Annotated in this window: 50 protein-coding genes (1 of these 50 running past the window's edge); 9 read left to right on the top strand and 41 right to left on the bottom strand. The window is 70.0% G+C overall.

The genetic code is table 11. From position 1 onward, the window contains the following. The 4 genes in view from BQ8420_RS17805 to BQ8420_RS17790 are tightly spaced (at most 34 nt apart) and all read right to left on the bottom strand, a layout consistent with a single transcriptional unit that may run on beyond the window. Positions 1-479, bottom strand: the 5' portion of a protein-coding gene (locus tag BQ8420_RS17805; RefSeq protein ID WP_087100256.1) for an XdhC family protein. The gene continues 424 nt to the left of window position 1, outside the view; 479 of the gene's 903 nt are visible here — the first part of the coding sequence; it begins with the start codon at positions 477-479; its stop codon lies beyond the left edge, outside the window. A 34-nt stretch (positions 480-513) separates the two neighbouring features. Further along, positions 514-2,892, bottom strand: a complete 2,379-nt coding sequence (locus tag BQ8420_RS17800; RefSeq protein ID WP_087100255.1) for an aerobic carbon-monoxide dehydrogenase large subunit — start codon at positions 2,890-2,892, stop codon at positions 514-516. After that, positions 2,889-3,392 carry a (2Fe-2S)-binding protein gene (locus BQ8420_RS17795; RefSeq protein WP_087100254.1) on the bottom strand — a complete coding sequence of 168 codons (504 nt, stop codon included), beginning with the start codon at positions 3,390-3,392 and terminating at the stop codon, positions 2,889-2,891. The genes BQ8420_RS17800 and BQ8420_RS17795 overlap by 4 nt, the downstream gene beginning before the upstream one ends. Before the next feature lie 2 nt (positions 3,393-3,394). Continuing rightward, the gene (locus tag BQ8420_RS17790) at positions 3,395-4,267 is read right to left on the bottom strand and encodes a xanthine dehydrogenase family protein subunit M (RefSeq protein WP_087100253.1); all 873 of its coding nucleotides are present in this window, start codon (positions 4,265-4,267) and stop codon (positions 3,395-3,397) included. Between the two features lie 178 nt (positions 4,268-4,445). Between BQ8420_RS17790 and BQ8420_RS17785 the strand changes: the two genes are divergently transcribed. Next, on the top strand, positions 4,446-5,165 hold the full coding sequence (locus BQ8420_RS17785; RefSeq protein ID WP_087100252.1) for a class I SAM-dependent methyltransferase: 720 nt from the start codon (positions 4,446-4,448) through the stop codon (positions 5,163-5,165). 15 nt (positions 5,166-5,180) lie between these two features. On the opposite strand, the gene BQ8420_RS17780 is transcribed toward BQ8420_RS17785, so the two are convergent. After that, on the bottom strand, positions 5,181-5,486 hold the full coding sequence (locus BQ8420_RS17780; RefSeq protein WP_087100251.1) for a hypothetical protein: 306 nt from the start codon (positions 5,484-5,486) through the stop codon (positions 5,181-5,183). Positions 5,487-5,544: 58 nt separating this feature from the next. Next, positions 5,545-6,759, bottom strand: a complete 1,215-nt coding sequence (locus tag BQ8420_RS17775; RefSeq protein WP_087100250.1) for an acyl-CoA dehydrogenase family protein — start codon at positions 6,757-6,759, stop codon at positions 5,545-5,547. 215 nt (positions 6,760-6,974) lie between these two features. Between BQ8420_RS17775 and BQ8420_RS17770 the strand changes: the two genes are divergently transcribed. Next, entirely contained in the window at positions 6,975-8,789 is a 1,815-nt protein-coding gene (locus BQ8420_RS17770) for a long-chain fatty acid--CoA ligase (RefSeq protein WP_087100249.1), read from the top strand. A gap of 39 nt (positions 8,790-8,828) precedes the next feature. Here BQ8420_RS17770 and BQ8420_RS17765 read toward each other — a convergent pair whose 3' ends face one another. Further along, the gene (locus BQ8420_RS17765; protein WP_087100248.1) at positions 8,829-9,680 is read right to left on the bottom strand and encodes an LLM class F420-dependent oxidoreductase; all 852 of its coding nucleotides are present in this window, start codon (positions 9,678-9,680) and stop codon (positions 8,829-8,831) included. 153 nt (positions 9,681-9,833) lie between these two features. On the opposite strand from BQ8420_RS17765, the gene BQ8420_RS17760 reads away from it, so the two are divergent. Continuing rightward, positions 9,834-10,622 (top strand): helix-turn-helix domain-containing protein, encoded by a 789-nt coding sequence (locus BQ8420_RS17760; protein ID WP_087100247.1) that lies wholly within the window; start codon positions 9,834-9,836, stop codon positions 10,620-10,622. On the opposite strand, the gene BQ8420_RS17755 is transcribed toward BQ8420_RS17760, so the two are convergent. The 5 genes from BQ8420_RS17755 to BQ8420_RS17735 form a co-directional block, all read right to left on the bottom strand. Beyond that, complete coding sequence (locus BQ8420_RS17755; RefSeq protein WP_087100246.1) at positions 10,619-11,608, bottom strand: ABC transporter permease; 990 nt, start codon at positions 11,606-11,608, stop codon at positions 10,619-10,621. The genes BQ8420_RS17760 and BQ8420_RS17755 overlap by 4 nt on opposite strands. After that, positions 11,605-12,561: an ABC transporter permease gene (locus tag BQ8420_RS17750; RefSeq protein WP_087100245.1), complete on the bottom strand. Its 957-nt coding sequence runs from the start codon at positions 12,559-12,561 to the stop codon at positions 11,605-11,607. The genes BQ8420_RS17755 and BQ8420_RS17750 overlap by 4 nt, the downstream gene beginning before the upstream one ends. Continuing rightward, positions 12,558-14,093 (bottom strand): sugar ABC transporter ATP-binding protein, encoded by a 1,536-nt coding sequence (locus BQ8420_RS17745; protein WP_087100244.1) that lies wholly within the window; start codon positions 14,091-14,093, stop codon positions 12,558-12,560. The genes BQ8420_RS17750 and BQ8420_RS17745 overlap by 4 nt, the downstream gene beginning before the upstream one ends. Further along, positions 14,083-15,171 (bottom strand): ABC transporter substrate-binding protein, encoded by a 1,089-nt coding sequence (locus BQ8420_RS17740; protein ID WP_087100243.1) that lies wholly within the window; start codon positions 15,169-15,171, stop codon positions 14,083-14,085. Before BQ8420_RS17740 ends, BQ8420_RS17745 begins: the two co-directional genes overlap by 11 nt. A gap of 75 nt (positions 15,172-15,246) precedes the next feature. Beyond that, entirely contained in the window at positions 15,247-17,541 is a 2,295-nt protein-coding gene (locus BQ8420_RS17735; protein ID WP_087100242.1) for an AbfB domain-containing protein, read from the bottom strand. A gap of 289 nt (positions 17,542-17,830) precedes the next feature. Between BQ8420_RS17735 and BQ8420_RS17730 the strand changes: the two genes are divergently transcribed. Further along, positions 17,831-18,850 carry a LacI family DNA-binding transcriptional regulator gene (locus BQ8420_RS17730; RefSeq protein ID WP_087100267.1) on the top strand — a complete coding sequence of 340 codons (1,020 nt, stop codon included), beginning with the start codon at positions 17,831-17,833 and terminating at the stop codon, positions 18,848-18,850. 17 nt (positions 18,851-18,867) lie between these two features. Here the strand turns inward: BQ8420_RS17730 and BQ8420_RS17725 are convergent, their stop codons facing one another. Then, positions 18,868-19,485, bottom strand: a complete 618-nt coding sequence (locus BQ8420_RS17725) for a TetR/AcrR family transcriptional regulator (RefSeq protein WP_087100241.1) — start codon at positions 19,483-19,485, stop codon at positions 18,868-18,870. A gap of 73 nt (positions 19,486-19,558) precedes the next feature. Here BQ8420_RS17725 and BQ8420_RS17720 point away from each other — a divergent pair, with 73 nt between their 5' ends. Further along, complete coding sequence (locus tag BQ8420_RS17720; RefSeq protein ID WP_087100240.1) at positions 19,559-20,380, top strand: SDR family oxidoreductase; 822 nt, start codon at positions 19,559-19,561, stop codon at positions 20,378-20,380. Between the two features lie 18 nt (positions 20,381-20,398). Here the strand turns inward: BQ8420_RS17720 and BQ8420_RS17715 are convergent, their stop codons facing one another. Then, a complete protein-coding gene (locus BQ8420_RS17715) occupies positions 20,399-21,286 on the bottom strand; it encodes a LysR family transcriptional regulator ArgP (protein WP_087100239.1) in 888 nt (295 codons plus the stop codon). A 72-nt stretch (positions 21,287-21,358) separates the two neighbouring features. On the opposite strand from BQ8420_RS17715, the gene BQ8420_RS17710 reads away from it, so the two are divergent. Continuing rightward, positions 21,359-22,042 carry a LysE/ArgO family amino acid transporter gene (locus tag BQ8420_RS17710; RefSeq protein ID WP_087100238.1) on the top strand — a complete coding sequence of 228 codons (684 nt, stop codon included), beginning with the start codon at positions 21,359-21,361 and terminating at the stop codon, positions 22,040-22,042. 12 nt (positions 22,043-22,054) lie between these two features. Here the strand turns inward: BQ8420_RS17710 and BQ8420_RS17705 are convergent, their stop codons facing one another. The 7 genes from BQ8420_RS17705 to BQ8420_RS17675 form a co-directional block, all read right to left on the bottom strand. Then, positions 22,055-23,728, bottom strand: coding sequence for a thiamine pyrophosphate-binding protein (locus tag BQ8420_RS17705; RefSeq protein WP_087100237.1), 1,674 nt, complete (start codon positions 23,726-23,728; stop codon positions 22,055-22,057). Between the two features lie 8 nt (positions 23,729-23,736). Further along, positions 23,737-24,528: a cyclase family protein gene (locus BQ8420_RS17700; protein WP_087100236.1), complete on the bottom strand. Its 792-nt coding sequence runs from the start codon at positions 24,526-24,528 to the stop codon at positions 23,737-23,739. 45 nt (positions 24,529-24,573) lie between these two features. Continuing rightward, complete coding sequence (locus BQ8420_RS17695) at positions 24,574-26,382, bottom strand: ABC transporter ATP-binding protein (protein ID WP_087100235.1); 1,809 nt, start codon at positions 26,380-26,382, stop codon at positions 24,574-24,576. After that, positions 26,372-28,168 (bottom strand): ABC transporter ATP-binding protein, encoded by a 1,797-nt coding sequence (locus tag BQ8420_RS17690; protein ID WP_087100234.1) that lies wholly within the window; start codon positions 28,166-28,168, stop codon positions 26,372-26,374. Before BQ8420_RS17690 ends, BQ8420_RS17695 begins: the two co-directional genes overlap by 11 nt. Before the next feature lie 69 nt (positions 28,169-28,237). Beyond that, entirely contained in the window at positions 28,238-29,104 is an 867-nt protein-coding gene (locus BQ8420_RS17685; RefSeq protein ID WP_087100233.1) for a carbohydrate ABC transporter permease, read from the bottom strand. A gap of 1 nt (position 29,105) precedes the next feature. Further along, positions 29,106-29,990, bottom strand: a complete 885-nt coding sequence (locus BQ8420_RS17680; protein WP_087100232.1) for a carbohydrate ABC transporter permease — start codon at positions 29,988-29,990, stop codon at positions 29,106-29,108. Continuing rightward, on the bottom strand, positions 29,987-31,282 hold the full coding sequence (locus BQ8420_RS17675) for an ABC transporter substrate-binding protein (RefSeq protein ID WP_087100231.1): 1,296 nt from the start codon (positions 31,280-31,282) through the stop codon (positions 29,987-29,989). The genes BQ8420_RS17680 and BQ8420_RS17675 overlap by 4 nt, the downstream gene beginning before the upstream one ends. 219 nt (positions 31,283-31,501) lie before the next feature. On the opposite strand from BQ8420_RS17675, the gene BQ8420_RS17670 reads away from it, so the two are divergent. Then, positions 31,502-32,521, top strand: coding sequence for a LacI family DNA-binding transcriptional regulator (locus BQ8420_RS17670; RefSeq protein WP_087100230.1), 1,020 nt, complete (start codon positions 31,502-31,504; stop codon positions 32,519-32,521). On the opposite strand, the gene BQ8420_RS17665 is transcribed toward BQ8420_RS17670, so the two are convergent. From BQ8420_RS17665 to BQ8420_RS17620, 10 genes are all read right to left on the bottom strand, one after another. Beyond that, on the bottom strand, positions 32,518-33,753 hold the full coding sequence (locus BQ8420_RS17665; RefSeq protein ID WP_087100229.1) for an FAD-dependent monooxygenase: 1,236 nt from the start codon (positions 33,751-33,753) through the stop codon (positions 32,518-32,520). The two genes, BQ8420_RS17670 and BQ8420_RS17665, sit on opposite strands and share 4 nt — an antisense overlap. A 183-nt stretch (positions 33,754-33,936) precedes the next feature. Beyond that, positions 33,937-34,782: an NAD-dependent protein deacetylase gene (locus tag BQ8420_RS17660; protein WP_087100228.1), complete on the bottom strand. Its 846-nt coding sequence runs from the start codon at positions 34,780-34,782 to the stop codon at positions 33,937-33,939. A 25-nt stretch (positions 34,783-34,807) separates the two neighbouring features. Beyond that, a complete protein-coding gene (locus tag BQ8420_RS17655; protein WP_087100227.1) occupies positions 34,808-35,521 on the bottom strand; it encodes a PIG-L deacetylase family protein in 714 nt (237 codons plus the stop codon). A 40-nt stretch (positions 35,522-35,561) separates the two neighbouring features. Beyond that, positions 35,562-36,365 carry an SAM-dependent methyltransferase gene (locus BQ8420_RS17650; protein WP_087100226.1) on the bottom strand — a complete coding sequence of 268 codons (804 nt, stop codon included), beginning with the start codon at positions 36,363-36,365 and terminating at the stop codon, positions 35,562-35,564. A 131-nt stretch (positions 36,366-36,496) separates the two neighbouring features. Then, on the bottom strand, positions 36,497-39,871 hold the full coding sequence (locus tag BQ8420_RS17645) for a pyruvate carboxylase (protein ID WP_087100225.1): 3,375 nt from the start codon (positions 39,869-39,871) through the stop codon (positions 36,497-36,499). A gap of 192 nt (positions 39,872-40,063) precedes the next feature. After that, entirely contained in the window at positions 40,064-41,731 is a 1,668-nt protein-coding gene (locus BQ8420_RS17640) for an NAD(P)/FAD-dependent oxidoreductase (RefSeq protein ID WP_087100224.1), read from the bottom strand. 58 nt (positions 41,732-41,789) lie between these two features. Continuing rightward, entirely contained in the window at positions 41,790-42,068 is a 279-nt protein-coding gene (locus BQ8420_RS17635; protein ID WP_087100223.1) for a hypothetical protein, read from the bottom strand. 47 nt (positions 42,069-42,115) lie between these two features. Next, positions 42,116-42,913, bottom strand: coding sequence for an SAM-dependent methyltransferase (locus tag BQ8420_RS17630; RefSeq protein ID WP_087100222.1), 798 nt, complete (start codon positions 42,911-42,913; stop codon positions 42,116-42,118). A gap of 41 nt (positions 42,914-42,954) precedes the next feature. Next, on the bottom strand, positions 42,955-43,884 hold the full coding sequence (locus BQ8420_RS17625) for an alpha/beta hydrolase (protein ID WP_087100221.1): 930 nt from the start codon (positions 43,882-43,884) through the stop codon (positions 42,955-42,957). 52 nt (positions 43,885-43,936) lie between these two features. Continuing rightward, a complete protein-coding gene (locus BQ8420_RS17620; RefSeq protein ID WP_087100266.1) occupies positions 43,937-44,533 on the bottom strand; it encodes a TetR/AcrR family transcriptional regulator in 597 nt (198 codons plus the stop codon). 207 nt (positions 44,534-44,740) lie between these two features. Between BQ8420_RS17620 and BQ8420_RS17615 the strand changes: the two genes are divergently transcribed. Then, positions 44,741-45,499, top strand: coding sequence for an SDR family NAD(P)-dependent oxidoreductase (locus tag BQ8420_RS17615; RefSeq protein WP_087100220.1), 759 nt, complete (start codon positions 44,741-44,743; stop codon positions 45,497-45,499). A 30-nt stretch (positions 45,500-45,529) separates the two neighbouring features. On the opposite strand, the gene BQ8420_RS17610 is transcribed toward BQ8420_RS17615, so the two are convergent. Then, a complete protein-coding gene (locus BQ8420_RS17610; protein ID WP_087100219.1) occupies positions 45,530-48,004 on the bottom strand; it encodes a PEP/pyruvate-binding domain-containing protein in 2,475 nt (824 codons plus the stop codon). A gap of 107 nt (positions 48,005-48,111) precedes the next feature. Continuing rightward, entirely contained in the window at positions 48,112-49,215 is a 1,104-nt protein-coding gene (locus tag BQ8420_RS17605; protein ID WP_087100265.1) for an NADH:flavin oxidoreductase/NADH oxidase, read from the bottom strand. Between the two features lie 132 nt (positions 49,216-49,347). Here BQ8420_RS17605 and BQ8420_RS17600 point away from each other — a divergent pair, with 132 nt between their 5' ends. Next, on the top strand, positions 49,348-49,716 hold the full coding sequence (locus tag BQ8420_RS17600) for a helix-turn-helix transcriptional regulator (protein WP_087100218.1): 369 nt from the start codon (positions 49,348-49,350) through the stop codon (positions 49,714-49,716). A gap of 9 nt (positions 49,717-49,725) precedes the next feature. On the opposite strand, the gene BQ8420_RS17595 is transcribed toward BQ8420_RS17600, so the two are convergent. From BQ8420_RS17595 to BQ8420_RS31995, 8 genes are all read right to left on the bottom strand, one after another. Beyond that, on the bottom strand, positions 49,726-51,531 hold the full coding sequence (locus BQ8420_RS17595) for an IucA/IucC family siderophore biosynthesis protein (protein ID WP_087100217.1): 1,806 nt from the start codon (positions 51,529-51,531) through the stop codon (positions 49,726-49,728). Beyond that, positions 51,528-52,094 carry a GNAT family N-acetyltransferase gene (locus tag BQ8420_RS17590; RefSeq protein WP_087100216.1) on the bottom strand — a complete coding sequence of 189 codons (567 nt, stop codon included), beginning with the start codon at positions 52,092-52,094 and terminating at the stop codon, positions 51,528-51,530. The genes BQ8420_RS17595 and BQ8420_RS17590 overlap by 4 nt, the downstream gene beginning before the upstream one ends. Next, on the bottom strand, positions 52,091-53,458 hold the full coding sequence (locus BQ8420_RS17585) for a lysine N(6)-hydroxylase/L-ornithine N(5)-oxygenase family protein (protein ID WP_087100215.1): 1,368 nt from the start codon (positions 53,456-53,458) through the stop codon (positions 52,091-52,093). The genes BQ8420_RS17590 and BQ8420_RS17585 overlap by 4 nt, the downstream gene beginning before the upstream one ends. Then, positions 53,455-54,969, bottom strand: a complete 1,515-nt coding sequence (locus BQ8420_RS17580; protein WP_087100214.1) for an aspartate aminotransferase family protein — start codon at positions 54,967-54,969, stop codon at positions 53,455-53,457. Before BQ8420_RS17580 ends, BQ8420_RS17585 begins: the two co-directional genes overlap by 4 nt. A 290-nt stretch (positions 54,970-55,259) precedes the next feature. Then, positions 55,260-56,174 (bottom strand): universal stress protein, encoded by a 915-nt coding sequence (locus BQ8420_RS17575; RefSeq protein ID WP_087100213.1) that lies wholly within the window; start codon positions 56,172-56,174, stop codon positions 55,260-55,262. Positions 56,175-56,343: 169 nt separating this feature from the next. After that, the gene (locus BQ8420_RS17570; RefSeq protein WP_087100212.1) at positions 56,344-56,553 is read right to left on the bottom strand and encodes a hypothetical protein; all 210 of its coding nucleotides are present in this window, start codon (positions 56,551-56,553) and stop codon (positions 56,344-56,346) included. A gap of 204 nt (positions 56,554-56,757) precedes the next feature. Next, a complete protein-coding gene (locus BQ8420_RS17565) occupies positions 56,758-57,174 on the bottom strand; it encodes a hypothetical protein (RefSeq protein WP_235006336.1) in 417 nt (138 codons plus the stop codon). A 132-nt stretch (positions 57,175-57,306) separates the two neighbouring features. Beyond that, a partial coding sequence (locus BQ8420_RS31995; RefSeq protein WP_369825515.1) for an ATP-binding protein occupies positions 57,307-57,671 on the bottom strand: 365 nt, incomplete at its 5' end.

The raw sequence follows: 57,671 nt of genomic DNA, 5'->3' as shown, positions 1-57,671 counted from the left end.
GCCACCACCACGGCCGTGGCACCCGCCACCACCTCGGTACCGGCCCCCGACTCCACGACGAACCCCAGGGGCGGGGCCATCTCGCGCAGCGCCGACACGATGGGGGATTCGCCCACGACCCCCACCACCGGATCCGGCAGTCGAGGCTGGAGGAAGATCTCCAGGGCGCCCCCGGACAGACACGGGTTCACCACCACGTGCGCGCCGGGGGTCTCCGGGAAGGGCTCGCCCTCACCCGGCAACACCCGCAGCAGTACGCTGCGTCGGTCGCGGATGGCCCCCAGGGCGGCCTCACGCACCGAACCCTGGGCGCACTGCCCGCCCACGAAACCCTCGATGGAACCGTCCTGGAGGACGATCGCACCGTCCCCCGGCCGGACCGAGGCGGGCACCTGGGCCCGCACCACGGTCGCCTCGACGAACGGCACTCTGCCGGCGAGCAGCTCACGGCCGCGCCCGGACACGTCAACGGCGGCCATCACGTGGCCCCCTTTCCTGTTTTCTTCCCACACCTCAGAACGAGGGCTTTGCCCGACCGTTCATGGCGTCCCACACCCGGGAGGGGGTGAGCGGCATGTCGGCGTGGCGCACCCCGAACGGCTTCAGCGCGTCCACGACCGCGTTGACCACCGCCGGCGGCGAACCCACGGTCGCGGACTCGCCCACGCCCTTGGCACCGATCGGGTGGTGCGGCGACGGCGTCACCGTGTACCCGGTCTCCCAGCCGGGGACCTCCAACGCCGTGGGCAGCAGGTAGTCCATGAAGGAACCGCCCAGGCAGTTGCCGTCCTCGTCGAAGGAGATCATCTCCATCAACGCCATCCCGACCCCGTCGGTCAGACCGCCGTGCACCTGGCCCTCGATGATCATCGGGTTGATGCGGGTCCCGCAGTCGTCGACCGCGATGAACCGGCGCACCTTGACCTGCGCGGTCCCCGGGTCGATGTCCACCACGCAGATGTAGGCGCCGTGCGGGTAGGTGAGGTTCTCCGGGTTGTAGCAGACCTGCGCCTCCAGGCCGCCCTCGATCCCGTCGGGCAGGTCACCGGCGCCGTGGGCGCGCAGCGCGATCTCCTGGATGGTCACCGAACGCTCCGGGTCGCCCTTGACGGCGAACGAGCCCTTGGTCCATTCCAGGTCGGTGACCGAGGCCTCCAACATGCCCGAGGCGATGATCCGCGCCTTGTCGCGCACCTTGCGGGCGACCATGGCGGCGGCCGCGCCCGACACCGGGGTGGACCGGCTGCCGTAGGTGCCGAGCCCGAACGGGGTGTTGTCGGTGTCGCCGTGCACGACGTCGATGTCGTCCGGCGGAATGCCGATCTCCTCGGCGACGATCTGCGCGAACGTCGTCTCGTGGCCCTGCCCTTGGGACTGCACCGAGAGCCGCACCACGGCCTTGCCGGTGGGGTGCACCCGCAGTTCACAGCCGTCGGCCATGCCCAGACCCAGGATGTCCATGTTCTTGCGCGGGCCCGCGCCGACGGCCTCGGTGAAGAAGGAGAGCCCGATGCCCATCAACTCGCCCCGGGCGCGCTTCTCGGCCTGTTCCGCGCGCAGCTCGTCATAGCCGGCGATGCGCATCGCCTCGCGCAGGGTGGGCTCGTAGTCGCCGGAGTCGTACACCCACCCGGTCTTGGTGGTGTACGGGAACTGGTCCGGTTGGATCAGGTTCTGGGAGCGCAGCTCCGCCGGGTCGGCCTCAAGCTCGTACGCCAGGCAGTCCACCAGGCGTTCGACCAGGTACACGGCCTCGGTGATCCGGAAGGAACACGCGTAGGCCACACCGCCCGGCGCCTTGTTCGTGTACACCGCCGTCATCTTGGCGTGCGCGGCCTCGATGTCGTAGCTGCCGGTGAACACCCCGAAGAAGCCCGCCGGGTACTTGGTCGGCGCGGCCTGGGCGTTGAACGCCCCGTGATCGGCGAGCACGTTCGTGCGGATGCCCAGGATGCGGCCGTCATGGGTGGCCGCGATCTCGCCGCGCATGATGTAGTCGCGGGCGAAACCGGTGCTGATGAGGTTCTCGGACCGGTCCTCCATCCACTTGACCGGCTTGCCGACCACCAACGACGCCACGATCGCGCACACGTACCCGGGGTAGATCGGCACCTTGTTGCCGAACCCGCCGCCGATGTCGGGGGAGATCACCCGGATCTTGTGCTCGGGCAGCCCCGCCACCATCGCGTACAGGGTGCGGTGGGCGTGCGGCGCCTGGGTGGTGGACCACAGCGTCAGTCGGCCCTCCACCGAGTCGTAGTCGGCGACCGCACCGCAGGTCTCCATGGGGGAGGGGTGCACGCGCGGGTACACGATGTCCTCGGTGACCACCACGTCGGCCTTGGCGAACACGGCCTCCGTGGCGGCCTCGTCACCGGTCTCCCAGTCGAAGACGTGGTTGTCGGCCTTGCCCTCCAGGTCGTCCCGGATGACCGGGGAGCCCTCGGCCAGGGCGCTACGGGCGTTCACGACCGGGTCGAGCAGGTCGTACTCGACGTCGATGAGCTCCAGCGCGTCGCGCGCCGAGTAGTGGTCCTCGGCCACCACGAAGGCGACCTCCTGACCTTGGAAGCGCACCTTGTCGGTGGCCAGGACCGCCTGCACGTCGTTGGACAGGGTCGGCATCCACGCCAGACCCTTCTCCGCCAGCGCCTCGCCGGTCACCACGGCCTTCACCTTGGGATGAGCCTCGGCGGCGCTGGTGTCCACCGACACGATGCGGGCGTGCGCCACGGGGGAGCGCAGGATCGCCAGGTGCAGCATGCCGCGCAGTTGGACGTCGTCGACGTAGCGACCGCGCCCGCGCACGAACCGGGGGTCCTCCTTGCGGAGCATCCGGCCGTGGCCGAGCGGTTTCTTGTCGACGGTCTCGTGGTCGTTCACCGCGGTCATCGGACCTCCTCCTGCGTGGAACCGTGGGCCGGGCAGCCGTTCGCCTCGTGTTCGGCCGCCCAGCGCACCGAACGCACGATCGTGGCGTAGCCGGTGCAGCGGCAGATCTGACCGGAGATCGCCTCGCGGATCTCCTGCTCCGACGGGTCGGGGTTGCGGTCCAGCAGGGCGCGGGAGGTCATCATCATCCCGGGGGTGCAGAACCCGCACTGGAGGCCGTGGCACTCCATGAACCCTTGCTGCACCGGGTCGAGTTCCTCGCCCTTGGCGAGCCCCTCGACGGTGCGGACCTTGCGGCCGTCGGCCATCGCCGCGAGCACGGTGCAGGACTTGACGGGTTCGTCGTCCATCCACACCGTGCACGCGCCGCAGTTGCTGGTGTCGCAACCCCAGTGGGTGCCGGTCAGGCTCAGGTGGTCGCGCAGGAAGTGCACCAGCAGGAGCCGGCTCTCGATCTCCCCGCTGACCTCTTCGTCGTTGACGGTCATGGTGACGCGCATGTTCAGGCCCTCCCGGTCCCTGCGACGGCGCGGCGCAGCGTCCGTCGGGTGAGTTCCTTGACGAGGTGGCGCTTGTACTCGGCGCTGCCCCGGCTGTCGGTGGTGGGCGCGCAGGCCGCGGCGGCGATCTCGCCCGCCCGTGCGTAGAGGTCCTCGGAAGGGGCCTGACCGCGCAGGGCCTCGGCGATCCCTTCGACCGCGACGGTGTTCGCGCCGACGGCGGTCAGCCCCAGCCGGGCGTCGGTGAGGACACCGTCGTCCAGCCACACGGCGGCGGCCACCGCGGCCACCGCCCAGTCGCCGGCACGACGTTCCACCTTCTCGAACGCGCTGGACCCGCCGGGCCTGACCGGGAAGCGGACCTCGACGAGCATCTCGCCGTGGCCGACGGCCGTCTCGTAGGGGCCGACATGGAACTCGGTCATGGGGACCAGGCGTTCGCCGTCGGTGCCTCGGATGACACAGACCGCCCCCAGAGCCCCGCACACGGCGGACAGGTCCTCGGAGGGATCGGCCTGGCACAGCGAACCGCCCAGGGTGCCGCGGTTGCGCACCAGGGGGTCGGCGATGACCTTCTCGGCCTCGGCGAAGACGGGGAAGATCTCCGCCAGTTCCGTGGACTCCAGGAGTTCCCGGTGCCTGGTCATCGCTCCGATCCGCACCTCGTCGGCCTCGACCCGGATGTACCCGAGCTCGCCGTGGAGCTCGTTGATGTCGATGAGGTACTCCAGGTCGGTGAGCCGGAGCTTCATCATCGGCAGCAGACTGTGGCCGCCCGCGACCAACCGCGCGGACTCGCCCAAACGGTCCAACAGACCGATCGCGTGGTCCACGCTGGTCGCGCGTTCGTATTCGAACGGTGCCGGGACCTGCATGCGTACTCCTTCACATCGTGTGTGAGGCAGTGCACACCGCTTTGTGTTCGGCGGTCAACGCCGACCTAAGGTTTCGCTTAATCACCGAGGTGGCAGGGGGCGGTGTGAAAGGAGTGGATGATGGGGCGCGGCCGAAAATCCGTTGCGCTGGGCCGGATGGTCGTTGAGACTGCGCGGCATGTACTCCGACGACGACGCCGCCGCACTCTACGACGTGCTCAACCCCTGGGCGCCCTCCGACGACTTCTACCTGTCCCACGTCATGGCCGCCGACGCCGTGCTCGACGTGGGGTGCGGGACCGGGATGATGCTGCATCGCGCCCGTCGGGAAGGGCACACCGGCCGGTTGTGCGGGGTCGACCCGGACACGGCCTCGCTCCGTCGGGCACGGACGCGAAAGGACGCGGAGTGGGTCGAGGGTCGCGCCGACGGCATGGCCTTCGATGGGGAGTTCGACCTGGCGTTCATGGCGAGCAACGCCTTCCAGGTGCTGGTCACCGACGCCGAACTTCGCGAGTCGCTCGCCGCGATCCGGGCGGCGCTGCGGGAGGGCGGAGGCTTCGTGTTCGGCACCCGCAACCCCTCGGACCGGGGATGGGAGCGGTGGCGGCCGGAGAACGCCGCCGAGGTGGTCGACCATCACGGGCGCGAGGTGCGCGTGGAACACCGGGTGGAGGAAGTGGCCGACGGGCGCGTCACCTTCACCGAGACCACCGCGATCCGGGGAGGGGAGGCCCTACGGGTGGACCGTTCCACCCTGCGCTTCCTGGACGCGACGCAGATCGACGCGCTGCTCGCCGAGACCGGTTTCGCGACGGTCGAGCGCTACGGGGACTGGGGTCGGGGGCCGTTGACCGACACGAGCCGGAACATCGTCACCGTCGCCCGCGCGGCCTGAGAGGCCCCTGGCGGGTCAGCCCTCGGGAGGTTCCCCCTGATCCCTTGGGAAGCGCTCGTCACGTGGTGGGTCCCGTGGCGGATCCTGGGGCGCGTCCTGGGGACGGTCCTGGTAGCCCTCCGCGGGCCCGGAGACCGTGGGCCCCTCACCCCAGCCGGTCGGATACGTGCGCCCGTTCGGTTTCTCGTCCCAGTACTCGGGAGAGCGGACGGCCTTCTCCGCCTGACGTTGGACCACGTAGAAGATGCCCAGCACCAGGAAGATGGCGATGACGATCACGGCGATGATGATCAGCGGGACGAGCGCGGAGAACGCGGACATCGAACTCACCTCCTTGGTCCGCGCCTACCCGGTCACGTCCGCTCTCACCCATGGGCCCCTACCGGACGGGCAGGCCGGTGACGCTGCGGCCGATGATGAGCTTCTGGATCTCGCTGGCGCCCTCGAAGATCGTGTAGATCGTGGCGTCGCGGTGCCAGCGCTCCACCGGGTACTCGCGGGTGTAGCCGTTGCCGCCCAGGATGCGCAGTGCGTTCTGGGTGACGAAGGTGCCCGTCTCGGAGGCGTAGAGCTTGCTCATGGAGCCTTCGGCGTTGTCGAAGTCCTTGCCGTTGCGGGCCATCCACGCGGCGCGCCAGACCAGGAGCCGGGCGGCGTCGACGCGGGTGGCCATGTCGGCCAGCAGGAAGGCCACGCCCTGGTTGTCGCCGATGGGCTTGCCGAACTGTTCGCGCTGGACGGAGTAGTCGCGGGCGTACTCGTAGGCGGCGCGGGCGGTGCCGACCGCCATCGCGCCCACGACGGGACGGGTCGTCTCGAAGGTCTTCATGGCGGCCTGGCCCTTGGAGCGCTTGCCCTCCTTGGCGCGGGCCAGTCGCTCGTCGAGCTTCTCCTTGCCGCCGACCAGGCAGGATCCGGGCACGCGCACGTTGTCGAGGACGACCTCGGCGGTGTGCGAGGCGCGGATGCCGTGCTTCTTGAACTTCTGGCCCTGGGACAGGCCCGGGGTGTTCGGCGGGATGATGAACGACGCCTGCCCGCGCGAACCCAGTTCGGGTTCGATGGTGGCGATCACGATGTGGACGTCGGCGATGCCACCGTTGGTCGCCCAGGTCTTGACGCCGTTGATGACCCACTCGTCCTTGGCCTGGTCGTAGACGGCACGGGTCTTGATGGCGGAGACATCGGAGCCGGCGTTGGGCTCGGAGGCGCAGAACGCGCCGAGCTTGACGTCGTCGGGGGTGCCGAACATCTGCGGCGCCCACTCACCGATCTGCTCGGGGGTGCCCGTCGCGCTCAGGGAGGCGGCGGCCAGGCCGGTGCCCATGATGGACAGGCCGATGCCGGAGTCACCCCAGAACATTTCCTCGATGGCCACGACCATGCCCAGACCGCTCTCCTCGAAGGCCTGGGTGGCGAAGAAGTCCAGGGAGTACAGGCCGATCTTGGCGGCCTCCTGGATGATGGGCCAGGGCGTCTCCTCGCGTTCGTCCCACTCGGCCCCGGCGGGGCGGATGACGTCCTTGGCGAACCCGTGGGTCCAATCCCGGACGTCGCTGATCTCTTCGGGAAGTTGCAGGGAGAAGTCGGACATGGGGGTGGCTCCTTGGGGTCGGGCAGGGGTGTTACCGGCGGTTACGCATCTATGTTACCCATGAGTAGCACTTCGCTTTCCGGATTGTCCAGGGTTGCGGCGCCCCGAGGGGCGACGGTCGCCGAAAAGGCAGGTGCTTTCCCTTGGAATCCGAAAGGGCTAGGCTTTCCTGTGTCCTAGGTCACATATCGAGGAAGCCGCCCCCAGGAGTACACATGACCTCCGTTCCCGGCACCGCGGACACCCCCACGAACCGCACTCTCCCCGAACTCCTCCTGCGCAACGCACGCAATCACCCCGATCGCCCGGCCCTCTCCTGGCGCGACCCCGGGGCCACCGACTGGACCACCCTGACCTGGGCGCGGACCCACGACACCGTCGTCGCCCTGGCCGAGGGATACGCCTCCCTCGGCGTCCGACCCGGCGACCACGCGCTGATCATGATGGGCAACCGGCCCGAACACTGGCTCTCCGACCTCGCCCTGGTCCAGGCCGGCGCCGTTCCGACCACCGTCTACTCCACTTCCGCCCCCGAACAGATCACCCACATCGCCCGACACAGCCGGGCCCGCGTCGCCATCGTCGAGAACACGGAGACGGCCGCCCACTGGGAGACCCTCCTCAAGGACCCCGACACCGCCCTGGAACGACTCGTCGTGGTCGAGGGCGCCGACCCCGACCGCGGGCACACCCCCTACGCCACCCTCACCGAGGCCACACCCTCCGGGGCCGCCGACCGCTGGCGCGACCTCACCCCGGACGACCTCGTCACCGTCGTCTACACCTCCGGCACCACCGGGGACCCCAAGGGCGTGGCGATCTCGCACCGACGGGTCCTGGCCCAGACCCACGCCCTGGACTCGGCCCTGGAGTTCCCCGAGTTCCCCGCCCACGTCTGCTACCTGCCGCTGGCGCACATCGCCGAGCGCATGCTGAGTGTGTACATGCCGCTGGTGCGCGTCTCCCACGTGTGGATGTGCGCCGACCCCACCGCGGTGGTCGGGGTCCTGCCACAGGTACGACCCCCGCACTTCCTCGGGGTGCCCCGCGTGTGGGAGAAGTTCACCGGAGCGGTCCAAGCGGTCCTGGCCACCCTGCCCGAAGAGAAACGCACCGCCATCGACCAGGCCCGCGCGGTCGCCACCGAACACGTCGAACGGCTCGAACGCGACGGTGAGGTCCCCGCCGAACTGGAAGAGCGCTACCGACGGGCCTACTCCACGGTCCTCGAACCGCTCCTGGCCAAGATGGGGCTGGACCGGGTGATCCTTCCCTCCAGTGCCTCGGCGCCCCTGCCCTTGGACGTGGTCCGCTTCTGGGCCTCCCTCGGCATCGTGATCATGGACGTCTGGGGTCTCACCGAGTCCGTGGGTGTGGCCACCATGAACGTGCCCGAGGCCGGGGGTTTCCGGCTCGGCTCGGTGGGTCGTCCCATCGCCGGCGTCGAGATGCGCCTGGGCGAGGACGGGGAGGTCTTCCTGCGCGGCGCCTCCGTCTTCGAGGGCTACCTGGGCCCGGACGGGTCGATCCGCCCCGACACCGATGCCGAAGGCTGGTTCGCCACCGGCGACGTCGGCCGCGTCGACGAGGACGGCTTCCTGTGGATCACCGACCGGAAGAAGGAACTCATCGTCACCTCCGGCGGCAAGAATGTGTCACCGGCGTTGGTGGAGAACACCCTCAAGGAACATCCGCTGGTCGGACAGGCCTTCGCCCACGGGGACGGTCGGCCCTACCTGGTGGCGCTCATCGTGCTCGACCCCGAACTGACCCCCTTGTGGGCCGCCTCCAAGGGCATCGAGGCGCAGGGGGAGGAGTTGACCACTCACCCGGAGGTCATCGCCGAGATCGAAGAGGCCGTGACGGCGGCCAACGGTCGCCTCAACCGCGCCGAACAGATCAAGCGGTACCGGGTGCTGTCACGGGAGTGGGGGCCGGAGACCGGTGAGCTGACCCCCTCACTCAAGCTGCGCCGCCGTGTGGTGGCCGAGGGCTACGCCGACGAGATCGACGCCCTCTACGAGGACTGACATTCGGGCCCTGGAAGGGATCCTTCCAGGGCCCGGCGCTCAGCCGCCCACGAGCGGCGGGGCCAGCCGCGCCAGGGTGCCGAGTCGGTCGTACTCGCCCGGCAGCGGCTGCACCACCACGTGGTCGGCCCCCGCGGTCAGGTGCGCGGTCAGCGCCGCGGCCACCTCCCGCGCCGAACCCTGGGCCACGAGGTCGTCGATGAGAGCGTCGCTGCCGTCGTCGCTCAGGTCCGACTCGCTGAACCCGAGCCGTTCCAGGTTGGCGACGTAGTTGCGCAACTTCAGGTAGAAGGACATCCCGTCACGGGCTGCCGCCCTGGTCCGGGCCTTGTCCTCGCCCAGGACCACCTTGTGCTCCACGGCCAGCAGCGGAGCCTCGCCCAACTCCTCTCGGGCCTCACGTGTGTGGGCCGGGGGAACCAGGTACGGGTGGGCCCCCGCGGCTCGCTCGGCGCTCAACCCCAGCATCTTCGGCCCCAACGCCGCCAGCACTCGGCGCTCGCGAGGCACCCCCTTGCGGTCCAGCACGTCCAGGTACTCGCGCATGCCTTGGAGGGGCTTGATCGCCTCGGGGCCGTTGGCCTCTCGGTGGCCCGCGCCGATCCCCAGCAGGAACCGCCCCGGGTAGGCGTCCTCGATCCTGAGGTAGGAGTCGGCGACCTCCTCCGCGGGAGAGGCCCAGATGTTGACGATGCCCGTGGCCACCGCCAGCCGGGACGTGGCCGCCAACGCGGTCGCCACCGGCTCCAGTTCCGAGGAGGGCGAACCGCCGACCCAGAGGGTCCCGAAACCCAGACGTTCGATCTCGGCGGCCACGTCCTCGTTGATCTCCTGCTGTGGCAGCCACACCCCGTGCCGCCCCAACTTCACCGGTGTCGCGTCCGAACCCAAGGGTCCTCCCGTCATCGTCCGATCCGTGCGTTCACCAACCTACGGCGGTATCCGCCTCGGGGTCTCGGCGAAACCCGCGTCGTCCCAAGGGGGACGCAGTATTCTTGGGTTCTCTGCCCCCGTGCGGTTCCCCTCGCCCCCTGGAGACGGCACATGAACGTGTTCCCCTCACCCGACGGTCCCGAGCAGATCATCACGGTCCAACAGGACTACGACAGCGCCACCCCCATGGACACCCACCACCTGGAGACGGGGGAGGCCCGCACCTTCGGACGTGGCGGTCGCAACCGCCAGGTGGACATCCCGCTGGCCGAGGGAGACCGGGCCGTCTCGCGGGTGGCCGGCGAAATCGTCTCGCACGGAGACCACTGGCGGATCAGCAACCTCAGCCCCACCAAGTCCTACGTCGTGGAGAACACCGAACGGCTCGCCGGGTTCGTCCAGGTCCCGCCGCACACCCAGGGCATGCTGGTGCCCTTCGAGACCTCCCGGGTGCTCGTCCCCGGTGGCCAGGGCGAGCACGGATTCCTGGTGATGGCGCCCGCCGCGTGCAGCAGCGTGCTGGTGCCCTCCGGGGAACCGTTCGTGGAGGCCGATACCACCGACACCCACGCCGAACGCACCGATATCCGCAGCTTCCGGATCGACCGTCTGCACACCTACTACCGGGTGCTGGCGGCCTTCTGCGAACCCCGCCTGCGCGACCCGGGCACCCGGTACACGCCCACCCAGCACCAGGTCGCCGAACGGCTGAAGCTGTCCAAGGCGGCGGTCAACTCCCACATCGACTACCTGCTCAAGAGCAAGTTCCGGGTGGAGCCGGAGGACGCCCGCCAGGGGCAGGACTGGCGGGTGGACACGCTCACCGAGAAGGCACTGCACTTCGGACTGGTCACCGAACGGGACCTGTCCGTGCTGCCCGCCCCCGAGGGCGCCTCCTAGGGACCTCCTCGTCCACCACCGCTCAGTCGGCTCTGGACCAACACCACAGCGATCAGGAACAACCCGCTGACGACCTCCTGGAAGGCGGAGGTCAGCGTGCCGACCGCGTTGATGATGTTCTGGATGACGCCGAGCAGGAGCACGCCGGCCAGGGTGCCGGCCACGAACCCGTATCCACCGGTCAGCAGGGTCCCGCCGATCACCACTGCGGAGATGGCCTGCAACTCGATGCCGATCCCGAAGATCGTCACACCCGAGCCCAACCACACGGCGTTCAGCGCGCCCGCCGCGCCCGCGCACAGCCCGGAGAGCGTGTACACGGCCATCTTGGTGCGCGCCACCGGGACACCCATGAGCGCGGCGGTCCGTTCGTCGCCGCCCACCGCGTACACGTGCTGGCCGGCCGTGGTGCGACGCAGCACCAGGCCTCCCACCACGTACACCGCCACGACCAGCAGGAACGAGTACCCCAGCACGTCGAAGAGCCGGCCGTGCACCAGCGGGGCCAACACCAGACCCTCCGGCACCAGGTAGGTGGTGTTGCCCTCGTCGGAGACCGACAGCATCAGCCCCCACGCGCCCAGCATGGTCGCCAGGGTCACGATGAACGGGGCCAACCCCGCCCGGGCGATCAGCACCCCGTTGAGCAGACCGATGAGCCCGCACACCACCAGCGGCAACGCCAACAGCGCCAGGCTCCCGTACTGGGACGCCCACGCCGCCAACACCCCGCCGAGCGCGAACACCGTGCCCACCGACAGATCGATCCCGCCGGTGATGATCACGAACGTCATGCCCAGCGCGATGATCGCCAGGAACGAGGCGCTCACCAGCACCCGGTTCAGATTGCCCAGGGTCAGGAACCCGTCCAAGGTCATCCCGGCCACCGCCACCACCAGTAACAACACCAGCAGGGCACCGTGCCGTTGCGCCAGGTCCCGCCAGGGGATCGAGGCGGTCGGTGCTTCCTTCGACGTGGTGATCATGTCCTCCCCCGATCCCGGGCCAGGTAGACGGCGGCGATGATCACCGCGGTCTGCGCCATCTGCGTCCACGACGGCGGCAGGTCGTGTTTGATCAACGTGGCCACCAGCAGCTGCATCAGCACCGCGCCGGCCACCGTTCCGGCGATCCGCACCCGCCCCCCGGTCAGCGGGGTGCCGCCGACCACCACCGCGGTGATCGCCGACAGCTCGATGAGCACGCCCACCGAGTTGGGGTCGGCCGCCTGCAACCGGGCGGTCACCAGGACCCCGGCCACGGCCGCCAGGGCGCCGCACAGCGCGTACACGCCCAGCAGCACCCGGCGTACCGGTAGCCCGGACAGTTCGGCCGCGCGCCGGTTCCCACCGACGGCGACCAGCCGCCGCCCGAACACGGTGCGCCTGACCAGGAACGCCACCAGCACCACCAGCAGCGCCGCGATCCACACCAGGTAGGGCACGCCCAGGAACGACCCCGAACCCAGGGCCCGCAGCCCCGGGCTGCGGATCCCGTCCAGCTGCGGCAACAACACCAGGGCCAACCCCCGGCCGCCGATCATCATCGCCAAGGTCGCGATGATCGCCTGGATCCCGAAGAACGCCACGAGCACGCCGTTGATCGTCCCGGCCAGCGCGCCCACCACGATCGCGATGAGCACCGCCACGATCGGCCCGTACCCCAGGTACAGGGAGATCACCGCGGCCGACAGCGCCATCACCGAACCGACGCTCAGGTCGATGCCGCCGGTGGCGATCACCAAGGCCATGCCCAATGCCACGATCAGCACCGGGGCGACCTGCACGGCCTGGGTACGGAAGTTCTCCAACGACAGGAAGTGGGGGGTGAACGCGATGTTGAACAGCACGATCAGCGTCACACCCACGTACACGCCGTAGTCCCGCAGCAGGTGCAGCGCCCGCTCCCCGTCCACCCGGGGCAAGGTATCGAGTCTCACCGTCCATCACCCCCGCCCGGCCCCTGGGCGATCGCCGCCATCAGGGCGTCCTCGGTGACCTCCGCGCCCTCCAGCTCGCCCACCACGGCACCGTCCTTGAGCACCACCACACGATCGGCGCCCTCCACCAGTTCCTCCAGGTCCGAGGAGATGAGCAGCACGCCCAGCCCCTCCTCGGCGAGCTCGTCCACCAACCGCTGCACCTCCGCCTTGGCGCCCACGTCGATCCCGCGCGTGGGTTCGTCGAGCAGCAGCACCTTGGGGGCGAGCGCCAGCCAGCGCGCCAACAGCACCTTCTGCTGGTTGCCGCCGGACAGCTCCTCCACCTTCTGATGCGGGCTCACGGCCTTGACGCGCAGGCGCTCCATGAACACCCGCACCACCTCGTCCACCCGCTTCTCCGACACCAGGCCGAACCGGCTGAGCCGGGGCATCGCGGCCAGCGCGATGTTCTCCCGGATGGACAGCCCCGGCACGATGCCCTCGTGCTTGCGGTCCTCCGGCAGCAGACTCACCCCGGCCCGGATCGCCGCCGGAACGGACGCCCCGCGCTTGAGCCGGGTCCCCACCACCGACACGCTCCCCGAGTCCAGCGGCAGGGCCCCGGCGATCGCCTTCGCCGTCTCGGTGCGCCCGGACCCCAACAACCCGCCGAGCCCGACGACCTCGCCGGGACGGATGGTCAACGACACGTCGTGCAACCGGTGCCGGGCGGTGAGGCCCTCGGCCTCCAGCGCCGGGGTGCCGGCCCACGCCTCACGTTCACCGGAGAAGGTGGTGGCGCCCTCGCGCTCCACCCGTTCCATGTCCCGGCCCAGCATCAAGGACACCAACCGCAACCGGCTCAGGTCGGCCATCGCTCCGGTGTGCACCAGCCGGCCATCCCGCAGCACGGTCACCCGGTCGCACACCCGGTACAGTTCGTCCAATCGGTGGCTCACGTACACCACGGCCACGCCGCGCCCGCGCAACCACTCGATCACCCCGAACAGGGTCTCGACCTCGCGGGGTTCCAACGACGACGTGGGCTCGTCCATGATGACCACGCGGGCCTCGGCCGAGACCGCGCGCGCCAACGCCACCATTTGCCGGGCGCCCATGGACAGCGAACCGAGCCGGCGGCGCACGTCCACGTCCACCCCGTAGCCGCGCAGCGTCTCGGCTGCCTCGTGGTGCATGCGCGCGAAGTCGATCAGCCCGAACCGTTTGGGCTCGCGCCCCAGGTACAGGTTGCGGGCCACGCTCAGCAGCGGCAGGAGGTCGACCTCCTGGTAGATGGTGGCGATCCCGGCCCGCTGCGCGTGCGACGGGGTCGTGAAACGGGCGGGTTCGCCGTGGTGCCACAGCTCCCCGTCGTCGGGTCGGTACACCCCCGTCAGCACCTTGATCAGGGTCGACTTGCCGGCGCCGTTCTCGCCGACCAGGGCGTGCACCTCACCGGGCCGCAACGCGAAGTCCACCCCGTCCAGGGCCAGGACACCCGGGAACCGTTTGGTCAGCCCACGGGTGTCCAGGACCGGACTAGTAGGCATTGGAGAGTTCCTCCTCGGCGTTGGCGGCGTCGTACTCGCGGTCGGTGATGATCAGGTTCGTCCCGACCTCCTCACCGGCGCCGAACGCCTCGGCGGCCTCGAACGCCAGCGGACCGAATCGCGGGTTCGACTCCACCACCGCGGAGATCCACCCGTCGACGATGTGCTCCACCGCCGCCTCGGTGCCGTCCACGGTCACGATCGCGACGTCGCCGGGCTCCTTGCCCGCGCCGTTGAGGGCGGTCACCGCGCCGATGCCCATCTCGTCGTTCTGCGCGTAGATCCCGTCGATGTCCGGCTCCGACTGGATGAGCTGCTCGGTCACCGACTGGCCGCCCTCACGGGTGAAGTCGCCGGACTGCTCGAACACGATCTCGACGTCGGGCGCCTCGGCCTCGATCCGTTCCACGAACCCGTCGGTGCGGTCCGTGGTGACGTTGTTGCCGGGCGCACCCAGCAGGATCGCGATCTCGCCCTCCCCACCGAGCGTGTCGATCATCTGGTCGGCGGCCCGTCGCCCCTGCTCCACGAAGTCCGACCCGATGAAGGTGACGAAGTCCGCGCAGGCGGTGCCGTTGATGGGCCGGTCGACGGTGATGATCGGGACCGAATCCGCCTCGGCCGCGTCCAGTACCGGCTTCCACCCGTCGGAGTTGAGCGGGGCGATGATGAGCACCTCCGCGCCCTGCGACATCAGGTCCTGCACGTCGCTGATCTGCTGGGCGAAGTCCGACTGGGCGTTGGAGGTGATGAGGTCGACGCCGCGCTCCTCGGCCTCGTCCTTGATCGACTGCGTCTCGGTGATCCGGAACGGGTTGGACTCCGCCTCGGACTGGGAGAACCCGACCTTCTTGTCGGTCAGGTCGAACCCCTCGATGCCGTGGTCGGCCGCGCTACAGGTCTCGTCGCCACTGGCCGCCTCGTCAAGGACCTGTGCCTGGCCCTCGCCGCCCCCGTCGGAGGCGGGCGCCGCCGCGTCGTCCTCGCCCCGGGCGCAACCGGTGGCCACCAGGGTCAGGGCGGCGCACACGGCCACGGTGGTGAGCAGGGAGGGTCGGATGGGGTGCTGTTCGTTCATGGTCGTTCTCCGCCGTGTGTCGGGGGGTGGGGCGGCCCGTGGGTCAGGTGGGCGGGCCGCCCCGGGGGCGTCGGATCAGGGGATCCAGGGGTCCGCGATGGACCAGGTCACGTCGTGGTCGTAGTTCTCGGAGGTGTCGCGGTCCTCACCGGCACCGCCGGCCCCGGACAACCACAGCTCGGACTCGTAGTGGCGCAGGTACCTGTCGGGGAAGTTGTAGGAACGCAGGGAGACGCCCTCGCCGCTCAATCCGGGGACCGCGCACCAGGTGGCGTCCTCGGCGAACAGCGTGGTGTCGTCGGCGGGATCCCGGTGCACCCGCGACGCCTTGTGCCGCAGGTACTCGCCCGGGAAGTTCACCGACTCCACGGACACACAGGCGTCGTCGGCCAGGCCCGGCACGAACCGCCAGGTGGCGTCGGCGCGGGTGTCCTCGGAGCTGTCGTCGGCCACCGGGGCGGTCACGCCCAGCCCCTCGGAGTGGGCCAGGTAGCGGTCCTCGTGGTCGGGGGTGGTGACCCGCAACGACAGGTTCTCCTCCACCGGTACCTCGGCGACCCCGCCGACCGGCTCACCGGACAGCAGTTGCTCGTGCGCGGTGGCGATGGTCTCCGGATCGACCTTCAGCACCTGCCGGTCGTAGGTCCAGAACCCGTTGAGTTCGGTCTCCACGTCGGTGATCTCGGTGTAGATCGCCCCCGAGAGCCCGTGCGTGCGTTCCAGGCGCTGCACGCCCGCCATCAGACCGACGTAGCGGGTGGCCAGCGCCTCCCCATCGGTGATGTCCTCGTAGCCGAACCCGTCGCCCGGGCTCCACTCGTGGCCTTCGATGGGCAGGTTGTAGCCGCCGAACTCGCCCAGCACGGAGGCGCGATGCTCCTCGGCCGGGGCGGGGTCGCCGGGGCCGACGTAGATGTGCGAGTCGACGATGTCGCCGTTGCCGGTGTCGTGCCAACCCGAGGCGCCGGTGACCAGACGTGAGGGGTCGGAGGCCTTGACTTCGTCGGTGATCCGCGCGTCCTCCTCGTACTGTCCCCAGGCCTCGTTGAACACGACCCAGTTGACGATCGACGGGAAGGAACGGTGTTCGTCCACCAGGGCGTGCAGCTCGGTCTCGAACTGGTCCCGCCCCTCCTGACTCGGATCGCCGGACATCGAGGGCATGTCCTGCGTGACCATCACACCGAGCCGGTCGGCCCAGTAGTACCAGCGGTCCGGCTCCACTTTCACGTGCTTGCGGATCGTGTTGAAGCCCAGCTCCTTGTGCGACTCGATGTCGAAGCGCAGCGCCTCGTCGGTGGGCGCGGTGGAGATGCCGTCGGGCCAGTAGCCCTGATCCAGGGTGCCGACCTGGAAGACGTACTCGCCGTTCAGGAGGGGGCGGGTGACCCCGTCGACCTGACCGACCTCGATCGACCGCATGCCCGTGTAGCCGGCGACCTCGTCGCCCGAGTCCAGGGTGACGTCGACGTCGTACAGGTAGGGGTCGTCCGGGCTCCACAGACGGGCGTCGGGGACGTCCACGGCGATCGTGGAGTTCGTCGCTCCGGTGGCCGAACCGACCTCCGCGCCCTCGTCGTCGCGGACCGTCACCGTGGCGGTGGATTCCTCGGCGCCGGCCGCGTTCACCACCACGTCCACCTGTTCGCCGGGCACGTCCGGGGTGATGTCCAGTCGGGTGATGTGGGTGTCGGGGACCGGCTCCATCCACACCGTCTGCCAGATGCCGGTGTGGGTGGTGTACCAGATGCCGCCGGGATCCAGGCGCTGCTTGCCCACCGGCTGCTCGCCCGCGTCACTGGGGTCGTGCACCCCGACGATGATCTCGTTCTCACCTTCCTGGAGCGCGTCGGTGACGTCGAAGGAGAACTTGTCGTAGCCGCCGGTGTGCGAGCCCACGGAGGTGCCGTTGACCCACACCCGCGAATCCCAGTCCACGGCGCCGAAGTTCAACAGGACCCGGTCGCCGTCCCAGGAGTCGGGGACCTCCACGGTGCGCCGGTACCAGACGCGGTCGTGGTGTTCCTGCACTCCCGACAGCGCGGACTCGATCGGGTAGGGAACGAGGATCTCGCCGTCCAGGTCGGTGCCGAACGGGGGCTCCTCGCCCTCCTCGGCGGGTGCCCACTGCCAGGTTCCGTTGAGGTTCTCCCAGTCCTCGCGGACCATCTGCGGGCGCGGGTAGTCCGGCAGGGCGTTGTCGGGGGAGACCTCGTCGGTCCAGGGGGTCTCCAAGGGGGCCTCGGGTTGAGCGCCGGCGGGGGAGGCCGACAGCGCGGAGACGGTCAGGATCGCGGCCAGAACGGGGGCGGCCGCGCGGGCCCATGGACGTCGGCGGGGGGTGACGGTGCTGACGGGGGGTTGTCGCATGTGGTTCTCCGTGTCGAGGTGCGGGCCGTGAGCGGTCCGCGCATTTACAACGTGGGAAACCTGACTTGGCGAAGATAAGAACACGAACCCGGGGCTCTGTCCAGACCCTTAAACGAAACTCGTCGGACCTACCGTTGGGTATCTCTGAACTCTGGGATTGTCGACGCATCGGCGAAAGAGGCCCTTCAGCATGGCTGTGCAGAGCCGGCGCCCGTGTTGTATAACGATGTAAAAGTCACTGAGTGAAGGTCACCGATCCCGGGCGCCCCGCCCGGTGGAGGAGGAGCGCGTGGCGATCAGCCTGAAGGACGTCGCACAGCGGGCGGGGGTGTCGGTCAAAACGGTGTCGAACGTGGTCAACGGCTACCGGCACGTCACACCCCAAACCCGCCAGCGCGTCCAGCGGGTCATCGACGAGCTCGGATACCGGCCCAACCTCACCGCGCGCCACCTGCGCAAGGGACGGACCGGGATGATCGCCCTCGCCCTGCCCGAACTCGGCAACCCCTACTTCGCCGAACTCGCCGACGCCGTCATCGAGTACGCGGGCGGACTCGACTACATCGTGCTGCTCGATCACACCGGCGGTCGCCGCGATCAGGAGGTCCTGTTCGCCCAGGGTTTCCGTGCCCGGGTCATCGACGGGCTGATCCTCAGCCCCATCGAACTGGAGAACGAGGACCTGCTCGCCCGCGACAGCGACGCGCCCTTGGTGCTGCTCGGCGAACGCCAGTACGACGCGCCCTACGACCACATCGCCATAGACAACGTCGCCGCCGCCCGCACCGCCGCCGCCCACCTGGTCGAACTCGGCCGCCGCCGGATCGCGTTCCTCGGGGCACGCCACGGCCGCGCCCGCCAGACCGCCCACCTGCGACTCCAGGGCTGGCGCGAGGTCATGACCGAGACCGGACGCCCCACCGGCGAGGAGATCGTGGCGGTCACCGACGGCTACACCCGCGAAGACGGAGCCCAGGCCATGGCCCGCCTCCTGGACTCGGGGGTCCGTCCCGACGCGGTGTTCTGCTACAACGACCTCATCGCCATCGGTGCCATGCGCACCCTCAGCGTCCGTGGCCTGCGCGTCCCCGAAGACGTCGCCGTGGTGGGGTTCGACGACATCGAGGACGGGCGCTACTGCGCCACCACGCTCACCACCGTCGCCCCCCACAAGCGGGCCATCGCCCGCGCGGCCACCGACGCCCTCCTGGAACGCCTCGCCGCCGGCACCGACAAGGTCATCGAACCGCGCAGGGTACAGCCGGGCTTCGCCCTGATCACCCGAGAGAGCACTGTCGGTAGGCCCTGACCGGCCCCTTGCCCCGATCAGGTGGGTGGCAAGGCCCTGACGGCGGCCACCGCTTCGTCCCAGAGGTCTTCCAACGGCACCTCGCCGTCACGGCGCACCCAGGTTTCGGTGGCGACGTCCAGGCAGGTCAGCGCGGTCGCGATGAGCGCGGTCGCCCGATGATCGGCGCTCGCCCCGTCGAGGTCGGTCGCGTCGCTCAGGCGGCGGGCGAGTACGGGTACGAGCATCTCCTGCCAGGCGAGGTGCTTCTCCAAGTGGCGGGTGCGCAGGGTCGGCGCCTGGAAGAGCATCCGCCCGATGCGCAGTTCGGTCTCGGTTTCGGCGGCCTCCTCGCGTAGCGCGAGAAGCGCCCCGCGCACCGCCACCCAGGGTTCCTCTCCGGGTGGGCGGGCGACGAGGGCGGTCCGAACACGGTGCCCTCGGTCGATCAGGTCGCCCAGGACCACGTCCTCCTTGGTGGCGAAGTAACGAAAGAAGGATCGCCGGGAGATCCCGGCGGCCTCGGCGATCTGGTCGACGGTGGTCTCTTGGAAGCCCTGTTCCAGGAAAAGCGCCATGCCGACTTCCGCGATCTCTCGGTGCACCGCTCGGCGGGTCCGCTCTCTGAGACCGGGTTCGGCTTCTCGACTGCTCACGCGCCCACCCTACCGGAAAGTCATCTTGTGCCGATTGTGGCACTCGGTGTCATGTTTGGCGTAGGGTGTCGTCATGTCTATCGATCACACTTCCCAGACCACCCTCGTCACCGGGGCCAGTGCCGGAATCGGTGCGGCCCTCGCGCGCAGGCTCGCCGAACGCGGTACCGACCTGGTGCTCGTCGCCCGCCGGGCCGAACGACTGGACGCCCTGGCCACGGAACTGCGCGAGGCGCACGGCGTCCAGGTCGACACCGTGTCGGCGGACCTCGGGCGTCCGGGCGCGGGCAGGGAACTGGCCGCCGAGGTGGACCGTCGAGGCCTTCGGGTGACCGGCCTGGTCAACAACGCGGGCATCGGCTCGGACGGCGCTTTCGCCGACCAGGACCCCGAGCGGATCGAAGCCCTGCTCACGCTGAACGTCACCGCCCTCGTGGATGTCACACGAGCGTTCGTCGGTCGACTGAGCGCGACCCCGGGCGGCTACCTTGTCAACGTCGCCAGCGCCGCCGCCTACCAGCCGATCCCGGGCATGGCCGTCTACGCGGCGAGCAAGGCGTTCGTGCTGAACTTCACCGAGGCGCTGTGGTGGGAGACGCGCGAGAGCGGCCTGCGCACCCTGGCGTTCTCTCCGGGCCTGACCAGGTCGGAGTTCTTCGACGGGATCGGCACCGACGGTTATGGCGGCGGATTCCAGACCCCCGACGAGGTCGCCCGGGCGTTGGTCCGAGCGCTCGACCGACGTAGGTCGGTGCCGAGCGCGGTGTCACGGGCGAGTACCGCCGTCTCCGCGGGAGCGGCCCGGCTCCTCGGTCGCAGGACCGGCGTACTGGTCACGGCGAGTGCGGCGGGTTCGGCCACGCTGATGCGCAAGCGGCGCCCCATCGGGGCCTGAACGGGGCCGGGCCCGACCTCACATGGGGTGCAGATGGGTCGCGGCCTCGGTTCGCACGCATTCGGTGACCTGGTCCAGCAGGGGTGAGCGCAGATTCCAGCGCTGCCAGAACAGCCGCACCTCCACCGGGTGTTCCGGGGCCAGTGCCACCAACCGCCCGTTCTCCAGGGGCTCCGCGCACTGGTGTTCGGGGACGACGCCCCAGCCCAGGCCCAGCAGCACCGTGCGGGCGAAGTCCTCCGACGCCGGGATGTAGTGGCGCGGCCCGGTCGACCCCTCGCCGGTCAGGTCCCTGAGGAAACGGTCCTGGAGGTCGTCCTTGCGATCGAAGTTCACCACCGGTGCTTCGTTGAGCCCATCGAACCCGCGCAACCCGTGGCGTTCGGCGAACTCCGGACTGCACACCGCCTGGTAGCGCATCACGCCCAGCCCTTCCACCGAACACCCCTGCACCGCCTCGGGGGTGGAGGTCACCGCGGCCATCACCGCCCCCGAACGGAGCAGACCCGTGGTGTGCTCCTCGTCCTCGCGGTGGATCTCGAAGACCGCGCCGAGTTCGGTCGGTAGTTCGGCGAGTGCTTCGAGGAACCAGGTGGACAGACTGTCGGCGTTCACCGCGAGCGGTACGTGGTCGCGCCGTCCCCCTCCGCCTTGACGCAGCTCGGACAGTACGTCCTGGTCGAGCAGCAACACCTGGCGCGCGTAGCGCAGCACCGCGTCGCCGGCCTCGGTCGGCGCGATCGGGTTGGTCCGCTGCACCAGCACCTTTCCGGCGCTCTGCTCCATGGCCCGGATCCGCTGCGACAGCGCGGAGGAGGTCACGTGCAGTCGCTTGGCCGCGGCCTCGAAGGTGCCCTCGTCGACCAGGGCGGTCAGGGTGCGCAGGTGGTCGAACTGGAACGGCATCCTCAGCCTTTCTTAAGGGTTCTAAGAAAGTTTAGCTTTACTGCGGACGGTGGATGGGAAAGGCTGCTGTGCGTGAACGAAACGCTCCTTCCCGCACTCCTCGGCCTGGGCACCGGGCTCGCCCTCATCGTCGCGATCGGCGCGCAGAACGCCTACCTGCTGCGCCTGGGCATCGAGGGAAACCCCCGCACGATCCTGGCGGTCGTCCTGGTCTGCGCGTGCTCCGACGCGATGCTCATCGCCGCAGGCGTGGTCGGCATCGGGGGTCTGGTTCAGGCCATGCCCGCCGCGCTCGTGGTGATCCGGATCCTCGGCGCGGGCTTCCTCATCGTGTACGGATTGCTCGCCGCCCACCGGGCGTTGAAACCGGGGCCGGGCGAGGCGTTGGTCCCGGCCGAGCAGGAAGCCGAGACCGTGCGGGGCGGCTCGGGGACCACCCTGCGCACCGCCACCCGCACGCGCGGTTCCCTGCGTGCCGCCGTCCTCACCGCCCTGGCCCTGACCTGGCTCAACCCCCACGTGTACCTGGACACGGTGGTCTTCCTCGGGTCGCTCGCCAACCAGCAGGTCGGTGACGCCCGCTGGTGGTGGGCCGCCGGTGCGCTGACGGGAAGCTTCGTGTGGTTCTTCGCCCTCGGGTTCGGGGCCCGGTTGCTACGTCCCTTCTTCGCGCGTCCCGGTTCCTGGCGGGTGCTGGACGGGATCATCGCCGTCGTCATGCTCGCCCTGGGCGTCCGTCTGGCGTTCGGGGTCTGAGAACTCGGCGGCTCAGTGCCCGAAGGCCTCCATCAGCCACCACGAACCCCCATCGGAGGCCACCTTGGCGTCCACGACCAGCGGCGCGGTCCGCTCGCCCTCCAGCCACTCCGACACCGCGACCAGGTCCTCCACCCCGCGCACCGTCACCCCGCTCGCCCCGTACCCGCGGGCCAGGGCGGCGAAGTCGGTGTCGGGGAAGACCACCGTGTCCAGGTCCTGGTGGGCGAAGTGGTGCACCTCCGCGCCGTAGGCGGCGTCGTTGTACACGACGATCACCAGCGGGATCCCGAGCCGGACCGCGGTCTCCAGCTCGGAGATCGCCATGAGGAGACCGCCGTCGCCGGTGGCCAGCACGGGGAGCCGTTCGGGTCTGGCGTAGGACGCGCCGATCGCGGTGCCCAGGCCCAGCCCGACCGATTGGAACGCCTGGGTGAAGCAGAACCCGAACTCGTCCGGCACCGCCAGATACGCGGACGGATAACCCATGAAGTTGCCCGAGTCGACCGCCACCACCCGTTCGCGGGGCAGGATCCGGTCGAGTTCGATGGTGAGCGAACGCGGGTCGACACGCCTTTCGGTGGACTGGGTTTCATCGGACCGGGTTTCGGTGGACAGGGCCTCGAACGGCACGTCGTTCCAGCGCACCTCCGCGGTGATCCGCGCGGCCATGTCCGGGGTACGCAGCTTCGTCGCCGGATCCGAACGGATGTCGCGCAGCACCGACAGCGCGTCCCGCGCGGTGGCCGCGGTGTCGCCCAGCACCCCCAGGTCGATGGGACGGTGCGCGCCCAGCGCGGAGGACTCCACGTCCACCTGCGCCACCCGGGTGCCCGACGAGATGAGCTTGCCGTGCCGCATCGTCCACATGTTCAGGGCGCACCCCCAACCGACGATCAGGTCGGAGTCGGTGATGAGCTCGGCGGCCAGAGGCGAGGCGAATCCGCCGGAGATTCCCAACGAGAACTCCTCGCCCTCGAACAACCCCGACGCCACCGCCGACGTGGCCAACAGGGCACCCGCGTGCGCGGCGAGTGCGGCGATCTGTGGGCCCGCGCCTCGGGCGCCGCGACCGGCCACGAAGACCGGGCGCTCGGCGGCGCGCACCAGCTCCACCAGGGAGGCCACCGATTCCGCCGCCGGACGGACCGGTGCGGGCGATGGCGGAGGGTTCACCGTCGCCGGAGCGTCCTGCGGGGCGGGCGCCGCCTGCACGTCCAACGGCAGGTTGAGCACCACCGTGCGGCGCTCGTGTACGGCGGTGCGGAACGCGCGCACGGTGTCGGCGACCGCCGACGCGGCCGAGTGCACCCGTTCGGGCACCGCGCCGACCGCTCTGGCCAGGGCGTCCTGGTCCACCGCGAAGTTGGACAGCACCGCCGCCGGGGCGGTGTCCGCGGCCAGGACCAGCAACGGGGTGCGACTCTTGGCGGCCTCACCGATCCCGGTCAGGGCGTTGGTGAGCCCGCACCCCTGGTGCAGGGTGAGCACACCCGGTCGGTTCGACATCCGCGCGTAGGCGTCCGCCATCACCGCCGCACCGCCCTCGTGCCGGGCCGCGGTGAACGGCACACCGTGGCGGCGCAGTGCGTTCGTGACGTCGAAGTTGCCGCTGCCCACCACCCCGAACACGTGTCCGGCGCCCAGTTGGGCGAGGGTGCGTCCCACCAGGTCGGCGACGATCATGGGCGTCCTCACCGGCCCCTACGGTCAACGAAGGCGATCACTCGGGCGGGGCTGCCGGTGCCGTGGACGATGGGCAGCGGGCTGACCACCACCACCGCGCCGGTGGGCGGTAGGTGGGCCAGGTTGCGCAGCGACGTCACCCCGTACCGGTCGTTGCCGAGCAGGTGGTGGTGGACCGGGAAGGGCGGGTCCAGGTGCAGGGCGTTGCCGGCGTCGATGCCCACGGTCTCCACGCCGATCCCGGAGACGGGGCTGTCCTCGGCCAGCCAACGCGCGCAGTCGGCGGAGATCCCGGGGGTGTGGGAGCCGTCCTCGTCGGTGTTGAGGAAGAGTTCCCGGTCGTGCCCGTACTGGTCCCAGCCGGTGCGCAGCAGCAGCCAGGAGCCGTTGGGCAGGGAGCCGTGCTCGGCCTCCCAAGCACGGATGTGGTCGACCTCCAGCAGGAAGTCGGGGTCCTTGGCGACCTCGGCGCTCACATCGATGACCGCGGCCGGACCGACCAGGCGGTTCATCGGGATCTGGGAGACGTCGAGACCGTCCTTGCCGGTCACCCAGTGGATGGGCGCGTCCAGGTGGGTGCCGATGTGCTCACCGGTGTGGATGTTGTGGTGGCGCCAGTACGGGCCTGACTCGTCGTAGGCGCTGACCTGCTCCAACCGGAAGTCGATCGGGTGGGTGAAGGGTTCGGGGAGCCGCAGCGTGGGGGTGTCGGAGCTCAGCCGGGTGGTGAGGTCGAGGATCTCGACGTCACCACCCGCGAGGCCGCCGATGAGCTGGGCGAGGACCGGTGAGGTGGTCACGGATTCCTCCGGATACGCGGTTTTTCGGCCAGGATGGCGAAAAGACTACTCGCCCGCGTTACGGACGCGATAGGCACGGGCCTGGATTCCGTACAGCTCGGCGTAGCGTCCGTCGAGTCGCATGAGGTCGTCGTGGGCGCCCTGTTCGATCACCCTCGCCCCGTCCAGGACGACGATGAGGTCGGCCATGCGCACGGTCGAGAACCGGTGGGAGACCAGGAGCGTGATGTGGTCCCGCCCCCTGAGAGCACGGGCGCGTTCCGCGTACCGCTCGAAGAGCAGGTGCTCGGTCTCGGCGTCCAGCGCGGACGCGGGTTCGTCCAGGAGAAGGAGGAGGGGGTGGTCGCGCATGTAGCCGCGGGCGAGCGCGACCTTCTGCCACTGGCCCTCGGACAACTCCACCCCCTGCGCCCACGTGTTGCCCAGCTGCGTGTCCAGCCCCTGGCGGAGCCGTTCGACGAGGATGCGCGCGTCCGCCCGCTCGACGGCCCGCTCGACCGCCCCCTCCTCCTCGGCCCGGGGCAGGTCACCGAGGCCGATGGACAGGCGCAGCGGGTACTCGAAGCGCGCGAAGTCCTGAAAGGCGCCCGAGAGGCGGGTGCGCCAGGCGTCGGCCGGTATCTCGGCGAGGGGCCGGCCGTCGACGAGGATGCGCCCCGTATCGGGTTCGTACATCTTGGTCAGCAGTTTGACCAGAGTGGACTTGCCCGCCCCGTTCTCGCCGACCACGGCCACCACCGCCCCCGCCGGCAGATGGAGCGAGACCTCGTCCAGGACCCGCCGGTCCGTGCCCGGGTAGCGGAACGACACCTGCTCCAGGGTGATCCCGGCGCCCACCCGATCCGGCGCCGGCGTCACGCTCCTTCGCTCCGCGGCGGCGGCCAGTTCCTCCAGCCACAGCAGGCGACGGCCCCCCTCCAACCAGATGGTGCGCAGGAAGTGGACCTGGCCGAGGATGTTGCCGATGTACTGGGCCAGTCGGCTGCCGGCGGTGAGCAGCAGGACCACCTGGGCCGCCGAACCGGTACCCAGGGACACCCAGACCAGCGAGCCCACGAACGCACCGGCGAAGACCGTGAGCGCCGCCGCCTGCCACACGGCGGTGACCCACCGGGCCCGCGACATGATCCGGTGGCGCACGGCCCACGCCCGGTGGCGTCCCTCCCGAACCCGCTCCCTGGCCCGGCTCACACGGAGCTCACGCCCGGGTGAGGCCTTCGTGCCGAGCAGGAAGAAGTGCCGCGCCAGACGCTCGTGGTGCCCGACCCTCTCCTCCAGGGCGTGCTCCGACCCGCCGCGCCAGTGGGAGACCAGGGCGGTGGGGACGGCGAACAGGCACAGCAGACCGAGCAGGGGGTGGATGGTCATCAACAGCGCCGTGGTCAGCCCCAGGCGCAGGACGGCGCCCACCGCCTGGAACAGGTACTGGTAGACCTCGCTGAGCGTGTCCGCGTGGTCGCGCAGGAGTTGGGCGCGGTCGACGTAGGCGGGGCGTTCGTGGTGTTCCAGGGAGGGGATGCCGCTCTGGAGCCGGACCACGTGCGCTTCCATGAACACGGCGGTGCGGTCGGCGAAGCGGCGGTCGGCCCGCTCGCTCACCACGCGTAGCAGCCAACTCAGGGCGGCGAGCACACCCAGGACCACCGCGGCCACGACCATCTCGACCCCGGCCCCGGAGATCACCGCGTCGGTGAGCCATGCCAGGGCGACGGCGATCAGGACGTCGGGCAGGGCCGCGCCGACGGTCGTGGCGAACGCGACGGCGATGAGCCCGGGGGAGGCGCTCCACCCCAGGCGGAGCGTGCGGGCCAGCGCCCGCCAGGACGAGGGCAGCGGGTGGTCTTCACTCGACATGGCCGGTTCCGTCCTGTCCTTCGTTGAACCGCGCGGCCTGGAGATGGAACAGCCGCGCGTAGGTGCCTTGCCGGGCCATGAGTTCGTCGTGGCTCCCGAGCTCCACGACCCTGCCCTCGTCCACGACGCAGATCCGGTCGGCCCGCCGGACCGTGGAGAAGCGGTGGGAGATGAGGACGGTCGTGCACCCTCGGGTGGCCTCCAGCACCCGGTCGAAGACCTCGGCCTCCCCGCGCACGTCCAACTGGGCCGTGGGTTCGTCCAGGACGACGACGCCGGCCCCCTGACGCACCGCGCACAGGACGCGGGCGAGGGCGACCCGCTGCCACTGCCCGCCGGACAGGTCGGTGCCCTTCGCGTACCCGGGGGAGAGCACGGTCTCCAGGTCGCGCAGGTCCGTGGCACCGGCGATCGCCAGCGCGTCGACGACCTCCTCCGTGGAGGCGCCCAGTGGGGCGACGTTGTCCTTGAGCGACAGTTCGTAGCGGATGAAGTCCTGGAAGACGGCGCTGACGCGGCGGCGCCACGATTCCAGGTCCAGGTCCTTGAGGTCGGTTCCGTCCACCTCGATCGTTCCCGAGACCGGGTCGTAGAGCCGGCACAGGAGCTTGACCAGGGTCGACTTGCCCGCCCCGTTGACACCGACCACGGCCAGGGAGCCGCCGGCCGGAACGGTGAGGTCGAGTCCGTCCAGGACCGGCGCCGACCCGCCGGGGTAGGCGAACCCCACGTCACGGAACCGGATCTCGGCGGCGGGCATGCCCTCGGCCGGCACCCGGCCGGAGACCACCGAACGGGCCGCGGCCGTGGTCGACATCGTCCGTTCCACGCGCAGCACCGACACCACGGCGTCGGCGGCCAGGGACAGGGCCCAGTTCAGACCGCCGAAGGCCAGCGCGCTGGCGCCGACGGCCGCGTAGGCGAAGGTGCTCACCTGGCCCGGGTCGATGGCGCCCGTGGCGGCGTCGCGCCCCAGGGACCAGAAGAACAGTCCTCCCGAGACCATCAGCACCACCACGGTCCAGCGCATCGGCTTGCGCCGCAGCCGGGTGGCGTGCCAGCGCAGCTCGACGAGGGAGCGCCGGTCCGCGGCGAAGCGTTCCGTCAACCAGCTCGCGAGGCCGAAGAGTCGGATCTCCTTGGCCGCGGGGGAGTCCACGGCCAGCCGGTAGGAGTACTCGGCGCGGCGTTGGGCGTCCAGGACCTCGCCGGTGTTGCGGTCCCACTGGGAGCTCTCGCGCAGCAGCCAGTGGGTGGAGAGCCAGGCACCGCCCACCAGGAGCGGCGCCCACCACGCGTAGGCGGCCAGGATCACCGCTTGGGCCAGCCCCGAGACCGCCTCCACCAGGCCGCCGGCGATGATGCCCATGGACAGGTGCAGGGGCGGGCCGGTCATACCGAGGTCGAAGTCCCGCGCGGCGGTCAGTTCGTCCATGTGCGCACGATCCTCCAGGTGCGCGACACCGTCGGGGGTGGTCGCGGCGACGAGGAGCCGATCGTGCAGGCGGTCGGAGACGTGTTCGCCCAGCAGGGAACCCACCTGGGAGTGCAGAGGCTTCATGACCTGCATCAGGACGAAGACGACACCGATCAGGGTCAGCGGGGTGCGCAGGGGGTCGCCGCCGGCGACCGCGCCGACGAGCATGCCGACCGCCACGACGAACACGGCCGGAAGGACGCCCTGGACCAGGATCAGTGTCCACCACGTCGCGGTGAGCCAGGGGTGTGATCGCCACAGGGTGGCGAAGAAGAGCAGGTTCTTGGCAGGGGTCGACACCTGGGACATCGGCCTTTCCCGCGGGGGGCGGAGTGAGGGGGCGCCTCCGGGACCCCGTGTTCGGGGCGCCCCCTCGGGCTACTTGCCGAACCCGGCGGCCAGACCGCCGAGCAACTGTCTGCGTCCGAAAAGATACAGGGCGAGGATGGGCAGGGACGACAGCACCACGGCCGCCATCAACCCGGGAACGTCGGTCCCGTACTGGCTCTGGAACGCCCACAGACCCAGGGGCAGGACCCGCATGGACTCGGACTGGGTCAGCACCAGCGGGAAGATGAAGTTGTTCCAGGCGTTGAGGCCGACGAAGATCGCCACCGTCATCACACCCGGCCGTGACAGCGGCAGCACCAACCGCTGGAAGACCTGCCAGGTGGTGGCACCGTCCAACGCCATCGCCTCGTACAGCGACCCGGGGACGTCGCGCAGCGAACTGGTGAGCACCAGGATGGAGATGGGCAGGCTGAACGCCGCGGTGGGCAGGATGACGGCGATGAGGGTGTCGTACAGGTTCATCCTGGTGATGAGCAGGTACACCGGGATGATCACGGCCTGGGCGGGGACCGCCAGGCCCAGGAGGAACAGCGAGAAGGTCGTGGCCACGACGCGGCTGCGACTGCGCACGATGCCGAACGCCGCCGGGACGGCCACGAGCAGCACCAGTCCGACCGCTCCGAGCGCCACGATGAGGCTGTTGCCCAGGAACCTCAGGAACCCCACTTCGAACACGTTGACGTAGTTGTCGAAGGTGAGGCTCTCGGGGATGGCGAGCGGCCCCTCCGACATGTAGTCGCCGGAGCCGCGCAGGCTGGTGGCGATGAGGAAGTACAGCGGGATGAGGACGATGACGAGCCAGAAGGCGGCGCCGAGTCCGGACCAATAGGCGGGGCGCCGACCGGGACGGCTGCGCAGCCGGGTCGCCACCCTGTCCTTCACACTCGTGGCCATGTCAGATGCCCTCCCTCTGGCTGGTCATGCGGGAGTATCCGGTGGCACGTACCACCAGGAGCGACAGCCCGGTGCCCAGGACCACCAGTACGACCGCGATCGCGCTCGCGTACCCCATCTCGAAGGAGACGAAGCCCTGGGTGTACATGTACAGCGGCAGGATCTCGGTCGCGTTGCCCGGTCCGCCGCCGGTCAGCAGCAGGACCGTCTCGAAGTAGGTCATCGAACCCACGATCATCAGCACGGACGAGGCGATGATGGTGTGGCGCAGTTGCGGCACGGTGATCCTCAGGAACCGTTGGATCGGGGAGGCCCCGTCGAGTTCGGCCGCCTCGTAGAGCGACTTGGGGACCTGGCGGGCCGCCGCTTGGTACAGCAGCATGTGGAACGGCAGGAACTGCCACAGCACGATGAACGCGATCGCGTACAGCGCCAGGGTCGAATCGCCCAGGATGTTGCCGCCGAACCCGATCAGCGGCCCGATCTGGCCGGGCAGCCCGTAGTGGGGTTCGAGGATGGCCTTCCACAGCAGGGCGATGGCCGCGGTGGACAGCAGCAGTGGCAGGAAGAAGATCGAGCTCACCACGGCGCGGGACTTCTGGGTGCCGGCCGCCCACGACCCGAAGGCCAACGCCATCGGGGTCTGGGTGGCCCAGCACAGGACGGTCAGGAACATGGTGATGCCCAGGCTGGATCGCACCTGATCGTCGTTGCCCAGGCGGACCCAGTTGTCCAGACCCACCCACTCGGGGGAGCCGAGCCCGCTCCAGGCGGTCATGCTCAGGTACAGGACGATCACTACCGGACCCAGGCCGAACAGGCCGAAGAACAGCAGGGCCGGAGCGACCCAGACGAATCCGGGCCGCTCCGTGGCGGAGGACCTCACAGGTAGGACTCCATGTCGGCGGCGAAGTCTTCCGGGGTGGTCTCACTCAGGAAGAGCAACTGCAGGTTGGTCAGGAGGGCCTCGGCCGCGGCCGGCGGGATGGCCTGGTCCCAGGACTGAGTGAAGCTGGGAGCTTCGGAGACCATGCCGTGGGTGAAGACCGCGAAGTCCGCGTAATCGCTGTCGGCGAGTTGGTCCTCGATGCCCTCGACGGCGGGCACCTGGCCGGCGTCGATCAGGCCGTTCACGTACTCGTCGGAGGTGACGGTCTCCACCAGGAAGTCGACGGCGGCGTCGTGGTTCAGGCTGTCGTTGTTGATGGAGAAGTAGTTGCTGGGGTTGCCGACGACGGCGCCCTCCTCTCCGTCACCGCCCTCCACCACGGGGAAGGGGACGTAGCCGAGGTCGCCGCCGGAGGCGAATTCGGGGGCGTTCTCCTGCTGTTGGGACAGGTCCCAGCTCCCCATCAGGAACATCGCGGCGTCACCGTTGGCGAGCATCGCCGAGGCGCCGCCGCCGTCGTAGTCGATGGAGGCGAAGTTGGGGCCGAACGCTCCGGCGTCGACGAGCTCCTGGCACTTCTCCATGGCCTCGATCATGGCGGGGTGCTCCCAGGCGCCCTCCTCACCGTCGACCACGGCCTGGAAGACGTCGGGGCCACCGATCCGCTCCACCAGGTAGGACAGCCACATCAGCTGGGTCCAACCCTGGGCGCCGGGCAGGACGATCGGGGTGACCTCGTCCTCCTGGAGGACCTCGACGGCGTTGAGGAGGTCGTCGTAGGTCTGGGGGGCCTCCAGCCCGGACTCTTCGAGGACGGCGTTGTTGGTGAAGAGCACCACCGGCTGCATGCCGAGCATCGGTACCCCGTAGTAGCCGTCCTCGATCCGGGCCACGTCCAGGACGCTGGGCAGGAACGAGTCCCGGAACTCGGGGTTCTCGTCCAGGGCGGTGGTCATGTTGAACACCTGGCCCTGGTCGACGTACTCGCCGAGGTTGCCGCCGCCCCAGTTGAAGAAGACGTCGGGGGCGTTGGGGGAGCCGAGGGCGACCTGGAGGCGTTGCTTGTAGGCGTCGTTGACGAAGGTGATGAGCTCGGATTCGACCTCGGCGCCCTCGTTGTAGGAATCCATACTGGCCTGGAGGACGTCGTTGACGGCCGCCTCCTCCAACGCCCAGACCTGGAGGTTGTCCTCCGACATTCCGGGGCCGGAGGATCCGCAGCCCGTGGCCACCAGGGCGAGGGCCAGGGCGGTACTGCCGATCACGCTTATCGGGGGGGTGCGACTCATGGCGTGGACACCGTTCTCTGGTCGGACTGTGGGGGGAAACCGAAAGCTTCCGAAATGTTTCCGATATCTTTCGGGATGATTGACGCTAAGTCGTCCACTAGAAGACGTCAAGGGGAGTACGGGTTTCGAGGAGATTACGGTGTGGGGCCGCGAAAAGTTTCGGGCTACAATCCGCTGAGCGGACCACGGGATCTCGATCCCCCGACCTTGAGGAGGCGCATGGCGAAGAGACGACCCACCCTGGCCGAGATCGCGGGGGAGGCGGGGGTCTCCGTATCCACCGTCTCGAAGGTGATCAACGGTCACATCGACGTCGCGGCGGACACCCGTCGTCAGGTGGAACGACTACTCGAACAACACCGCTACCAGCCGCGCAGGCACCGGGGTAGAAGGACGGTCGGCCTGATCGACCTGGTCTTCCTCGATCTGGGCAGCCCCTGGGCGATGGAGATCCTCACCGGCGTGGAGGAGGTCACCCACGACGCCGGTTTCGGCATCGTCGTCTCCGCGGTGCACGATCGCAAACGCAGCCGCCCCGGCCGTAAGTGGTTGGACAACATCCAGGCCCGCCACTCCGACGGTGTGGTCCTGGTGCTGTCGGAACTGTCCACCCAGCAGCAGGCGCAGCTCGACGCCCTGGGCATCCCCGTGGTGATCGTCGACCCGATAGGGGACCCCGCGCGCGGCGTCCCGGCCGTGGGCGCCGCCAACTGGGACGGCGGACTCACCGCCACCGAGCACCTCATCGCGCAGGGGCACCGACGGATCGCCACGATCGCGGGCCCCGCGCACGTGATGTGCAGCCGGGGTCGCGTGGACGGGTACCGCAGCGCCATGCGCAACGCGGACCTGCCCGTCCTGGACGGCTACGTCAGCCACGGCGACTTCATGTCCGGCACCGGCAAGGAACTCACCGAGGCGCTGTTCGAGCTGCCCGAGCCGCCCACCGCGATCTTCGCCGGCTCCGACCAGATGGCCAGGGGCGCCTACGAGGCCCTGCACGAACGCGGCCTGAAGGTGCCCGACGACGTCTCCGTAGTGGGCTTCGACGACCTGCCCGAGGCGCGTTGGGCGATCCCGCCGCTGACCACGGTCCGGCAGCCGTTGCGGGACATGGCGCAGATGGCCACCCGTATGCTCATCGACCTGGTCGGCGGCGACGTTCCCGAGACCACCAGGGTGGAGCTCGCCACCCGCCTGGTGGAACGGCACAGCACGTCGCCGCCCAAGGAAGCCTAGGCGGTTCGGATCCGGTCGTCGAACATGGTGGCGTAGCGTTCCAGGGCGAACTCCTCGCCCACCGGGTCCTTGGCGGGCCGGAAACCCAACCTGTTCATGAGCCTGGTGCCACGGGACAGGGCCGCCTCGGCGCGTTCGCGTACCCACATCTCGTACGGTTCGACCTCCGGGGCGCCGGTCTCCACCGACTGCGGGGCCACGGCCTGGGCCTCACGGACCGTGGGCCGCACCGCCGCCTCGTAGGAGAAGTACGCCCGACCGTGGTCACCGTCCGCGTAGGCGAGCTCACCGGCCAGGGCCAAGGCGCCGATCAAGGCGGTCCCGGGGCCCTGCCCGCTCAGCTGGTCCGGACAGTAGGCGGCGTCCCCGACCAGGACGACGCGGCCCGACGACCACACGTTCATGCGCACCTGCGTCGACGGGTTCACGGTCACCTCGGTCTCGCGCATGGCCGCCAACAGCTTCGGCATGCACCACTTGTCCGCGCCGAAGAACTCCTGCACCAGGCGGTGCAGGGCGCCCTGGTCCAGGCTGCCCGGGAGCACCGGGAAGCGGTCGCGCATCATCAGCACCACGTACAGGCGTTCGTTGTCCGGCAGGGTGGCGGCCACACAGCCCCGGTGCGGCCAGGTGTGCCAGGACAAGGAGTCCTGGGTGCCGAGCACGTTGGGCGTCTCGAAGGTCGCCACGTTGGCCTCCAGCCGACGCAGACGGTTCTCGTCGGGCCCCTCGAAGGCCAGTCGTCGTACGGGGGAGTACAGGCCGTCGGCGCCCACCACCAGGTCGAAGCGTCGCGTCGGGGCATGGGCGAAGGTGACGTTCACCCCGTCCTCGTCCTCGGTCAGACCGGTGACGGTGTCGCCGTCCAACCGCTCGATACGGACGTCGGAGAGTCGGTCGGCCTCCTCCCGCAGCACCCGCACCAGGTGGTCATGGCGGATCATCACGGATCCGGGGTCGAAGGGAAGGAGGATCGGGGTGGTACGTCCGCTGATGTGGTTGCGGATCTGGGTGTGGTTCGAGCCCAGGGCGCGGACCTGTTCACCCTGGCCCATGCGGTCCAGGAGTTCCATGCCGCGCCGGGATACCTCGACGTGGTCGCCCTCGGCGCGCGGGCCCGGGGCGGAGTCGACGATGGTGGGAGTGAAGCCCTTCCGGGCCAGCCAGAGAGCGAGTGCCGAACCGGCCACACCGCCTCCTGAGACGAGGATGTTCCTGTTACAGAACGGCACGCGATCCTCCGTGTGCGAAGTCGGCCGGGATTGTTCACCCGGTCCGAGAAAAGCCGATGTAGGCGGGGATCCACCCCGAGCATCCCCCGTGGGCGCGCACCGCACACGCTCACCACGCGAGAAGCGGGGGGAGCGGAGAGCGGAGGGCCTCGACGGTCACCGTACCCTTCGGACGGTGCGAAGTCAGATGCGGTGGGTATCAGCGAGTGCGCGCAGCACCGGGGAACAGCCGTGGTCGAGGGTCAACGTGGCCATGTCGTCACAGCGGGTCTCGCCGCGGTTGAGGATCACCACCGGTTTTCCCAGGGCCACGGCTCGCTTGACGAACCTGCGTCCGGAGAAGACCGTCAGCGAGGAACCCACCACCAGCAGGCTTTCGGCGGTCTCGACCATCGCGTACGCGTCCATCACCCGAGGCTTGGGCACGTTCTCGCCGAAGTACACGATGTCGGGTTTGAGAGTCCCGCCACAGCCCGAGCAGTCGGCCACCCGGAAGTGCTCGGTGCGGGCCAGCACCGCGTCGGCGTCCGGGGCGACCTCCACGTCGGCGACCTCCTCGGCGAAACCCGGGTTGAGCTCGGTCAACCGGACCGCGAGCTCCGCACGGTCGCTCACCGCGCGGCAGGTCAGACAGATCACCCGGTCGAAGCGTCCGTGCAGGTCGATGACGCGTCCGCTGCCTGCGGCGTCGTGCAGGGTGTCCACGTTCTGGGTGATGACCCCGTGTACCGCCCCGGCACGTTCCAGTTCGGCCAGGGCCAGGTGACCGTCGTTGGGGCGGGTCCCTTCCACGTGCCGCCATCCCACATGGTTGCGCGCCCAGTAGTGGCGACGAAAGGCGGCGTCCCCCACGAACTCCTGGTAGGTCATGGGTTTGCGTGGGGGCGAGTCCGGTCCCCGGTAGTCGGGGATGCCGGAGTCGGTGGAGATCCCCGCGCCGGTCAGCACGGTCACCGGGCCGGCGCCGAGGACCTCGCGGACACGGGTGGCGGCATCCGCGGTGGAGCGAGCGTGGAGCGTTTCGGTCACGCCCCGAGGGTACGCGACATGGCCTTCAGGCGGTCTTCACGATCCGGAACACCTCGGCCAGGGACCCCTCCGGCAGGCCGCCCTTGACGGCGTTCTCGCCCATCCAGGTGCGCAGGAACGGTGCGATCTCGTCGATGTCGGAGATCTGGCTCTCGTGCGAGGCCAACGCCGCCAGCTTGCGTTCGAACACCGAGGTGATGTCCGAGTAGTGGTGGGGGCCCGGACCACCGGTCACCCACACCTCCGGCACGGTCCAGGGAGCCAGGCCCTCCACGTGGAGTAGTTCCCGGTGCGCGTGCGGGTTGCGCGCGTCGGGGAACACCGCGTTGATCGCGGCCTCGCCGGTGGCCATGTGGTCGGGGTGGCTGGCGGCGATGCTGTCCCAGTCGCGTTCGGGGTTCGGGATGACCATGAGCTGCGGGCGCACCTGGCGGATGACCCGGGCGATGTCGCGACGAAGGTCGAGCGAGGCGACCACGCGTCCGTCCGCGTAACCCAGGAACCGTACGTCCTTGACCCCCACCTCGGTGGCCGCCCTGCGCTGCTCACCCCGGCGCATCGCACCGATCTCGGCGCCGTCCAGGGTGAGCTCGTCCCCGCCGGCCTCGCCGTCGGTGACCATCAGGTAGACCACCTCGGCCCCGGCTTCGGTCCATCGGGCGACGGTGCCCGCGCAGGAGAAGTCGGCGTCATCGGGGTGGGCCATCACGACCAGGGCGCGTTCGGGGGTGTCGGACACGGGAACTCCTTATTCTCGGTAACGCCCCCATGCTACGAACTCAGGGCTTGCGGGCGACACCGCCGTACATGTCGGTGCGCGGGGCCGCGCCGGTCTTGAGGGTCTCGGGTCGCCACCGGGTGGAGGGGACCACACCGGGTTCCAGGAGTTCCAGACCATCGAAGAAGGAGGTGAACTCGGCCAGGGTGTGGGTGCGGTACGCCAACGCCGCCCCCTCGTTCCACTGGTCCAGGGCCTCGACGGCCACAGGGTCGTCGGGCATGACGTTGTCGCCCAGCACCAGGAAGCTGCCCGAGGCCAGGCCGCCCATGTAGCCGCGAACGAGGTCCGCGGCCTCCTGCATGGTGGGCACGTGTCCCAGGACGCCGATGGCCGAGAGCACCACCGGACGGTCGAGGTCGAGCACCTCATCGGCCCGGGACAGGACCCGGGACGGTTCGCGCAGGTCGGCGTCGACGAACGCGGTGGCCCCGTCGCGGGATCCGATCAGCAGGGCGCGGGCGTGGGCGAGGACCATGGGGTCGTTGTCCACGTAGACCACGCGGGACTCGGGGGCGACGGCCTGGGCGATCTCGTGGGTGTTCTGGTGGGTCGGCAAACCCGTACCCAGGTCCAGGAACCCGCGTGCCCCCTCCTGCCCGGCCAGGTGGGTGATGGCGCGGACCAGAAAGGCCCGACCGGCGCGGGCGTCGACGCCGATCTGCGGGTAGAGCGACACGATCTGGTCGCCGAAGGCGCGGTCGACGGGGTAGTTGTCCTTGCCGCCGAGCCAGTAGTTCCACACCCGGGCGGAGTGCGGGACGGAGATGTCGACGCCGTCGGGGACGGGCGGGCTGCCGCTCATGGAATCCGATCCGATCCGGTGCGGGAACGAGGCGCGACCAGTCTGGCCCAAGCGGGCCCGGCCGGGAACCCCGAAACGCCGAGAACCCCCGCACCACAGGGATTCCTGCGGTGCGGGGGTTCGGTTCGGGATCAGCTCAGTCGGACGATCAGGTCGCCGCCCTCGACTCGCTGGGCACCCTCGACCGCGACCCTTTCGACAACTCCGGCCTGCGAGGCGGTGATCGAGGCCTCCATCTTCATCGCCTCGATGGTGGCGACGGTGTCACCGGCCTCCACCTTGTCGCCCTTGGCCACCACCGGGGTGACCACGCCGGCGAACGGCGCCGCCACCTGGGCGGGGTCGTCCCGGTCGGCCTTCTCCGCCTCGGGGGCGTTGGAGGTCAGGGCACGGTCCCGGACGTGCAGCGGACGCAGTTGGTCGTTGAGCGTGGTCATCACGGTGCGCATCCCGCGCTCGTCCGGCTCGCTCACCGCCTGGAGTCCGATGAGCAGTCGCACGCCCGGCTCCAGGTCGACCACGTGCTCCTCGCCTTCGCGCAGCCCGTAGAAGAAGTCCATGCTGTCCAGCACGCTCGTGTCGCCGTAGGACGCACGGTGGGACTCGAACTCCTTGGTGGGGCCGGCGAACAGCAGCCGGTTCAGCGTGGGACGCGGCTCCTCGGCCAGACCGGCCCGGTCCACCGAGCTCAGTGCCACGGCCTCGCGCGGCTCGCCGCGACCGCGCAGCGCCTTGGTGCGGAACGGCTCGGGCCACTCGCCCGGGGGCACTCCCAGCTCACCGCGCAGGAAACCCACCACCGAGTCGGGCACGTCGAACCGGTCCGGGTCCTTCTCGAAGTCCTCCGGGGCCACACCCGCGCCCACCAGGTGCAGGGCCAGGTCACCGACCACCTTGGAGGAGGGGGTGACCTTCACCAGCCGGCCGAGCATGCGGTCGGCGGCGGCGTACATCGCCTCGATGTCCTCGAACCGGTCGCCCAGCCCCAGCGCGATCGCCTGGGTGCGCAGGTTGGACAGCTGACCGCCGGGGATCTCGTGGTGGTACACGCGACCGGTCGGCGAGGCCAGACCCGCCTCGAAGGGCGCGTAGACCTTGCGCACCGACTCCCAGTACGGCTCCAGCTGGTTCACCGCGTCCAGCGACAGCCCGGTCGGGGTCTCGGAGTGATCGAAGGCCGCCACGATCGCCGACAGCGACGGCTGCGACGTGGTGCCCGACATCGACGCGACCGCGCCGTCGACGGCGTCGGCGCCCGCCTGCACCGCGGCCAGGTAGGTGGCCAACTGGCCGCCGGCGGTGTCGTGCGTGTGCACGTGGACGGGCAAGTCGAATTCGTTGCGCAGCGCGGTGACCAGGCGCTTTGCGGCCGGGGCGCGCAGCAGGCCGGCCATGTCCTTGATCGCGAGCACGTGCGCGCCCGCGTCCACGATCCGCTCGGCGAGCTTGAGGTAGTAGTCGAGGGTGTAGAGCTTCTCGTTCGGGTCGGACAGGTCGGCGGTGTAGCACAGCGCCACCTCCGCCACCCCGGTGCCGGTCTCCCGGACCGCGTCGATGGCCGGACGCATCTGGTCGACGTCGTTGAGGGCGTCGAAGATACGGAACACGTCCACCCCGGTCTTGGCCGCCTCACGCACGAACGCGTCGGTGACCTCGGTGGGGTAGGGGGTGTAGCCGACGGTGTTACGCCCGCGCAGCAGCATCTGCAGGCAGATGTTGGGCACCGCCTCGCGCAGCGCCGCCAGCCGGTCCCACGGGTCCTCGGCGAGGAAGCGCAGGGCCACGTCGTAGGTGGCGCCGCCCCAGGCCTCCAGGGAGAGCAGCTCGGGCAGCGTGTGGGCGACGGTGGGCGCGACGGCCAGCAGGTCGTTGGTGCGTACCCGGGTGGCCAACAGCGACTGGTGTGCGTCGCGGAAGGTGGTGTCGGTGACGCCCAGGTTCGGCGACTCGCGCAGCCAACGGGCGAAGCCCTCCGGGCCCAGCTCGTCCAGGCGCTGCTTGGAGCCGGCCGGCGGCGCCTCCTGGGGCGTCTCGAACAGCTTCGTGGTGGGGTCGAGCAGCTGCGGGCGCTCGCCGTGCGGCTTGTTCACCGTCACGTCCGCCAGGTAGGACAGCAGACGGGTGCCGCGGTCCGCGGAGGGGCGGGCGGTGAGCAGCTGCGGGCGCTCCTCGATGAACGAGGTGGTGGCGCGGCCCGCGCGGAAGTCGTCGTCCTCCAGCACCGCCTGCAGGAACGGGATGTTGGTGGAGATGCCGCGGATCCGGAACTCGGCGACCGCGCGGCGGGCGCGGCTCACCGCCGTCTCGAAGTCACGGCCCCGGCAGGTGAGCTTGACCAGCAGCGAGTCGAAGTAGGCGCTGACCTCCGAGCCGGCGGCGGCCGTCCCACCGTCCAGCCGGATGCCCGAACCACCGGGGGAGCGGTAGGCGCTGATCGTCCCGGTGTCGGGGCGGAACCCGTTGGCGGGGTCCTCCGTGGTGATGCGGCACTGTAGGGCCGCGCCGTGCACCACGATGTCGTCCTGGCTCAGGCCCAGGTCGGCCAGGCTCTCACCGGCGGCGATCCGGAGCTGGGACTGCACGAGGTCGACGTCGGTGACCTCCTCGGTCACCGTGTGCTCCACCTGGATACGCGGGTTCATCTCGATGAACACGTGCCGGCCGTCCTTGCCGAGCAGGAACTCGACCGTGCCCGCGTTGCGGTAGCCGATCTCCTCGGCCAGCCGCACGGCGTCCTCGCAGATCTGCCGGCGCTGCTCCGGCGACAGGTTCGGCGCCGGGGCCATCTCCACCACCTTCTGGTGGCGACGCTGCACCGAGCAGTCACGCTCGTACAGGTGGATGACGTTGCCCTGGCCGTCGGCGAGGATCTGCACCTCGATGTGGCGGGGGTCCACCACGGCCCGCTCCAGGAAGACCGTGGGGTCGCCGAAGGCGGTCTCGGCCTCGCGCATGGCGGCCTCCGCCGCGTCGACGAGCGCCTCGGCGGTGTCGACCCGGCGCATGCCACGGCCACCGCCGCCGGCCACGGCCTTGACGAACAGCGGGAACCCGATCTCACGGGAAGCCGTGACCAGGGCGTCCATGTCGGTGGAGGGCTCGGAGGACTCCAGGACGGGGATGCCCGCCCGCTTGGCCGCCGCGATCGCGCTGGCCTTGTTCCCGGTCAGGTCCAGGACCTCGGCGGGCGGACCGATGAAGGTGATGCCCGCGTCCGCGCACGCCCGGGCCAGCTCCGGGTTCTCCGACAGGAACCCGTAACCGGGGTAGATGGCGTCCGCGTCGGCCTCCACCGCCGCCTGCACGATCTCCTCGATCGACAGGTAGGCGCGCACCGGATGACCCTGTTCCCCGATCTGGTAGGCCTCGTCGGCCTTGAGCCGGTGCAGGGAGTGGCGGTCCTCGTGGGGGAAGACCGCCACGGTCCTCGCTCCGACTTCGTGTCCGGCGCGCATCGCGCGGATCGCGATCTCACCGCGATTGGCGACCAGTATCTTTCGGAACATGCCCGATGCCTCCTGAACTCGTGCGGCGCTGCCCTGTCCGGCCTCGTCGCCGGTGGTCCGGCGGGTGTTCGCGTCGTGGGAAACGAGCACTCACCGGGACCACCGGAACCCTAACGATCCGGACCTGCCCCCTTTTCACCTGGGGTCTCTTTGTCCGGCGACTTTTTCGAGGAATTCCCGGGAAGTTTTCCGCTAATACGAAGAATTCGGATTCTTTCGGACTGGATCGTGTGCCGGACCACATTCACGCGGGGTGTGCGCGAACCCGGTGTAGCCCTCGGCGGCGACCTTGTCGCACTGCTCCCGGTACAGGGGCAGGCCGCCCGCGTAGGGCAGGAACACCCGGGGTTTGCCCGGCACGTTGGCGCCCATGTACCAGGAGCCCGCCTTCGGGTAGAGCGTGTACGAGGCGATCTCCCCGACGTGGTCGACCCACGCGTCCTGGGCGGCCTCCTCGGCCTCGGCGACCATCCCGGACTCCTCCAGGTACCCGATGTGGTCGGTGATCCAGTCGACGTGCTGCTCGATGGAGGCCAGGACGTTGGTGAGCGCCGAGGGGCTGCCCGGTCCGGTGATCGTGAACATGTTCGGGAACCCCGCCACCGCCACCCCCAGGTAACTGCGGGGACCCTCCTCCCACGCCTGAGAGATCGGCCGGCCACCCCGCCCGCGCAGGTCCATGCGGGTGTAGGGGCCCGTGAACGCGTCGAACCCGGTGGCCAGGACGATGACGTCCACCTCGTGGTCGACGCCGTTCACCCGGACACCGGTGGGGGTGACCCGTTCGATCGGATGCTCGCGGATCGACACCAGCGACACGTCGTCCCGGTTGTAGGTCTCGTAGTAACCGGTGTCCAGGCAGATCCGCTTGGTACCGATGGGGTAGTCGGCGGGGGTGAGCAGCTCCGCGGTCCTCGCGTCCCGCACGGTCTCCTGGATGCGCTCGCGGACGAATTCGGCGGCGGTGGCGTTGGCGTCCTCGTCCATGAGGAAGTCCTCGAAGGACGACAGGAAGCCCAGGCCACCGGCCTCCCAGCGGCGCTGCAACTCGGCGGCGCGTTCCTCCGGGCTCAGATCCGCGGCGTTGCCGGGCGCCGCCGCCACGATCAACCCGGCGGCGTTCTCCCCGGCTTCGGCGCGAAGCGCGGGATAGTCGGCGCGCACCCGCGCGACCTCCTCCTCGGTCAGGGGCCGGTTGCGGGCGGGCACGCTGAAGTGCGGGGTGCGCTGGAAGACGGTCAGGTGGGCCGCCTGACGGGCGATCTCGGGGATGGCCTGGATCCCGGAGGAACCGGTACCGATCACCGCCACCCGCTTGCCGTCCAGGTCGACGCCCTCGTGGGGCCAGTGGCCGGTGTGGTGGACCTCGCCACCGAAGTCCGCGAGCCCGTCGATGTCGGGGGACTGGGAGGCCGACAGGAAACCCAGGGCGGTGACCAGGTAGCGGGCGAGCACCTCGGTGCCGGTGCCGGTCGACACCCGCCACAGCTTCCGTTCCTCGTCATAGTGGGCGGCGCTCACCCGGGTCCCGAAGTCGATGCTGCGCCGCAGGTCGAAGCGGTCGGCGACGTGCTCGGCGTAGGCCAGCAACTCGGGCTGTGCGGCGTAACGCTCACTCCAGGTCCAGGAGTCCTGGAGGTCCTGGTCGAAGGAGTACGAGTAGAGGATCGACTCGGCGTCGCACCGGGCGCCCGGGTAGCGGTTCCAGTACCAGGTGCCACCGACACCGTCACCGGCCTCGAAGGCGCGCACGTCCATGCCGAGGTCGTCGCGCAGACGGTGCAGGGCGTACATGCCGCCGAAGCCGGCGCCGATCACCACGGCGTCCAGGTGGCGGGGTTCTCGCGGGTTGTTGGACATGACGTCCTTCCATGCACGGGGGGTGTAGAACGGCGTCACCCTACCGACCGGTACCCCTTCAGCGGTTCACCGGATGGCCGATCCAGGAAGGCTCGTGGTCGAAGAAGTAGCTCGGCTCCGGATCGAACTCCACGATCAGGTCCTGGTCGCCGCCCTGGAGATGGACACGCCCCCGCGACTCGACCGACCAGAGGAGGGTGAACGACTCGACGGGGTCGCGCACCAGGGAACGTGATCCCTGGCCCATCCACAACAGCGTGATCGGTACGGACGGGCGGGCCGGTCGGCCGACCGGCGCCTTCTCGTCCGGGGCGGAAGGGAAGTGGTCTTGGAGCACCAGGTCCCTCTTCTACGTGGACCGCACGGAGCGGTGTCCGATCCGGGTCAGGGTTTGCGGGCGACCGCGCCGAACTCGTCCACGTCCCGGGGCTCGCCCACGTCGGTGGGGTTCGGGCGCCAGCGCGTGATCGGCACCAACCCCGGTTCCACCAGGTCCAGGCCGTCGAAGAATCGGGCGACGTCGTCCGGGGCGCGCAGCGTGATGGGGTTCGAGGACGCCTCGTTCCACTGACGTACCGCCTCGCGCATGGCCGGGCCGGTCGTGGCGTCGGTGGAGTGCGTGATGACCACGTGACTGCCCGAGGGCAGCGCCGCGACCAGGTCGCCGACGATGTCGTACACGGTGTCGTCGGCGATGTGGAAGAGCACGCCCAGCAGCACCAGGCCCACCGGTTCGGACAGGTCCAGGGTGTGGGCGGCCTCGCGCAGGATGGCCGCGGGGTCGCGAAGGTCCGCGTCGACGTAGGCGGTCCGGCCCTCGGGGTCGCTGTCCAGCAGAGCCCGGGCGTGCGCCAGGACCAGGGGGTCGTGGTCGACGTAGACCACACGGGAGTCCGGGGCCACCGACTGCGCCACCTGGTGGGTGTTGTCCGCCGTGGGCAGCCCGGTGCCGACGTCGAGGAACTGTCGCAGTCCCCGTTCCTGGGCGAGGAACCGGATGGTGCGCCGAAGGAAGGCGCGGTTCTGTACCGCCATCTCCCCGATCATCGGCAGCACCGACAGGATCTGGTCGCCCATCGCCCGGTCGGCCGGGTAGTTGTCCTTGCCGCCCAACCAGTAGTCGTAAATGCGGGCGGAGTGGGGTTCGTCGGTGCGCAGCGGGTCGTGGGGGGTGTCCGTCATGGTGACCTCTCGTCGTCGTGCGCCGACAGGATAGGGGTCTGTTACGTGAAGGCCGCGCGCAGGGCTTCGGTCTGGGTGCGCCTGAACTCGCGCACGACCTCCGTCCGCGAGAAGAGCGCGTCGAATCCGTGGAAGGCGCCCGGAACGACCGTGAGCGCGCAGGGCACCCCGGCCTCGCGCAGCCGCTCGGAGTAGGCCACGTCCTCGTCGTGGAACAGGTCCAGCGTGCCGACCCCGATCCACGCCGGGGGCAGTCCGGACAGGTCCTCGCTCCGGGCCGGCGCGGCGTACGGGGAGACGCCCGCACCGCCCGGGAACCGGTTCAGGTAGGCCCGCCAGGCGAACCGGTTGTCGGCCACCGACCACATGCGGGTCTGGAGCGTGTCCAGGTCGGAGCGCAAGGTGGTGCGGTCGTCCAGCATCGGGTAGACGAGCAGCTGGAACAGGGGCGTGGGGCCGCCCCGGTCACGGCACAGCAGGGCCAGGGCCGCGGTGATGCCGCCGCCCGCGCTGGCCCCGCCGATCGCGATCCGGGCGGGGTCCACGCCGAGCCGGTCGGCGCCTGACACCATCCAGGATAGGGCGGCGTAGACGTCCTCGACCGGGGCGGGATGCGTGCTCTGGGGCGCCTTGCGGTAGCGCGGGGCGACCACGGTGACGCCGAGATCGAGCGCGAACCCGATGCTGCGGTTCTCGTCCTGGACGGGGCTGCCGAACAGGTACCCGCCGCCGTGCGACCACAGCAGCGCGGGGGCCGGCCCTTGGAGGGAACGGGGTCGGTAGAGGCGCACGGAGACCGGCGGTGCGCCCTCCGGACCGGGGACGGTGTGCTCCTCGATCCGGATGTCGTCGGGCGCGCGGGGCGGACGCATGCGTTCGGTGGCCCGTTGGGCCATGCGCGCGGTGCGCGTACCGATCGGAAGCGGCGGCAGGAAGCGCGCGTGGGTCAGGTCGGGGTGAAAGGGGGACATCGGGTTCCTTGGACGTGGGGCCGGTCGGTCGGGACCGGCGCCGTGGTGGTGGTCAGCGGGTGATCGGTCCCAGTCCGTCGTCGACCACGTCCAGGGCCGCGCGGATCAGGTCCGCCATGCCCTCGCCCTGGTCGTCGTCGCCGGTGCGGTCGGCGAACCGTTCCGCGGCCACTCGCAGCGCCACGTTGATGGTGGCGGCCCGGACCCGGACGGAGAGAGCGTCGGGGGCCAGCCCGGCGCGGTCGGCGATGGCCTCGGCGAAGACCTCCTCCGCGGAGTGGTGCACGTCCAACCACACCGCTCGGAGACCGGGTTCGGTGCGGGTCATGCGGATGAGGTCGACCATCGACGCCATCGATGGCGCCTCGGCGTCCTCGTCCAGGGCGCCGGAGCGTTCCAGGTGTTCGGGCAGGGACAGGTCCGAGGGCCAGGTCCGCAGCCGCTGCGTCATGACGTCGAGCCCGCCGGTGAGCAGCGGGCGCACACAGCTCTCCTTGCTCGGGAAGTAGCGCCACAGGGTGCGGGTGGAGATGCCGAGCTCGTGCGCGATGTCGTCGCCGGTGGTGGCGGAGACGCCCTTGGCGGTGAACAACTTCACCGCCGCGTGGGCGATCTGGGCGCGCACGATGTGCTTGCGCCGGTCGCTCATGGGTGGGCGACCCCGGCCCGTGGTCTCCGGGGAGGGCGTCTCGGTGCGCGGCAAGGGCACCTCCTCGGTCTGTTCCCTCAGGCTGCTCACTCTATCGAGACGGGTGGCACTCGAAGTATATTTGTCGCTGAGTGACAAAAAGTCTTAGAGTGACAATATCGCAGGCCATCGAAGCCGGCACCCCGCACGAGAAAGAGGGAAACCCCCATGACGGGTCTGGACGGAAAGAACGCCATCGTCACCGGAGCCGGCTCCGGCATCGGCCGCGCCACCGCGCTCCAGCTGGCCGAGGCCGGCGCCCGGGTCCTGGTCGCCGACCTCAACGCCGACGGAACTCGCGAGACCGTCGAGCAGGTCCGCGCCGCCGGTGGGACCGCCGAGAGCGTCGTCGGCGACCTCAGTGACCCGAAGGTGGTGGCGGAGGTCGTGGCCACCGCCCTGGACCGCTTCGGCGGGATCGACGTCCTGGTCAACAACGCGGGCATCATGGACGACATGTCCGCCACCGCCGACGTCTCCGACCAGGTGTGGGAGCGGGTCATCCGGGTCAACGTCACCGCGCCCTTCCTGCTCACCCGCGCGGTCCTGCCGCACATGACCGAGAAGCAGAAGGGTTCCATCGTCTTCACCGCCTCCGAGGCGGCCCTGCGCGGCGGTGCCTCGGGCACCGCCTACACCGCCTCCAAGCACGCGGTCGTGGGCCTGGTGAAGTCCACCGCGATCATGTACCGGGACCAGGGAGTCCGGGTCAACGCGGTGGCTCCGGGCGGAGTCGCCACCGGGATCAGCGTCCAGGCCGACCCCGAGGCCATGGGTCCGGGCGTGCTGGGGCGTTACATGGGCAACATGGGCGCGATCGCCGAGTCCGGTCAGCTCGCCTCCGCCATCGTCTTCCTGGCCTCCGAGGCGGCGAGCAACGTCAACGGCGTGATCCTGCCGGTCGACGGCGGTTGGTCCGCCGTCTGACCCGAGCGCCCCCCGGGACTCGACCGGTCTCTACCCGTCGGCCTCGGGGGCGTGCTCCAGGACGGTGACGGTGCCCGCCACGCCGTCGATCCACAGCAGGTCGCCGGTGCGGATGACGGTGGTGGCGTCCAGGACGCAGATCACCGCCGGGATCCCGAACTCGCGGGCCACTGTCGGACCATGGGCGATCGCCGAACCCGTGTCGCTGACCAGACCGGCCGCGGTCATGAACAACGGGGTCCAACCCGGGTCGGTGGTGGGCGCGACCAGGATCTCTCCGGGCTCCACGCGGGCACCCGCCGGATCCAGCACGACCCGGGCCCGCCCCTCGGCCCGTCCCGGGGCGGCGGGCACACCCGGGAACCCGCCCTCCACCCTGGGTGGGTGCGGCAGGGTCGTGGTCACGTCGGTCCCGTCGGTCAGGAGGGTCGCCGGAACCGAACGTCTGCGCAGTTCGCGTCGGTGGAAACGGCGTCGTTCGGTCACCGTCCCCCGATGGTCGACGCCCTCGCGCGCGGCCGCCCGGAGTTCGTCCGGCTCCAGGAAGAAGAGGTCCTCGGCCCGATCCAACAGCCCGCGCGAGGCCAGCTCCTCACCGGCCATCGATAGCTGACGCCGTATCTCGGCGAACGGCACCAACCACGCGAACTTGGCGTACTCCCGCATGCCCGCCAACTCGCGTGAGCGCCGCATCAGGAACGCCGCGAGCAGCCCGCGTACCGGGCGAACCCGCACGGCCCGCCGCTCCAGTTCCGCCAGCATGGACTCCGCGGCGGTCGCGGCCCGGGCGTGGCGCCGGTCCGGGGCCTGCTCCCCACCCGGTGAACGCAGGTGTTCGGCGATGACGCCGAACACCTGGGTGGGGTCCTCGCGCCAACGTGGCACCCCGATGTCCACCTCGGCCGCCGTGCGGTGCCCGTAACGGTCCAGGAACTCCGCCATCCCCACGTCCGGAAGCTCCCCACGCAGGTACCGTTCGGCCAGTTCCCCCGGTGGGGTGGCGGTGAACAGGTCGTGGTGCGCGCGGGCCCGTTCGGCCATCCGCCACAGCTCCAGGTTCATTCGCGTGGTGACGTTGTGCGGTGCTCCACCGAGGACGGTGTCGGTCTCCTCCTTCGACGCGACCCCGCGCAGCAGGGCGGCCGGGGCCATGATGGTCAGTATCCCCGCCCCCACCGGCCCGATCACCTCCATCAGCTCCCGGCCGAGCAACGCGTCGAAGGCGTCATCCAGGGCCCACTCCACCCGTTCGGCGGCGTCGGCCTCGGTTCCCGGGCCGCGTAGGGAACGCCACCGGTCCACGGCCTCGTACGCCCGGGCCCGGGCGGCGGGCGGGTCGATCAGGGCACGGCCCAACCCGATCACGATCGGGGGAAGCAGGGCGGCGGTCATCGAGAGCACGGTCCCCACGGGGAACGACGCCCCGGGACGTGGCGCGAACCGGGGGTCGTCGTGCAGGTGCTCCACCGCCGCGCGTACCCGGGGCCCGTACACCTCCATGCTCCGCGCCAACCCGGAACGCGACCATGGGTTGCGCAACGGCGAGGTGATGTCCACGTAGAGTCGCCGACCGATGCCGACCATGAACGGTGTCGACCCCGGAGTCTCGCCGGGCGCCCCGAACGCCCGCCACCCGTGGGTCCACATGTTTTCGAGCAGGGAGAGCCCCATGGGTGTGAACGGGCGCAGCATGCCCTGCATGTTCCCGACCTCCATGTACAGCCGGGGTGGGTCGGGCACGTCCTGTGGCGGCAACGGGAAGAGGGTGGTGACGGGGCGGGACTGCAACAGCCACAGCCCGCCGTCGCGGTCGTGCGCCCACTCCACGTCCTGGGGCGAGCGGAAGAGCCGTTGCAGCCGCCGCCCCGCCGATGCCAGCGCGCGCACCCGGTCCTCGGACAGACATCCGCCCGGATCCTCGACGATCCGGTCCTCGTCGAGGACGTAGTGGTCGGGTTCGGCCGTGCCGTCCACGACACCCGTCCCGAGCCCGGGTACGGCGTCCACCACGGTGCGCGACCGCGACCCGGTGATCGGGTCGGCGGTGAACATGACCCCGGCGGTCGCGGCGTCCACCATCGACTGCACCACCACCGCGATGCGCGCGTCGGTCTCCTCGACCTCGTTCGCCTCCCGGTAGGCGACGGCGCGCGCGTTGTCCAGGGAGTCCCGGCAACGGCGGACCGCGTCCACGACCGCGTCGGTGCCGTCGACGTCGAGGTAGGTGTCCTGCTGCCCGGCGAAACTCGCTTCGGGCAGGTCTTCGGCCGTGGCGCTGGATCGCACCGCCACGGGTCCGCCGCCCAGTCGCCCGTAGGCCTCGGCGATCTCCCGGGCGGGTACGTCACCGGAGGACAGGGCCGTGGTGGTCACGCAGAACCCCGGTGGCACCCGTTCCCCGGCGGCGATCATCTCCCCGAGACCGACGGCCTTGCCGCCCACCAGGGCGCCCATGTCCCGCCGCACCTCGTCGAGGCCGATCACGGCCGCGTCCCGTTCCCGCATGCTCGCTCCCTCTCGTGCCGCGCCTTCGTGGAGAGTGTTCCCGGAGCAGGACCCCTTGCACCTCCGTCAAGGTCCGCCACGTCTGGGAGCGATGGGGCCGGGAGGGTTCAGCGGCGGGCGGCGGCGTAGCCGTACTGCACCGGCCACTCCTGGCGAACGTCCAGCTCGTGGGCGGCGCGGTGCGCCCAGTACGGGTCTCGCAGCAGCTCCCGGCCGAGCATGGTGGCGTCGGCCGCGCCGGAGGCCACGATCTCCTCCGCCTGGCGGGGCTCGGTGATGAGCCCGACCGCGGACGAGGGCAGACCGGTCTCCTGGCGCACCCGCGTGGCGAAGGGCACCTGGTAGTCGGGGCCGGCCGGGATCCGCGCGTCGTGCACCATGCCGCCGGTGGACACGTCCAACAGGTCCACCCCGCGAGCCTGGAGTTCCTTGGCCAGGAGCACGGTGTCGTCGCCGCTCCAGCCGGTGCGCGTGTCCTCGGGGTTCTCCTCGATCCAGTCGGTGGCCGAGACCCGGAAGAACACCGGCAGCTCCTCGGGCCACACCGCGCGCACGGCCTCGACCACGCGCAGCGGGAAACGCATGCGACCGGCGAGGTCACCGCCGTAGGAGTCGGTGCGCCGGTTGCCCGCCGGGGACAGGAACGAGTTGAGCAGGTACCCGTGGGCGCCGTGGACCTCCACGATCTGGAAACCGGCGGCGAGGGCGCGCTCGGCCGAAGCGGCGAAGTCGGCCACCAGTTCGTCGATCTCGGCGACGGTGAGCTCGTGTGGCGTCGGCAGCCCCTCGAACGCCCACGCGCTGGGCGCCACCGGTTCCCAACCGCCCTCGGCCTCGGTCAGGCCGCGACCGCCCAGCCACGGCCGGTCGGTGGCGGCCTTGCGGCCGGCGTGGGCGAGCTGGATGGCGGGGACGGCACCGTGCGAACGGATGGCGGCGGTGACGCGGGCGAAGGCCTCCTGCTGCCGGTCGTTCCACAGGCCCAGGTCCCAGGGGCTGATCCGACCGTCGGCGCGCACCCCGGTGGCCTCGGCCATCACCAGACCGGCGCCCCCGGCCGCACGGGAGGCCAGGTGGGTGAGGTGGAAGTCGGTGGGCGCTCCGGTGTCGGGTCCCTCCCCGGCGGCGGAGTACATGCACATCGGGGCCATCCACACCCGGTTGGGGATGGTGAGCGAACGCAGGGTCAGCGGGGTGAACAACGAGCTCAAGGAAGGTTCCTTCGGATCGACTTCGGCCACGGAGATCACGGTGGCCAAAGTACGATAACCATCGTAGTACGAGGATTGTCAAACTATGAGGACTCTCGTACTTTGAGGGAAGGAACCACGGGAGGTCGAAGCATGTCCGAGTCCGCATCCCCCACCGTGTCCGGGCGCCGGTTGGAGCACCCCGAGACCTCACGGATCCGCTTGGAGACCGTGCTCGGCGCCCTCGCCGACCCGATCCGGCTGAGCATCGTGTGCGCCCTGGCCGGCGGACACGAGGACATGGCCTGTGTCGCCTTCGACCTGCCGGTGAGCAAGTCGACCTCCACCCACCACTTCCGCGTACTGCGCGAGGCCGGGATCATCCGCCAGTACTACGTGGGCACCGCCCGCAAGAGCAGCCTGCGCACCGACGACCTGGCGGAACGCTTCCCCGGTCTGCTCCCCTCGGTCCTGAACGCCGAGCGGGGCCGTCGGGAGGAACACCCCGACGGCCCCACCTGACCCACGGAACTACCCCGGGACGGTCACCGGACGGTACGCCGCGATCGGGTTCTCCAAGGTCCCGACCAGACGCAACGCCCCCGACGGGTCGTCCAGGTCCACCATCTGCCGGTTGTCGCGCAACTGGAGCCGGTTCAGGCACGACAGCGCGAACCGGTCGGTGAACAGGTCGTAGCGCTCGAACCGCTCCGCCAGGTGCGGCACCGACGCCTGGTAGTCGGCCGCGCACTCGGCCACCGTCCGCCAGAAGTCGTCCTCGGCCAAGACGCCCCGGTCGGCGAGGATGCCGTTGAGGAACCGCAGGAAGCAGTCGAAGACGTCGGTGAACAGGGACAACAACCGCATGTCCTCGGGCACCTCTGCCCGGATCCGCTCCACCTCACTCGGAAGATCGGCCTCGGCGCCCATCACCGCGATCTCCTCGGCGATGTCCTTCATCAGCACGCGCTCCGGCACTCCGTCGCGCAGCACCAGGATGACGTTCTCGCCGTGCGGCATGAACACCAGGTCGTGTGCGTAGAACGAGTGCAGCAGTGGCACCAGGTACGCGTCCAGGTAGCGGCGCAGCCACTCCACGGGCGCCAACCCGGACTCGACGATGAGGGCCTCCGCGAACGAAGCGCCCTCGGCGTCGGTGTGCAGCAACGACGCCATGGTCGCCGGGCGCTCACCTTCGCGCAGGCGCGGCACGGGGCTCTCCCGCCACAGCCCGGCGATCATCTTCCGGTAGGGCGAACGCTTCGGCGCCGCCTCGGCGTAGTGCGTGGCGCGGTAGCCCACCGCGGCCCGCTCGCGCAGCACCTCCACCCCGGTGTTGCGAAGTACCTGATCGCCCTCGACCAGGTCGACCAACCAGTCGTTGATGGCGGGGGTGGCCTCCATGTACTCCGCGGACAACCCGCGCAGGAAGCCCATGTTCAGCACCGACAACGCCGTCTTGACGTAGTGCCGCTCCGGGCGCGAGGTGTTGAAGAAGGTGCGGATGGACTGCTGCGCCTGATACTCGTCCGGTCCGTGCCCCAGGCACACCAGGTCGCGGCGGGCCACGTCGGCGGCGAAGGTGACGGCGAGCCGGTTCCACCACTGCCACGGGTGCACCGGAACGAGGTGGTAGTCGGCCGGGTCCAGCCCCAGGTCGACCAGCTGCTCCTCGAAGGCCTCGAACAGTTCCGAGCCCAGTTCGGAGCGTAGGAAGGTGTCGGGGTCGGTGTCCGCCGAGTGGGAGAAGGTGGTGCGCGAACGTCGCGCCGCCACCCACACCAGCCGCACCGGCTCACCGGCTTCGGGGGCGTAGGCCCGGTACTCGGCGGCATCGAACCCGAGCCGCCCGTTGTTGGCCACGAAGCAGGGGTGCCCCTCGGTCATCCCGACCTCGATGTCCTGGAAACCGGAGCGTGCCAGCTCGGCGGCGGTGGGCTGTCCCTTCGTGATCCGGAACGCGCTGCTCGCCAGGGTGCTGGAGATCTCCTCCAGGTAGACCGGCAGGACCTCCTCGCTCAGCCCGAGGGTCTCGCGCAGGTCCAGGACCAGATCCAGCGCGTCGAGTTCGGTGGCCTCGCCTGCGGGGGAGCGGCGCACGATGCTGTCGGCGTCGATCCGCCAGTGGTCCAGCGCCATGACGTGGGCGGTGAAGCGGTATTCGGCGCCGTTGTCGGCGAGGACCTTGTAGGCGTTCTCGCCCTCGGGTTCGGGGAAGAGCAGCCGTTCGTGGGTGAACTCGGCCAGGGCCTTGCGCACCAGCAGCCGATTGGCGTGGGCCCACGGTTCGGGGGCCAGGTGGTCGACGATCGCGCGCGGGTCGTGGTCGATGGTCATCGGGCGACTCCTCTCGTGGCTGTTCGGAAGTCCTCGCGGGTGCAGGTGCTCAGGTAGGCGTCCTTGTCGCTTTCGGCGAGGTGGACAGTGGACTCGATCCGAAAGCCCACCGCCTCGTTGAGCCTGTGCACGGCGTGGTTGCGCACGTCGGGCTCGACGACGACGCGTTCGGTGGCGGGATCGGCGAAGGCCAGCTCCATCACCGTGGTGATCACGGCGAGGGTGAACCCGCGCACCGGGGCGGTGGTGGGAGCCACCAGGAAGTGCATCCCCACGTCACCCGGGAGCGTGTCGTGGTGCGGGGCGAGCTCGCCGTGCGCGGGGGAGTAGAGCTCGGCGAGGAAACACGGTCCACCCTCCCAGGCGCCGATGTAGGCGTTCTCGTGCTCGGACTCGTGCACCGATCGGAAGTAGCGGGCGGTGTCCTCCTTCGAGAAGTCGGTCATCAGCCAGAACGCCGACTTGGGATGGGCCAGCCATGCGTGGAGGAGGTCGATGTCGGCGTCGGGGTCCACGGGGGCGACCCGGAAGGTCCCCAAGCCGCTGGGAAAGGTGCGACTCATCGCTCGCTCGCCTCCAACTCGGCCTCGACGGGTACCCCGAACTCCTGGAAGGCGATGGAGCGCTCCACCGCGTAGGGTTCGCGGCCCAGTAGCGCCCGCAGGATGTAGGAGTTGCGGTAGGCGCCCATGCCCAGATCCGGGGAGACGAAGCCGTGCGTGTGCAGCTCGGCGTTCTGCACGAACACCGCGCCCGCCGGTGCCGGAACCCCGACGCCCCCGTGGCCGTTGGCGTCGTGCGCGGCCCGGTCGATGCGGTAGTCGCGCCGCACCCGGAAGCGGTCCTCGCCCTCCCATGCCAGACGGTCGGAGATCGACCCCAGGAAGGCCGGGGCCCGGTACCGGTAGCCGGTGGCCAGGACCAGCCCCTGGGTGTCCAGGGCGAAGTCGCGTTCCTGGTCGGAGTTGCGCAGCTCCAGGCGGTACCCGGACGTCGTCTCGTCCCGGGTCGCGCCGATGACCTCGGTGTTGGTCATCAGCCGGACCGGCAGCGGGCCGCGCCGGCTCTTGGCGTACAGCAGGTCGTAGATCGCGTTGATGACGTCGGTGTCGATGCCCTTGTACAGGTTCTTCTGCGAGGCGACCAGCCGGTCCCGGGACGTACCGGGCAGCGAGAAGAAGTGGTCGGCGTACTCCGGAGAGGTCATCTCCAGCGTGAGCTTGGAGTACTCCAGCGGGAAGAAGCGCGGCGACCGGGTCACCCAGTTCAGTTCGTAGCCGTGGGTGTCCACGTCCTGGAGGAGGTCGTGGAAGATCTCCGCGGCGCTCTGTCCGCTGCCCACCACCGTGACGCCGCGCTTGCCCTGGAGGCCTTCCTTGGCGAACAAGTAGTCCCCGCTGTGCACGGCGTCCCCGGGCAGGTCCCGGCAGGCGTCGGGAACGTAGGGCGGAGTGCCGGTGCCCAGCACCAGCCGCCGGGCCCGGAACAGCCCACTCTCACCGGTGGCGGTGTCGGTGCTGTGCAGCAGGTAGACGCCCTGTTCGTCGTCGTACTCGACCCTCTCCACCCGCTGCCCGAAGCGGACCCTCTCGCCCAGCTTCGCGGCGGCCCACCGGCAGTAGTCGTTGTACTCGGCGCGCAGCGGGTAGAAGCGCTCGCGGATGTAGAACGGGTAGAGCCGCCCGGTCTCCTTCAGGTAGTTGAGGAAGGAGTACGGGGAGGTGGGGTCAGCCAGGGTGACCAGGTCCGACATGAACGGCGTCTGGAGCTCGGCGTCCTCCAACAGCATGCCGCTGTGCCAGTCGAACTCCGGCTTCTGATCCAGGAAGATCCCGTCGAGTTCGGCGATCGGCTCGCTCAGGCAGGCCAGCCCCAGGTTGAACGGACCGACGCCGACGGCGGCGAAGTCGTGGATTCGGGTGCTCAACGGGTCCTCCCGGTCTGGGCCACGTAGCGATCGGCGTGCCCGGCGAGCAGGTCCAGGACCTCGGCGATGTCCTCGCGGGTGCTGCGCGGGTTGAGCAGCGTGAGCTTCAGGTGCGGACGCTCGTCCACGGTCGTGCGGGCCACCACGGCCAGACCCGAGGCCAGCAGGGCCTCACGCGCGTACCGGTTGGCGCCGTCGGCGACCTCCGGGGCGACCCCGGGCAGCGCGCAGCGGAACACCAGGGTGCTGAGGGTGGGCCGGGTGACCACGGTGAAACGCGGGTCGGCGTCCAGCAGGGACCATCCCTCGACGGCCAGGTCCAGCACCTGGTCGAAGAGTTCCCCCACCCCGTCGGCGCCCATGATCCGCAGGGTCAGCCAGAGCTTGAGCGCGTCGAAGCGGCGCGTGGTCTGCAAACTCTTGTCGACCTGGTTGGGCGACAGCATCGGGCTGCTGCCGTCGGAGCGGGAGTTCAGGTAGTCGGCGTGGTAGGTGACGTGGCCCAGCGAACGGGCGTCGCGCACCAGCACGGCGCTGGAGCTGACCGGTTGGAAGTAGGACTTGTGGAAGTCCACGGTGACCGAGTCGGCGTGTTCGATCCCGGTGAGCAGGTGGCGGTGGCGCGAGACCAGCAGCCCGCACCCGTAGGCGGCGTCCACGTGCATCCACAGGCCGTGGCGGGTGCACTGGTCGGCGATCTGCGGCAGGGGGTCGATGCTGCCGAAGTCGGTGGTGCCCGCGGTGGCCACGACCGCGATGGGCAGCAGGCCCTCGCCCCGGCAGCGGCGCAGCTCGGCGGCGAGCGCGTTCGGTCGCATGCGGCGACGGTCGTCGCAGGCCACGGAGATGACGGACTCGTAGCCCATACCCAACAGCGAGGCCGACTTCGCGACGCTGAAGTGGCCGACCTCGGAGGTCAGCACCCGCATGCGCGGCAGCAGGTCGGCCAGTCGGCCTCCCTCGCGCCGGTGCGTCTCGTCGCGGGCCATGGACAACGCCTGGAGGTTGGACTGGCTGCCGCCGCTGGTGAAGACGCCGTCGGCCCGATCACCGAAGCCGATGCGGTCGGTGGTCCAGCGGATCAACCGCTGTTCGATGAGGGTGCCGCCGGCGCTCTGATCCCAGGTGTCCAAGGAGGAGTTGACCGCCGAGAGCACGGACTCGCCGAGCAGGGCGGGCAGGACCACGGGGCAGTTGAGGTGCCCCATGTAGCGGGGGTGGTGGAAGTAGACGGCATCGTCGAGGTAGAGCCGTTCCAGCTCGTCGAGGGCGGCGGAGGGGTCGCGCAGCGGCTGTTCGAGGTCGACGGACTCGACCTCGGGGCGCAGGTCCTCGGCGGTGGCCCCGGTGCAGGGGCGGTCGACCCGGGCGATCCGGTCGGCGACTCGTCCGACGGCGTCTTCGGTGAGGTCGCGGTAGCGGCCGACGCTGTGCGCGTCGAACAGCTGGTCCCTGTGGTCGGGGGCCAGGGAACCGGGCGGGTCCTGGAGGGACCTCGCGGGAGAGCTCATGGATCGTCCTCCTGAAGGCGGGCATGCCGAAGAAGCCCGTGGCACGGACTCGATACGGGGGATCGGGCAGGTCGACCTGGGGATGGCCGACTCAGGGGAGGCTAACCTAAGTTGGAAACCGGCGTACTGTGACGAGTATTACGAAAAGAGATGTTTCAGCTACCGATAGTCACATTTTTCGAGGTGATTCGGCCCTTGGGTATCCCCGCACCGGTACCCACCGCACGGAAAACAGGCGGGGCGGCCGGCCTCCCGTGGAGTACCGACCGCCCGTGGTTCCGCTTCTGGGATCAGCGCTTGCGGATCGCCCTCGGCAGCACCGTGACCGGCACGGTCGCCCGGTGCAGCACGCCCTGGCTGACCGAACCCAGCAGCAGCCCTCGCACGCTGCCCCTGCCCCGGGAGCCCACCACGATCATGTCCGCCGTCGCGCCGGTGTCCACCAGCGCGTCGGCCGGGTCGGTGTCCAACCGCAGGACCGAGACCCCCACGTGCCGGGTCTCCTCGTCCTGGACCAGGGCGAGCATGTCCGAGACCATCTCCTGCGACCGCTGGTCCAGCAGGTCGTTCGGCGGCGACCAACCGCTCTGGGCCAGTTCCCCGGAGTCGAACGGCAACGGCACCCGCCAGCCGTGCACCACGACCACCGAACCACCCTCGGTCCGGGCCGCCTCGCGCAGCGCGAAGTCCAGCGCGCTACGGGAGTAGTCGGAACCGTCCACGCCCACCACGATCCGGCGCGGGGCCGTGACCACGGAGGCCTCGCTCTCGGGCACCACGACCACCGGGCACTCGGCGCGCGCGGCCAACCGGACGCTCACCGACGACTCCAGGGCCGAACGCGCGGCGCCCAGGCCCCGGGAACCCGCCACCAACAGGTCCGCCGACCCGGTGCGCTTCAACAGGGCCTTCGCCGGCTCCTCCAGGGCCAGGACGGTCTCCACCACAAGATCCGGTTCGAGTTCACGCACGTGAGCCTCGGCGCGGCTCAGAACCCGCTGCCCCTGCTCGGTGATCTCCTCGCTCGGCGGGAACCGGGTGGGCCCGGCGTACACCGACATCACCAACGGCATGGCCAGGGCGTGGACCACGTGCAGTGGCCACCCGCGACGCGCGGCCTCGGACGCGGCCCAGCCCAGGGCCCTCTCGGCCGTCGCCGACCCGTCGACACCCACGGCCACCTTCGGCGTTCCGTTCTCGGCCATCCGTGTTCCTCCCCCTCAGCGGCGGTTTCCCTTCGAGAGTGCCTCATGGGGCCCCGTCGCGCCTCCCCAAGGTGGGTGTGGCGCGTCAATCGGGACGGAAGGCCGGGCTCGAAACGCCGGAGGACCCGCCGACATCAGGCCGTTGGCCTCTTGGAGCCTCGCCGATGACTCACCCCTGGCACGCCCATGCCTGGGCATGGGTGAAGACCCGCTCTCGTCCCGCCCTCACTGCCTCCAAGATCCGCGCTGCCTCGGTGTCGTCACGTTCTTCGAGGAGTTGTTCGTAGTGTTCGACCCATCTCGCGGGGACCAACACGTACCCGGCCAGATCACGTCCCACGACCGGGCCGTTCCCAGGTTCGGTGGGTATCGCGCTCATGACTTCTCCCGTTGTTCTCGGTGGACCGATCCACACGTGAGTCACTCCTGACCACACCCTGATACAGGGGCGAGAGACGGGATGACGAAGGTGTCCCGGGTTGTCCACAGGCCGGGTGGCGTGTGGTGGCGCCACCCGGTCCGGTCGTGGTGTTCTCGATGTATCGGGGGACTTCGGTTCTCGCCGGCTTCGTGCTGTCCTGGCTCAGATCAGCACCGGGTTCAGGTTCGGGTTCGTCGGGTTCAGGTAGGGCCGCAGGAACGGGGTCGGTTCCGGGTGCGGTTCGGGTTCGGGGGCTAGGAGGCGGGTGAGGGTCGCGGAGTCGGGCACTTCGGCCAGGCCGGTGGAGGAGGCCACCCAGAACGATCCGGTCTTCTCCCCGTACCAGATGATCAGGTGTCGGTTGCGGGTCTGGACGGAGGCGGCGAAGGCGTGTTCGTCGCGGTACTCGGCCTTGTGACCTCCCAGGATGGGCAGCTCCTCGGCCCGGATCCGGCGGCAGGAGGGGTGCGCGCAGCGCGGGCAGACCGGGCCGATGAGCGGGCTGCGCCGGGGCAGGCCCGGGTGGGTGCGGTAGAGCGGGTCGCTGGAGGGGCGGGGTGCGGGGATAGGATGCGTCACTGATCCTGCTTTCTGAACATCTGGAAGTGTGCGGAATTTGGGGTTGGAGGGCCCGGAAGGCGTTGGCGCGCTTTCTGGGCCCGTTTCGCGTCTACGGCGCGATCTGTCGTTGCCCGGGTAGGGCTCGTGTGGTTAGGGCAGGTTGTTCCAGCTGCTCCCGGACAGGTCGTAGGCCAGGAAGAACCAGACCTGTCGGGTGCCGGTGAAGCCGTTGTCGCCCCAGGTGGTGGCCAGGGAGTCGACCATCGCCAGACCGCGCCCGGATTCGGCGTCGCCGGTCAGGCGGGATGCGCAGGTGGTCAGGCGCTCGAACCGGTTCGGCTGCTCCTTCTGGTCGGTGTGCTTGGCCCCCTGATCCCGGCAGGTCAGGCGCAGGCCGTTGTCGCGGCGCTCGCACTTGAGGGTGTAGTAGCCGTAGGGCTGCCCGGAGCGGGTGTGGGTCAGCCCCGGTGGGCCGCTGGCGAGGTGCCCGGAATGGGTCCTTTTCCAGCGGCCTC

Source organism: Nocardiopsis sp. JB363 (assembly GCF_900143625.1).
In the GTDB taxonomy this organism is placed as follows: Bacteria; Actinomycetota; Actinomycetes; order Streptosporangiales; family Streptosporangiaceae; genus Nocardiopsis.
The sequence above is the reverse complement of the archived record's forward strand: the minus strand, read 5'-3'. Positions and strand labels throughout refer to the sequence as shown.

Bases quoted from the DNA above. Each gene is read 5' to 3' on its own strand.
- BQ8420_RS17800 (WP_087100255.1), bottom strand. From the start codon at position 2,892: ATGACCGCGGTGAACGACCACGAGACCGTCGACAAGAAACCGCTCGGC.
- BQ8420_RS17795 (WP_087100254.1), bottom strand. From the start codon at position 3,392: ATGCGCGTCACCATGACCGTCAACGACGAAGAGGTCAGCGGGGAGATC.
- BQ8420_RS17790 (WP_087100253.1), bottom strand. From the start codon at position 4,267: ATGCAGGTCCCGGCACCGTTCGAATACGAACGCGCGACCAGCGTGGAC.
- BQ8420_RS17785 (WP_087100252.1), top strand. From the start codon at position 4,446: ATGTACTCCGACGACGACGCCGCCGCACTCTACGACGTGCTCAACCCC.
- BQ8420_RS17780 (WP_087100251.1), bottom strand. From the start codon at position 5,486: ATGTCCGCGTTCTCCGCGCTCGTCCCGCTGATCATCATCGCCGTGATC.
- BQ8420_RS17775 (WP_087100250.1), bottom strand. From the start codon at position 6,759: ATGTCCGACTTCTCCCTGCAACTTCCCGAAGAGATCAGCGACGTCCGG.
- BQ8420_RS17770 (WP_087100249.1), top strand. From the start codon at position 6,975: ATGACCTCCGTTCCCGGCACCGCGGACACCCCCACGAACCGCACTCTC.
- BQ8420_RS17760 (WP_087100247.1), top strand. From the start codon at position 9,834: ATGAACGTGTTCCCCTCACCCGACGGTCCCGAGCAGATCATCACGGTC.
- BQ8420_RS17755 (WP_087100246.1), bottom strand. From the start codon at position 11,608: ATGATCACCACGTCGAAGGAAGCACCGACCGCCTCGATCCCCTGGCGG.
- BQ8420_RS17745 (WP_087100244.1), bottom strand. From the start codon at position 14,093: ATGCCTACTAGTCCGGTCCTGGACACCCGTGGGCTGACCAAACGGTTC.
- BQ8420_RS17740 (WP_087100243.1), bottom strand. From the start codon at position 15,171: ATGAACGAACAGCACCCCATCCGACCCTCCCTGCTCACCACCGTGGCC.
- BQ8420_RS17735 (WP_087100242.1), bottom strand. From the start codon at position 17,541: ATGCGACAACCCCCCGTCAGCACCGTCACCCCCCGCCGACGTCCATGG.
- BQ8420_RS17720 (WP_087100240.1), top strand. From the start codon at position 19,559: ATGTCTATCGATCACACTTCCCAGACCACCCTCGTCACCGGGGCCAGT.
- BQ8420_RS17715 (WP_087100239.1), bottom strand. From the start codon at position 21,286: ATGCCGTTCCAGTTCGACCACCTGCGCACCCTGACCGCCCTGGTCGAC.
- BQ8420_RS17705 (WP_087100237.1), bottom strand. From the start codon at position 23,728: ATGATCGTCGCCGACCTGGTGGGACGCACCCTCGCCCAACTGGGCGCC.
- BQ8420_RS17695 (WP_087100235.1), bottom strand. From the start codon at position 26,382: ATGTCGAGTGAAGACCACCCGCTGCCCTCGTCCTGGCGGGCGCTGGCC.
- BQ8420_RS17690 (WP_087100234.1), bottom strand. From the start codon at position 28,168: ATGTCCCAGGTGTCGACCCCTGCCAAGAACCTGCTCTTCTTCGCCACC.
- BQ8420_RS17685 (WP_087100233.1), bottom strand. From the start codon at position 29,104: ATGGCCACGAGTGTGAAGGACAGGGTGGCGACCCGGCTGCGCAGCCGT.
- BQ8420_RS17675 (WP_087100231.1), bottom strand. From the start codon at position 31,282: ATGAGTCGCACCCCCCCGATAAGCGTGATCGGCAGTACCGCCCTGGCC.
- BQ8420_RS17670 (WP_087100230.1), top strand. From the start codon at position 31,502: ATGGCGAAGAGACGACCCACCCTGGCCGAGATCGCGGGGGAGGCGGGG.
- BQ8420_RS17650 (WP_087100226.1), bottom strand. From the start codon at position 36,365: ATGAGCGGCAGCCCGCCCGTCCCCGACGGCGTCGACATCTCCGTCCCG.
- BQ8420_RS17645 (WP_087100225.1), bottom strand. From the start codon at position 39,871: ATGTTCCGAAAGATACTGGTCGCCAATCGCGGTGAGATCGCGATCCGC.
- BQ8420_RS17640 (WP_087100224.1), bottom strand. From the start codon at position 41,731: ATGTCCAACAACCCGCGAGAACCCCGCCACCTGGACGCCGTGGTGATC.
- BQ8420_RS17630 (WP_087100222.1), bottom strand. From the start codon at position 42,913: ATGACGGACACCCCCCACGACCCGCTGCGCACCGACGAACCCCACTCC.
- BQ8420_RS17625 (WP_087100221.1), bottom strand. From the start codon at position 43,884: ATGTCCCCCTTTCACCCCGACCTGACCCACGCGCGCTTCCTGCCGCCG.
- BQ8420_RS17620 (WP_087100266.1), bottom strand. From the start codon at position 44,533: ATGAGCGACCGGCGCAAGCACATCGTGCGCGCCCAGATCGCCCACGCG.
- BQ8420_RS17615 (WP_087100220.1), top strand. From the start codon at position 44,741: ATGACGGGTCTGGACGGAAAGAACGCCATCGTCACCGGAGCCGGCTCC.
- BQ8420_RS17610 (WP_087100219.1), bottom strand. From the start codon at position 48,004: ATGCGGGAACGGGACGCGGCCGTGATCGGCCTCGACGAGGTGCGGCGG.
- BQ8420_RS17600 (WP_087100218.1), top strand. From the start codon at position 49,348: ATGTCCGAGTCCGCATCCCCCACCGTGTCCGGGCGCCGGTTGGAGCAC.
- BQ8420_RS17595 (WP_087100217.1), bottom strand. From the start codon at position 51,531: ATGACCATCGACCACGACCCGCGCGCGATCGTCGACCACCTGGCCCCC.
- BQ8420_RS17590 (WP_087100216.1), bottom strand. From the start codon at position 52,094: ATGAGTCGCACCTTTCCCAGCGGCTTGGGGACCTTCCGGGTCGCCCCC.
- BQ8420_RS17580 (WP_087100214.1), bottom strand. From the start codon at position 54,969: ATGAGCTCTCCCGCGAGGTCCCTCCAGGACCCGCCCGGTTCCCTGGCC.
- BQ8420_RS17575 (WP_087100213.1), bottom strand. From the start codon at position 56,174: ATGGCCGAGAACGGAACGCCGAAGGTGGCCGTGGGTGTCGACGGGTCG.
- BQ8420_RS17570 (WP_087100212.1), bottom strand. From the start codon at position 56,553: ATGAGCGCGATACCCACCGAACCTGGGAACGGCCCGGTCGTGGGACGT.